This is a genomic window from Lacipirellula sp., from assembly GCF_965279485.1.
Classification (GTDB): domain Bacteria; phylum Planctomycetota; class Planctomycetia; order Pirellulales; family Lacipirellulaceae; genus Lacipirellula.
The window spans coordinates 286472-343434 of record NZ_CBDIIC010000002.1 but is presented as its reverse complement, the minus strand read 5'-3'; the positions used below and the strand labels follow the sequence as shown (position 1 = coordinate 343434).

Annotated in this window: 48 protein-coding genes (2 of these 48 running past the window's edge); 30 read left to right on the top strand and 18 right to left on the bottom strand. The window is 62.1% G+C overall.

Annotation, left to right across the window (positions count from 1 at the left end):
- The 3 genes in view from ACQY7R_RS08880 to ACQY7R_RS08870 are tightly spaced (at most 27 nt apart) and all read right to left on the bottom strand, a layout consistent with a single transcriptional unit that may run on beyond the window.
- Window positions 1-515, bottom strand: partial view of a CNNM domain-containing protein gene (locus ACQY7R_RS08880; RefSeq protein WP_428305250.1) — the 5' portion only. The gene continues 451 nt to the left of window position 1, outside the view; 515 of the gene's 966 nt are visible here — the first part of the coding sequence; the start codon lies at window positions 513-515; its stop codon lies off the left edge, out of view.
- Window positions 512-1771, bottom strand: a complete 1260-nt coding sequence (locus ACQY7R_RS08875) for a CNNM domain-containing protein (protein WP_428305249.1) — start codon at window positions 1769-1771, stop codon at window positions 512-514. Before ACQY7R_RS08875 ends, ACQY7R_RS08880 begins: the two co-directional genes overlap by 4 nt.
- 27 nt (window positions 1772-1798) lie before the next feature.
- The gene (locus ACQY7R_RS08870; RefSeq protein WP_428305248.1) at window positions 1799-3592 is read right to left on the bottom strand and encodes an ABC transporter permease; all 1794 of its coding nucleotides are present in this window, start codon (window positions 3590-3592) and stop codon (window positions 1799-1801) included.
- A gap of 436 nt (window positions 3593-4028) precedes the next feature.
- Here ACQY7R_RS08870 and ACQY7R_RS08865 point away from each other — a divergent pair, with 436 nt between their 5' ends.
- The 3 genes from ACQY7R_RS08865 to ACQY7R_RS08855 all read left to right on the top strand — a co-directional run bounded on the left by ACQY7R_RS08865 (window position 4029) and on the right by ACQY7R_RS08855 (window position 7139).
- Window positions 4029-5612, top strand: coding sequence for a tetratricopeptide repeat protein (locus tag ACQY7R_RS08865; RefSeq protein WP_428305247.1), 1584 nt, complete (start codon window positions 4029-4031; stop codon window positions 5610-5612).
- 38 nt (window positions 5613-5650) lie between these two features.
- A complete protein-coding gene (locus tag ACQY7R_RS08860; RefSeq protein ID WP_428305246.1) occupies window positions 5651-5848 on the top strand; it encodes a hypothetical protein in 198 nt (65 codons plus the stop codon).
- A gap of 412 nt (window positions 5849-6260) precedes the next feature.
- A complete protein-coding gene (locus tag ACQY7R_RS08855; RefSeq protein ID WP_428305245.1) occupies window positions 6261-7139 on the top strand; it encodes a hypothetical protein in 879 nt (292 codons plus the stop codon).
- Here the strand turns inward: ACQY7R_RS08855 and ACQY7R_RS08850 are convergent.
- From ACQY7R_RS08850 to ACQY7R_RS08830, 5 genes are all read right to left on the bottom strand, one after another.
- Window positions 7136-8290, bottom strand: a complete 1155-nt coding sequence (locus tag ACQY7R_RS08850; protein WP_428305244.1) for a VWA domain-containing protein — start codon at window positions 8288-8290, stop codon at window positions 7136-7138. The genes ACQY7R_RS08855 and ACQY7R_RS08850 overlap by 4 nt on opposite strands.
- 219 nt (window positions 8291-8509) lie before the next feature.
- Window positions 8510-10348: a M48 family metallopeptidase gene (locus ACQY7R_RS08845; RefSeq protein ID WP_428305243.1), complete on the bottom strand. Its 1839-nt coding sequence runs from the start codon at window positions 10346-10348 to the stop codon at window positions 8510-8512.
- 172 nt (window positions 10349-10520) lie between these two features.
- Window positions 10521-11096: a hypothetical protein gene (locus tag ACQY7R_RS08840; protein WP_428305242.1), complete on the bottom strand. Its 576-nt coding sequence runs from the start codon at window positions 11094-11096 to the stop codon at window positions 10521-10523.
- A gap of 918 nt (window positions 11097-12014) precedes the next feature.
- Window positions 12015-13760 carry a DEAD/DEAH box helicase gene (locus tag ACQY7R_RS08835; protein WP_428305241.1) on the bottom strand — a complete coding sequence of 582 codons (1746 nt, stop codon included), beginning with the start codon at window positions 13758-13760 and terminating at the stop codon, window positions 12015-12017.
- Window positions 13741-14382 carry a hypothetical protein gene (locus ACQY7R_RS08830; RefSeq protein ID WP_428305240.1) on the bottom strand — a complete coding sequence of 214 codons (642 nt, stop codon included), beginning with the start codon at window positions 14380-14382 and terminating at the stop codon, window positions 13741-13743. The genes ACQY7R_RS08835 and ACQY7R_RS08830 overlap by 20 nt, the downstream gene beginning before the upstream one ends.
- A gap of 273 nt (window positions 14383-14655) precedes the next feature.
- Between ACQY7R_RS08830 and ACQY7R_RS08825 the strand changes: the two genes are divergently transcribed.
- From ACQY7R_RS08825 to ACQY7R_RS08765, 13 genes are all read left to right on the top strand, one after another.
- Complete coding sequence (locus tag ACQY7R_RS08825; protein ID WP_428305239.1) at window positions 14656-15168, top strand: hypothetical protein; 513 nt, start codon at window positions 14656-14658, stop codon at window positions 15166-15168.
- Window positions 15169-15373: 205 nt separating this feature from the next.
- Window positions 15374-16492, top strand: coding sequence for a hypothetical protein (locus ACQY7R_RS08820; RefSeq protein ID WP_428305238.1), 1119 nt, complete (start codon window positions 15374-15376; stop codon window positions 16490-16492).
- A 27-nt stretch (window positions 16493-16519) separates the two neighbouring features.
- A complete protein-coding gene (locus ACQY7R_RS08815) occupies window positions 16520-17938 on the top strand; it encodes an aldehyde dehydrogenase family protein (protein ID WP_428305237.1) in 1419 nt (472 codons plus the stop codon).
- A 26-nt stretch (window positions 17939-17964) separates the two neighbouring features.
- Window positions 17965-19122: an iron-containing alcohol dehydrogenase family protein gene (locus ACQY7R_RS08810; protein WP_428305236.1), complete on the top strand. Its 1158-nt coding sequence runs from the start codon at window positions 17965-17967 to the stop codon at window positions 19120-19122.
- The gene (locus ACQY7R_RS08805) at window positions 19106-20248 is read left to right on the top strand and encodes a PQQ-binding-like beta-propeller repeat protein (protein WP_428305235.1); all 1143 of its coding nucleotides are present in this window, start codon (window positions 19106-19108) and stop codon (window positions 20246-20248) included. The genes ACQY7R_RS08810 and ACQY7R_RS08805 overlap by 17 nt, the downstream gene beginning before the upstream one ends.
- Window positions 20249-20383: 135 nt before the next feature.
- Entirely contained in the window at window positions 20384-21688 is a 1305-nt protein-coding gene (locus ACQY7R_RS08800; RefSeq protein WP_428305234.1) for a coproporphyrinogen-III oxidase family protein, read from the top strand.
- A 34-nt stretch (window positions 21689-21722) separates the two neighbouring features.
- The gene (pnpS, locus tag ACQY7R_RS08795; RefSeq protein WP_428305233.1) at window positions 21723-23618 is read left to right on the top strand and encodes a two-component system histidine kinase PnpS; all 1896 of its coding nucleotides are present in this window, start codon (window positions 21723-21725) and stop codon (window positions 23616-23618) included.
- A 116-nt stretch (window positions 23619-23734) separates the two neighbouring features.
- Window positions 23735-24697: a PstS family phosphate ABC transporter substrate-binding protein gene (locus ACQY7R_RS08790; RefSeq protein WP_428305232.1), complete on the top strand. Its 963-nt coding sequence runs from the start codon at window positions 23735-23737 to the stop codon at window positions 24695-24697.
- A 32-nt stretch (window positions 24698-24729) separates the two neighbouring features.
- Window positions 24730-25656 carry a phosphate ABC transporter permease subunit PstC gene (pstC, locus tag ACQY7R_RS08785; RefSeq protein ID WP_428305231.1) on the top strand — a complete coding sequence of 309 codons (927 nt, stop codon included), beginning with the start codon at window positions 24730-24732 and terminating at the stop codon, window positions 25654-25656.
- A complete protein-coding gene (gene pstA / locus ACQY7R_RS08780) occupies window positions 25653-26531 on the top strand; it encodes a phosphate ABC transporter permease PstA (RefSeq protein WP_428305230.1) in 879 nt (292 codons plus the stop codon). The genes pstC and pstA overlap by 4 nt, the downstream gene beginning before the upstream one ends.
- A gap of 114 nt (window positions 26532-26645) precedes the next feature.
- A complete protein-coding gene (gene pstB / locus ACQY7R_RS08775; RefSeq protein ID WP_428305229.1) occupies window positions 26646-27500 on the top strand; it encodes a phosphate ABC transporter ATP-binding protein PstB in 855 nt (284 codons plus the stop codon).
- A gap of 64 nt (window positions 27501-27564) precedes the next feature.
- Window positions 27565-28233, top strand: a complete 669-nt coding sequence (gene phoU, locus ACQY7R_RS08770) for a phosphate signaling complex protein PhoU (protein WP_152099637.1) — start codon at window positions 27565-27567, stop codon at window positions 28231-28233.
- On the top strand, window positions 28214-29035 hold the full coding sequence (locus ACQY7R_RS08765; RefSeq protein WP_428305228.1) for a response regulator: 822 nt from the start codon (window positions 28214-28216) through the stop codon (window positions 29033-29035). Before phoU ends, ACQY7R_RS08765 begins: the two co-directional genes overlap by 20 nt.
- Window positions 29036-29053: 18 nt before the next feature.
- Here ACQY7R_RS08765 and ACQY7R_RS08760 read toward each other — a convergent pair whose 3' ends face one another.
- The 3 genes from ACQY7R_RS08760 to ACQY7R_RS08750 are packed head-to-tail and all read right to left on the bottom strand — an operon-like array spanning window position 29054 to window position 31762.
- The gene (locus ACQY7R_RS08760; protein ID WP_428305227.1) at window positions 29054-30061 is read right to left on the bottom strand and encodes a D-cysteine desulfhydrase family protein; all 1008 of its coding nucleotides are present in this window, start codon (window positions 30059-30061) and stop codon (window positions 29054-29056) included.
- On the bottom strand, window positions 30058-30513 hold the full coding sequence (locus tag ACQY7R_RS08755; RefSeq protein ID WP_152099635.1) for a low affinity iron permease family protein: 456 nt from the start codon (window positions 30511-30513) through the stop codon (window positions 30058-30060). Before ACQY7R_RS08755 ends, ACQY7R_RS08760 begins: the two co-directional genes overlap by 4 nt.
- Before the next feature lie 19 nt (window positions 30514-30532).
- Window positions 30533-31762, bottom strand: a complete 1230-nt coding sequence (locus tag ACQY7R_RS08750; RefSeq protein WP_428305226.1) for a cell surface protein — start codon at window positions 31760-31762, stop codon at window positions 30533-30535.
- Window positions 31763-32020: 258 nt separating this feature from the next.
- On the opposite strand from ACQY7R_RS08750, the gene ACQY7R_RS08745 reads away from it, so the two are divergent.
- Together ACQY7R_RS08745 and ACQY7R_RS08740 are read left to right on the top strand one after the other, a co-directional pair.
- Entirely contained in the window at window positions 32021-33052 is a 1032-nt protein-coding gene (locus ACQY7R_RS08745; protein ID WP_428305225.1) for a DUF6384 family protein, read from the top strand.
- Window positions 33049-34554, top strand: a complete 1506-nt coding sequence (locus tag ACQY7R_RS08740; protein WP_428305224.1) for a hypothetical protein — start codon at window positions 33049-33051, stop codon at window positions 34552-34554. Before ACQY7R_RS08745 ends, ACQY7R_RS08740 begins: the two co-directional genes overlap by 4 nt.
- Before the next feature lie 85 nt (window positions 34555-34639).
- Here ACQY7R_RS08740 and ACQY7R_RS08735 read toward each other — a convergent pair whose 3' ends face one another.
- Together ACQY7R_RS08735 and ACQY7R_RS08730 are read right to left on the bottom strand one after the other, a co-directional pair.
- Window positions 34640-36439 carry an AAA family ATPase gene (locus ACQY7R_RS08735; protein ID WP_428305223.1) on the bottom strand — a complete coding sequence of 600 codons (1800 nt, stop codon included), beginning with the start codon at window positions 36437-36439 and terminating at the stop codon, window positions 34640-34642.
- A 391-nt stretch (window positions 36440-36830) separates the two neighbouring features.
- The gene (locus tag ACQY7R_RS08730) at window positions 36831-37409 is read right to left on the bottom strand and encodes a helix-turn-helix domain-containing protein (RefSeq protein WP_428305222.1); all 579 of its coding nucleotides are present in this window, start codon (window positions 37407-37409) and stop codon (window positions 36831-36833) included.
- A 617-nt stretch (window positions 37410-38026) separates the two neighbouring features.
- Between ACQY7R_RS08730 and ACQY7R_RS08725 the strand changes: the two genes are divergently transcribed.
- From ACQY7R_RS08725 to ACQY7R_RS08715, 3 genes are all read left to right on the top strand, one after another.
- Window positions 38027-39598: an ammonium transporter gene (locus ACQY7R_RS08725; protein ID WP_428305221.1), complete on the top strand. Its 1572-nt coding sequence runs from the start codon at window positions 38027-38029 to the stop codon at window positions 39596-39598.
- Between the two features lie 133 nt (window positions 39599-39731).
- On the top strand, window positions 39732-40070 hold the full coding sequence (locus ACQY7R_RS08720; RefSeq protein ID WP_152099629.1) for a P-II family nitrogen regulator: 339 nt from the start codon (window positions 39732-39734) through the stop codon (window positions 40068-40070).
- Window positions 40071-40301: 231 nt separating this feature from the next.
- Window positions 40302-40640, top strand: coding sequence for a P-II family nitrogen regulator (locus ACQY7R_RS08715; RefSeq protein WP_428308885.1), 339 nt, complete (start codon window positions 40302-40304; stop codon window positions 40638-40640).
- 81 nt (window positions 40641-40721) lie between these two features.
- On the opposite strand, the gene ACQY7R_RS08710 is transcribed toward ACQY7R_RS08715, so the two are convergent.
- A complete protein-coding gene (locus tag ACQY7R_RS08710; RefSeq protein WP_428305220.1) occupies window positions 40722-41357 on the bottom strand; it encodes a response regulator in 636 nt (211 codons plus the stop codon).
- Window positions 41358-41950: 593 nt separating this feature from the next.
- On the opposite strand from ACQY7R_RS08710, the gene ACQY7R_RS08705 reads away from it, so the two are divergent.
- The 3 genes from ACQY7R_RS08705 (at window position 41951) to ACQY7R_RS08695 (ending at window position 45955) form a co-directional block, all read left to right on the top strand.
- A complete protein-coding gene (locus ACQY7R_RS08705) occupies window positions 41951-42775 on the top strand; it encodes a sugar phosphate isomerase/epimerase family protein (RefSeq protein WP_428305219.1) in 825 nt (274 codons plus the stop codon).
- 9 nt (window positions 42776-42784) lie between these two features.
- Window positions 42785-43216, top strand: a complete 432-nt coding sequence (gene arfB, locus ACQY7R_RS08700) for an alternative ribosome rescue aminoacyl-tRNA hydrolase ArfB (RefSeq protein WP_428305218.1) — start codon at window positions 42785-42787, stop codon at window positions 43214-43216.
- 129 nt (window positions 43217-43345) lie between these two features.
- Entirely contained in the window at window positions 43346-45955 is a 2610-nt protein-coding gene (locus ACQY7R_RS08695) for a beta strand repeat-containing protein (RefSeq protein ID WP_428305217.1), read from the top strand.
- A gap of 67 nt (window positions 45956-46022) precedes the next feature.
- Here ACQY7R_RS08695 and ACQY7R_RS08690 read toward each other — a convergent pair whose 3' ends face one another.
- From ACQY7R_RS08690 to ACQY7R_RS08675, 4 genes are all read right to left on the bottom strand, one after another.
- Window positions 46023-48626 carry an HAD family acid phosphatase gene (locus ACQY7R_RS08690; RefSeq protein ID WP_428305216.1) on the bottom strand — a complete coding sequence of 868 codons (2604 nt, stop codon included), beginning with the start codon at window positions 48624-48626 and terminating at the stop codon, window positions 46023-46025.
- Window positions 48627-49075: 449 nt separating this feature from the next.
- On the bottom strand, window positions 49076-49501 hold the full coding sequence (locus ACQY7R_RS08685; RefSeq protein ID WP_428305215.1) for a hypothetical protein: 426 nt from the start codon (window positions 49499-49501) through the stop codon (window positions 49076-49078).
- Between the two features lie 11 nt (window positions 49502-49512).
- Complete coding sequence (locus tag ACQY7R_RS08680; protein ID WP_428305214.1) at window positions 49513-49953, bottom strand: hypothetical protein; 441 nt, start codon at window positions 49951-49953, stop codon at window positions 49513-49515.
- Between the two features lie 218 nt (window positions 49954-50171).
- Window positions 50172-50990: a hypothetical protein gene (locus tag ACQY7R_RS08675; RefSeq protein ID WP_428305213.1), complete on the bottom strand. Its 819-nt coding sequence runs from the start codon at window positions 50988-50990 to the stop codon at window positions 50172-50174.
- A 119-nt stretch (window positions 50991-51109) separates the two neighbouring features.
- Here ACQY7R_RS08675 and ACQY7R_RS08670 point away from each other — a divergent pair, with 119 nt between their 5' ends.
- From ACQY7R_RS08670 to ACQY7R_RS08645, 6 genes are all read left to right on the top strand, one after another.
- Window positions 51110-52237 carry a hypothetical protein gene (locus tag ACQY7R_RS08670; protein WP_428305212.1) on the top strand — a complete coding sequence of 376 codons (1128 nt, stop codon included), beginning with the start codon at window positions 51110-51112 and terminating at the stop codon, window positions 52235-52237.
- Between the two features lie 536 nt (window positions 52238-52773).
- The gene (locus ACQY7R_RS08665) at window positions 52774-53466 is read left to right on the top strand and encodes a MotA/TolQ/ExbB proton channel family protein (RefSeq protein ID WP_428305211.1); all 693 of its coding nucleotides are present in this window, start codon (window positions 52774-52776) and stop codon (window positions 53464-53466) included.
- 61 nt (window positions 53467-53527) lie between these two features.
- Window positions 53528-53974 carry an ExbD/TolR family protein gene (locus ACQY7R_RS08660; protein ID WP_428305210.1) on the top strand — a complete coding sequence of 149 codons (447 nt, stop codon included), beginning with the start codon at window positions 53528-53530 and terminating at the stop codon, window positions 53972-53974.
- Between the two features lie 4 nt (window positions 53975-53978).
- The gene (locus tag ACQY7R_RS08655) at window positions 53979-55229 is read left to right on the top strand and encodes a VWA domain-containing protein (protein ID WP_428305209.1); all 1251 of its coding nucleotides are present in this window, start codon (window positions 53979-53981) and stop codon (window positions 55227-55229) included.
- A 191-nt stretch (window positions 55230-55420) separates the two neighbouring features.
- Window positions 55421-56569, top strand: coding sequence for a C45 family autoproteolytic acyltransferase/hydolase (locus ACQY7R_RS08650; RefSeq protein WP_428305208.1), 1149 nt, complete (start codon window positions 55421-55423; stop codon window positions 56567-56569).
- Between the two features lie 112 nt (window positions 56570-56681).
- Window positions 56682-56963, top strand: partial view of a YbaN family protein gene (locus ACQY7R_RS08645; RefSeq protein ID WP_428305207.1) — the beginning only. 432 nt of this gene lie beyond the right edge of the window; 282 of the gene's 714 nt are visible here — the first part of the coding sequence; the start codon lies at window positions 56682-56684; its stop codon lies off the right edge, out of view.

Below are 56963 nucleotides of genomic sequence, written 5' to 3'. Positions count from 1 at the left end.
GTCAGCTCGCGCCGCGCGAGCGACAGCCGCAGTTCTTCCGGCCGTTCGCTCGTGAATAGTTGCAGCACGAGGCTCAACAGCCAGAGCACGAACGTAATCGGCGCGAAGATTACCGCCGCGACCACCACCAGCGGCGTCGAGCGCCGCATCAAGCGATTCGGCGCGTTGAAAAAGACGTTCTTCGGCAGCAAGTCCCCGCAGATGAACATGAACGGCGTCACGATAATCGGCGGCAACAGTGTCGCCAGAATGCCGCCTTTCGGCCATAGCGACGTCGTCGCCATCACGACCGCCTGCGACGTGAGATCGTTCGCTAGGTTGTTGCCGACCAGCGCCGTCGCAACAAAGATCGACGGCTGATTCGCAAACCACAGCAAGATCCGCGACATCCGATCGCCGGCAACGCCCTCCATCACCAGCCGCAACCGGCTTAGGCGGAAGAAACCTGTTTCGGTCCCGCTGAAGAAAGCGTTCATCGCCAACGCGGCGAGGAACAGCGTGAGAGCTGCGATCATGGCAACGGCCCTCCGGCTGGCGGGATCTGCAGCTCAATCTTTACATCGCCGGCGTCGCCCGCTTCGAGCACGCGGAAATGGAATCCGCTCCACACGAGCTCGTCCCCCTCGACCGGCATCCGCTGCAGCTCCTCTTGCATGACGCCGGCCACGGTGACGCTGCGGCTCGCTTCGAGCGGCACGTCAAAGTGACGGCTCAGGCGACGCAGATTCGTCATACCGGTTACGTGCCAACGGTCGGGCGCCACTGGGACGATCGACGAGGTAGACAGCAGCCGCGCACTGCGGCTCGACTGCTCTTCGAAAATGGTTTCCAGCACGTCTTCGATCGTGACGATGCCGATCGTTTCGCCATACTCGTTGACGACGACGGCGACGTCACGCTGCTGTCGGCGAAGCTCGTCCAAAATCACGGCGACCGTCGCGCACCAGGGGACGTAGACGACCGGCTGAGCGAACTTTTCGAGGTGATGCCGCGGGATGGTGGAAAGCTGCTTTAGCGGAATCGCCGCCGTGACGTCGTCGCTTTCGTCCTCGGTGATGAGCAGGTAACCCGCCGGCGGCAGTTCGCCTTGCAATTGCTCCAAGTGAACCGGCGCCGTGAACGACTGATACTGATTTCGCGGCCGCATCAACTCTTCGGCCGGCAGTTCCGAGAGCAGGACGATGTTGCGCAGAGCCGACTGCTCAAGCGCCGCCAACTGGGCATCGCTTGTGGAGAGCTCGATCGCCCGCTCCAGGTCGCTAATTTCCAGGTAAGGTTCTCGCTCGAAGTTCGGCAAGAATACCCGCTGCAGCAAATTGTTCGCCGCGGCGAAGACCGGCATCATCGGATCAATGACGCGGACCATGATGGCGAGCGGCAAACTGCAGAGGCTTGCGAAGACGCGCGGCTGTTGCACGCCGATCGTCTTGGGGAGCATCTCGCCGAAAATGATCATCGCGAGCAGCGAGCTGACGATCAGGATGGTCAGCTCAGTGGTGCGGCCACTCGTACGGAGTCGATGTTCAACGTCGGCGCCAACCACGAAGAACCCGAAGCTGAACAGCAGGTTCCAAAACAAGATCGCCGTCAGCAGCCGATCGGGTCGGCCGAGCAGTTCCACCGCAGTGCGTTGCGCCGCATTCCCTTTTTGCAGCGTCCGGCGATCGTCGGGCTGCAGCGAAAAGATGGCCGCCTCGGCGCACGAGCAGAAGGCCGAGAGGGCCGTCAGCACGAGCATCGCGATAAAGTGGAAGCCGAATTCTTGGATCATCGCGCGCCATGCCGCGTGAGCGGACAGCTAAACATCTCGCGCCGTCGTTCGCCCGGTGGCGACGTCGAATTCGAAGATGGCCGGAATCAACAGCGTCGCCGTCGCGAAGCCGTACATCAAAATGGTCACGAGCGCTGCCGCCCCGTAGCTCAATTGCAAGAACGTGGAGATCACATAGAACGTCGCGAACGGCGCGAGCATCGACGCCCACCAGATAGCGGGCGAAGGATTTCGCCGTCCGAGCGCGAAGAACAGCCCTGCCCCGCCGCCGAGCATGAACGCCGCAAACGACAACAGCTGATTTTCAAAATTCGCTTGGAACGCCACCATCATCCGCATACAAACGGCCACGCCGAGTAGCAGGAACAACAGCGTTCCAATGCTCACGCCGACGGCCGACCGCGAGTTCGGGTAGGTCATTCCCGAATGGACGCCCAGCATCGCGACGAATGCATTCAGCACCGCCAGACTGCCGAGCATGAACAGCAGGTTTTCGGTAGAGATCCGCTCGTACCACCAACAGACGACGCACAGCAGCGCCGGCAGCACGATCATCTCTTTCGCGTTGAACAGCACGCCCCACAGCTTGCCGAAGATGATCTCCTTCGGCGTCAGGTCGGTCACCAGCAGCAGGTCGAGCGCCCCCGAGTCGCGTTCATTGGTGATCGACGTCACCGCGAGCGCGTTCACCAGCACGAGGCCCAATACCAATAGCGGTACGAGCGGCCGCGAAGCGTCGGGCAGCGCGCCGCCTGCAGCATTCACCGGATCCGTTTTCAGAATGCCGTAAACAGCCCAAGCGCACGCGGCGAAAATCGCCAGATACGCGATCCGCACGACGACGACCTTCTTGCCGTAGGCCCACGTGCAGATCTCCCGCCACAAAATCGGGTTGTCCCACACTTCCTTCGTTCGGCCTGGCGCGGCATGGACGTCGCGCGGCGCGGCCGACTCGGCGATTTCGCTGTGCGTTTCGTCGGCAGTTTGCGGACGCGCCTCGCGCGTCGGGTTCCAGACGCGCACCAGCAGGATCGCCAGCACGTTGAGCGCCGCTGCCATTCCCGCGGCGGCGATCGTGAACACATCGGACGACGCGCCCAGCCACGGAGCGCCGCCGAACATCGGCGTGAACTCCGTCCGTGGCGCCGCGGCGGCAAAGATCGCCCGCAGCGGACTGACGGCGATCGCCCAGTGCGATGCATCGACCCCAAGGGCCAGTGGCTCGTCAGTCGCCAGGGCCGCGATTCCCTCGCCCGCGAGCAACCATAGCATGAGCGCGAGCGCCGTCATTGCGAGCGTTTGAAATGTCTTTTCACGCCATAGTGCGATTGTTGAACCGAGGCTACCTGCAGCGGCCGCGGCAGCGAGCGTTACGCCGATCACACGCAATATCTGCGGATGCGACACGCCTCCCAGCAACGCGAGCAGCATGAACAACGGCACGGCGGAAAAAATAAGCACCAACACGGTGAGCATGCTCGCCAGCATCTTTCCCAAGACCAGTTCCGAATTGGTCATCCGCGTCATCAGCAGGAGGTCGAGCGTCCGCCGATCTTTTTCCTGAGCGACTGCCGCCGCCGTCAGTAACGCGGAAAACCCAATCGCCATCGCCAGCTGCACCGGCGCCAACAGCGCGAACACGGCGGCGCCGAAACGGGACAAATCGCCGAGCGTCCGAATCGGCTGCGACCCAAAGAGGATCAGCCAAGCCGTACAAACGAGCCCAAACAGGGCGCCAGTATAGATGGCTCGCGAGAGGTAGAGCCGCCAAGACCGCGGGGCCGTCGCCAACTCTCGGGTAAAGACTGGCCCGACCAACAAAGCTTGAGGTTCCTTCGCGGAGCAAGAGAAGGCGGGGCCGCGTCCCAATCCTCTGAAACGCGCTGCAGGCCGCCTGGAAGAACTTCAATATAGGCGGAGCGGCCCACAGAGTCGAGCAAGCGAGCCCATCCGCTTCCTTGACTTCACCTCTTGAGAACGCTCCAGCGTCGGGCTGAGCGCCCGTCACGGCTTGCCCGGCAGTCCCCGCCGAAAGTCGCCCAATCGGTACGATCGCTACAGTTCTGCAACTCGTCCCCGCCCCATGGCCCTGGAGCCCCGACTCCCTAGAATCTAGTGTCGCCGACCCCTCGACTTCGTCTAGAATGCTGGGAAGCGCCCCCCGCGGCGTCCCTCCCCGCCCAGGCAAAGCACAGCAATTCAAACTCCGACGCGCGAAGCCCGCGCGTCGGGGGGCAACTACTCAGAAAGGTTGATCATGACTTCGCGCACGTTTCGCGGCGCTCTTGGCCTGAGCTCCGCAGCTCTGGTCGCCGCGGTGATCGGCATTCAGCCAGGGGACGCTCACGCCCAGGCGACCACCCCGGCCGCCCCCGGCGCAGGCGCTCCTGCCGCAGGCGCGCCCGGCGCTCCGGCCGCTGCCCCCGGCGGCGTCGCCGCTCCGCAAGATCCCTTCACCGTTGAGAACCTGATCGGCGACTCCGTCTCGCTCTCGAACCAGGCTTACCCTGAAGTCGACAGTGCGCTGCAGCGGTTCAAGAACAGCGACGTCAAAGGCGCGAAGGAATACCTCGAACTTGCGAAGCAGAAGTATCCCAAGCTGCCGCCGGTCGACCTGCTGCTCGCGAAGTTGTTCGTGTTTGCTCGCAACGGCGAACAAGCCCGCGCCGCCCTCGAATCGACCGTCACCAACTATCCTGACGATCCCGAAGCTTACCTGCTGCTCGCCGACCTCGCGTTCGCCGAAGGCCGCACGACCGAGTCGCACGCCCTCTTCGAGAAGGCGAAAGCGCTCGTCGATAAGTTCAGCGACAACGTGAAGCGTCAGCAGAACTTCCAGATCCGCGTCCTGGCCGGCCTCGCTGCCGTCCACCAACGCCGTCAGCAATGGGAACCTGCCAACGCGCTGCTCGTGAAGTGGGTCGAGCTCGATCCCGATAGCGCCGCCGCTCACACCCGCCTCGGCGAAACGCAGTTCCGCCTGAAGAAGCCGGCCGAAGCCTTCAACGAATTCAAGAAGGCCCGCGAACTCAACACGCAGTCGAACCACCCGTACGTCGTTCTTGGCCAGCTTTTCACCCAAGACAATAAGCTCGACGAAGCCCGCAAGGCGTTTGAGCAAGCCTTCAAAGAAGATGGCAAGAACGAAGCCACGGCCCGCGCCTATGCTGAGTGGTTGATCCAACAAGATCAGCTCGACAAGGCCCAGGTCGTCGCCGAGGAAATGCGGAAGAACGCTCCGACCTCGGAAAATGCGTTGATGCTCGACGGCCTCGTCGCCAAGATGCGCAACGACGCCGCCGGCGCCGAGGAAGCCCTCACGCAGGTCCTCAGCATCAACCCGTCGAACGCCGGCGCGATCAACCTCCTCGCACTGATCCTGTCGGAAAGCCCGAACCTCGCTCAGCAAGAGAAGGCCCTGCGCTACGCCCAGATGAACGCCGAGCGGTTCGGCAACAATTCGCAAGCGAACATTACGCTCGCGTGGATCTTGCAGAAGCTCGGCCGCTCGGCCGACGCCGACCAGTTCCTGCAAAAGGCGGTGCAAGGCGGCCAGCTCAACGCTGACTCGGCCTACCTCGTCGCCAAGATTCTGGTGCAGAAGGGCCAGAAGGAAAACGCGCTCAAGGCGCTTGAGCAGGTGCTGGAACAAGCCGGCAGCGGTATGTTCATGTACCGCAAAGAAGCCGAAGCGCTCGTTAAGGAGCTTGGCGGCACGCTGCCGGCCGCTGGAGCACCAGGCGCTGCGACGCCCGCTGCAGGCGGTACCGCGCCGGCTGCCGCTCCTGCGGCTGGGACAGGAACGACGTTGCCGGTGGCAACGCCGAGCGCCCCGAAGTAAGTCTGCCGCCGTCGAGTTGACGGCAGCATGCTGAGCGCATGAAAAAAGGTAGCGGCAAGTCGATCCGTCGTCTTGCCGCTACCTTTATCCTGAAGCAAAACACAACTAGTGTTTCGCCCTCCCGTCTCTTGATACTGAATGTATCGGCGACGCCGGTAGATCGCCTGAAGCCGATTCTGGCGAAAAAAGATGTCGCTCTCTCTGGGAGGAGCATTCATCGCCAGCGTTTTGGCTGACAGCTGATCGCTGAAAGCTGACGGCCCATAAAAAAAGAGCGGGCGAGGCTCGTTGCCGAGCCCCGCCCACCCTCGCTTTTGCCCCGACCGCGGCTACGCCTCACTCCCCAGTTGGCGCCGTCGCGTCCGAAGCATTCAAATGTGCAGTAACCGCGAATAAACCTCCGCGTCGCTGGGGGCGATTCGGCGGTGATCTTTCGCTGCCGAATCATGCGTTACGCAAGCGGCGCCGGCAACTTGAACCGGCAAGTTTGCCGATGCTTTCAGCTTTGCCCGATCGCTACAATCGGACCGAGGCCGAAATCCTCGCGATTTCAAGCCTCACTAAGTCGCCAACTGAATTTCGCAGGCCAATAGCCTGAAGGCCACGCCCTCCGGTCTGCCCCAAGCCTCGCGTCGCCGCCACTCAGCCATGCCAACCGCAGCGACACCGCCCCACGCAACGCTGCCCTGGCTCGTCGCCGCCCTATCGGTCACCCTAGCGCTTGCCGGCTTAGCGACCCTCCGCCGCGTCCGCGGCACAACCCTCACGGCCCCTACCCTCTGGTGGATTGCCGCGGCCCTCGCCCTCGCCGCCGTCGAAGCCGCCATCGCCAGCGGGCGGCTGCCGCCTGCGACGCTCGCCGGCTCGCTCTGGCGATACACGGCCGCCGTCGGAACCTTCTGCCCGTTGGTCGCGGTGCTCGGCGCCAAGCGCCCCCAAGATCGCGGCTGGCAATGGGTAGTCGCCGCGCTCTGGCTCGTGCTGCTCGTGCCAGTCGCTCAAGCGATCGTCGCACCCGGCGGCGCGCGGTTGGAACTCTTCGCCGCCTGGCGGTGGTTGCTCTGGGGCTTCATCGCAATGGGCCTGCTGAATTATCTCCCCACGCGATTCGCGATTTCCGCGCTACTCGTCGCCGCCGGCCAATACCTGCTCTTCGACGGGGCCGCAGGTCAACTCGCAGAACCCGCCGCCTCGCGCGCGACGCTCTGGGGGCTAGGCCTCCTCGTCGCCGCCTGGATCGCAGGCGAGATGGCAGCCGCTATTTCTCGCCCGGCGCCGACGCTACTGCCCCAAACGCGCCGCTGGCTTGCGTTTCGAGATGCCTGGGGCGCTTTTTGGGCCATCCGCGTGTTGCAACGCGTCAATGAATCCGCAGAATTGGGCGCCTGGCCGATTCGCCTCCAGTGGAGCGGCGTCTCGAATGCGAGCGATGCGGCTGCAGTCCACGAACTGACGCCAGACCTCGAAGCCGCGCTCGATCAATCGCTCGACAACCTACTCCGCCGCTTCGAACGAGCCGAGCGCTAATCGAGCGCTGAAATCGCTTCCCGCGCCGCCCGCGGATTGCTTCTGTACTTCGACTTCAGCTTCGCAATCGCGAGTTCACGCAGCGTGATGAACCGATGCTGGCCTTTCGTCAGCCGAGCGAGCTGCCGCAGCGTGCTATCGCTCCGCGCCTGCGAACAGAAGTGAACGATATTGATCTTGATCTTCGCTCGCTTGCACTGGAGTGCCAGCGCGCGAATCACCTCAAACGACGGATCGTCCTTCTCCTCAGCGTCGGTAAGCACAAAAATCACCTGCGGCTTGGTCTTGATCGCCTGCTCCAAGCCAGACAAGTGATTGGTGCCCATCTCCGCCGCCATGTTGTTAATGAACTCGCGCACACGAGTGATGTTGCTCGGCGTCGCCGCGAACAGTTCCGATGAGTTGCCGAATGCTACGGCCGAGTCGTTGTAGAACACGACCTGGAATCGGCAATCAGCCTTTAGATCGCCGAGACTCCGCGACAGTTCGTTCTTCGCGGCTTCGAGCGGCGTGACCGTCGTCATAATCGCGTCATCCGCCTCTAGCGTGTAGACGTAGTTCATGCTGTCCGAGCGATCGAACACATACACGAAGTCGCCCCCTTCGCCGGCCAGCCCGAACATGCTGGTGATCGCCTGCCCCGGCCCGCGCCCGTCGCCGCGGCCCGTTCCCACGCCAGCGCCGTCGCCGCCTCCCGAACCGGAACCCGTGCCGCCTTCGCCGACGCTGCCGGCCTTCGCCGTGCTCGCAGCAAACAGCGACGCCGCTTCCTCGGCGAACGCATACTCCGGCGCCTCGCCAGTCGCGATGCCGTCAACGCTCTCTTCGATGATCCCTTCCAACGGAACCGCCGCGGCCGCCTTCGCCGCCGTCAGCGGATCGTCGATCGCCGGCAGCCCAATCGACTCGGCCAGCGGATCGCCGCTCCCGCCGCCCCCGGCGTCGAATTCCGAAAGCCCCATGTCGCCGCCGTTGCTGAGCGTAATGTCGAGCCCCGGCTCGGTGACGGCCCGTTGCACGAGCAGCCCCAGCACCAGCGTGAGGCACATGTGGATCACCAGCGACGCCAGCCATGGCGGAACCAACTCGAGATCAAATACCGAGGCTCGCTCGGTGCGCGCAGAGTCGGCGGCGGCTGCGTTGGTTCGCATCACGCGACGGCGGTGGCTTGAGTTCTGTTCCGGGGAGAAGGTCAGTAGCACAGCCCCGTCGAGCAGAGCCGCACGCTGCCGATGTGCATTCTGGCCTTCGGCGAGAACCAATAGCAAGCGCTTGGCGAAAAAAGCGACCAGCAAGCTGCGCGAAGCGACAGATCACTCCACAACAACCGCTGCCCGCTAAGACGGCTTCGCACCCGGAGTTTTACGCGCTCACCCGCTTTTCCCACTCTCCGCCAGATGCTTCTGATAAGCGACCGCGGACTGATACCGTCCCCAATAGTGGTTCAGCGCGTCGAGCACTTCCTGCTGATTTGGAAACTTCTGCAGCTTCACCGCAGCCTTCAGCTTTGCGTCGCCTCGCTGAAAGCGAATCTGCAAGTCGCCTGCCTCGGCTACCTGCAGTTGCAGAATTTCATGGAAGAAAATGGGCGCCTCCCATTTAGCGAAGGCCATTTTTTCGAAATCAAGGATCAATTCTCCCTCTTTGCTGGTAAACGAGACGCCGGGGAAATACCGCACCACGACTTCCCGCTCCTGATCCGTCGCCGGCAAGTACCGGTACGGCAGCGACTGCTCGTGGTACTTGCGAAACTCCGCTTCGAATTCATCCCATTGCGCTCGCTCCAGATCTGCAGCGCCGGCAATCCGCTCGTACCACCGACCGTTGCCTGTCTGGGCGAGCAAGGCTTGCATCTCCGGCAGCTCAATGTGCAATCCAATCGCCTCCAAACGACGCGCTAGCGGCGGATGCGAGTCGAACGGGTGCGCCGACTCCAACTCGCCGACGTCGGGCTGCGAAAAAAACGTCGCCGCATATTCCTGAAATCCTTGCTCAACCCGCTCGGCGACGTTCGCCTGCTCCAGGGCGACCTCTTCGCTGAAAAGCTGCCGCTGGACTTGCTCGCGGTAGGCGCTGTAGGCGATCACCCGCGACAACGCTCCTGCCATCGCCGGCGTCGAGGTCGTCTGCTTGGCGATCTGATCGGCGCGAAACTCTCGCTCGCGCCGCAGCTTCGAGAGCGACAACTCAAACAGCGCCCGGAAAAAGTTCATAAAGTAGAACACTGGCAGCGACGCCCCGCCCTCTTGCAACGCGCCCAGGTAATGGCCGTAGCGAGTGAGCAGCGGAGAAATCTTCTTCGAGTAGAGTGTGTCTTGGCCGCTGAAGTGTGCCATCTCGTGCGCGAGAATCGCATCGGCCTCTTCGTCATGCAATTGCTTCAATAGCGAAAGGCTCACGAACAATGTGCGGCCCGTGTACAGCTTCCCCTTCACGGTCACCGGCATTTCGGTCACGAAAAAGTTGTTGTCGATGCCTAAGATGACGTTGTCCGGGGGCGTGGTCCCCACCTTCTCGCAAATTTCCTTCAGTCGGCTGAACAATGCGGCGTTCGCGACGGGGTCGGCTGGCTCGCCGACGATGGTATTGTCGCTCGGCGTTTGCTTGAAGATGCCCTTCAATACCGCGGCGATCCCCAGCAGCGCCATCGCTCCCGCGATGAAGATCAGCTTGACGAAATAAACTTCGAACCAGAAGGCCGTCACCCAGAACGACAACGCCACGAGCAAGATGCCGATCACGATCGTTTGCAGCGCGCCGTAAATCCGCAAAACATGCCAGCCAACGGATAGACACAGATACTGGGCGTGATGCGAGCGCATCGAAATCGGAATACAAGCCCCGACGAGCGCCAGCACGGCCAACCCTGCCAACAGCGACCACAGCGACAGCCGAATCAGCCAACGGAACATCGTGTAGTAGCCGGTCAGCTCGGAACCCAGCTCCAGATCGACCTCGCCGCTCGCGACCAACTCCGAAGCCGGATGATCGGTGAAGAACTGAATCGCCTCGGCCTTCTCCGCTGCAGGCATCTCCGCATCCTGGTTGATCTGCTGCGTAATCGAAGCGAGCAACTCGGCGTCGAAGCTCCCTTGGACGTGGAGAAAGAAGAGCAGCGAACCTAACGGCACGGCAAAGATCAGCAGCGCTGGGTAAACAAACGTCTTAGCGAATCCAGGCGCATTGGGCGATGCGGAAGATTTGGACATCGAATTGACTCCTGAGGCGCCGAAAGCGAACGCCTCCGGCGGAGAAGGCCGCATTCTGGCCGAAGAACGATTGTTTGGCCACAGGAGAAGTTTTGAGAGCCGAAAATCGCGTGGAGTCGCAGGGCGACACGCCCGCGCTCCGCGACGATATGTCGCTTGCTGGCCGGCCAGACTACGACAGCTCCACCGCAAACGCCCAATCCGCGTCTCGCTCCGGTCGCCGTTTCAACAACGACCACGGGCTCGATGACAGCGGTGTCTTTTCGATGTGGTCGTACTTATCCAGTCGCCCGAACCGAACGACAATTCGCGGCGCATCGAGCGCGCCGATCTCGTCGAATTCAAATTCAAGCTCAAACGGGGCCAAATGAAACCCGCCTTTTGTTCCTTCCGCCCAATCCGCGACGCCCACAAGAAAGAAATGGCGTTCGGCGAGCATCGTGATCGAGAGACCGTCGACGCCGTCACACCACCAACCCGAAGATGGCGCAGAGTTGTGCACATGAAAAACCTCGCACAGATAGAACATAATCAACGTATTGAGACCGAAGCGTGCGGAAATGACGATCTCACGATCTTTCTTCGGCAGCGAATGCCAACGCCATAACTCCGCGGCAATCCGTTGCTCACACGTCTTGTTCTGTGGTCGTTCGTAGTTTTCAGCTAAGGCGTTCTCTCCTTGAATCCGAGGGTCCAAATACCTCGCATAATTAGAATCGCTTTGCGGACAATGGCAAGTGAATTGCAATCTCCAGTCTACGGCGTCCGCCGGATCTCATGCTCTTGCCCGTACGCGTGAGCTGGTAGCGGGTAGCCCCGGTTGTCGCCAGAGCGGCTACCGAGGCGGGGCAGCCGTAAGAGGCCGATTCTAAAGGCCCCCCGTGTGCCATGCTCTCGCCGCCCAGGCATGAGCATGCTGAACTCTCTTAGATAATGATTGCAGTTCAACATGCTGACGCTCCGCGACGACATGCCACCCGTCCGCATAGGGGCCTGCTTGCCACTCGGCGGGTGGCCGAAAATCGCTACTCTGAAACTGCCGCTAAATTTGCTAGTCTGAACCTGTGAAAACGCAATTGCGAACGCCTGTCATCGTGGCGATGGGCGCTCTGCGTAGCGTCGGTTGCCATGCTCTCGCCCCAAAGGCGCGAGCATGCCGCAAGCGCTAGGCGTTACGCGGTGATCAACCATGTCGACGCTCCGCGACGACTTGCCACCCGCTGTGAAATGAGCAGCGACAATTGTGTCGCGTCTCAAGTCGCAGCGAGGTAGAGACTTATGAGTTCTGTCGCCAAAAACGCGTTGACGCGACAGAAATGCCAACATGAGACGCTCGGCATTCGGCCCTCGCCGCATCGAGACGCTGCCACGCATTTGTGTCGACTGTTAACCCGCAGCCAAGCAACAACTTACGACTAGTGTCGCCAAAACGAGCAAATGCGACACAAGCGACAACTCACGACACAACTCAAGAAGAGTGGCCGACCCGCGAAGTGGTTAGGCGAAAAGTCTCGATCGAATTTTTGACAGGATCACCGGATCGCGCAGATCGACGGGATGAAGATATTGACAGCAGAGCGGTTGCTCTGCACCTCGCGAAGCGATCCTGTCGATCCGCGAAATCCGGTGATCCTGTCAAAAATTGAGCAAACCGCTGCGAGCAGAACTAGGCCGCCGCCGCTTCACTCTTCGGCTCCGGAAACCGTAAATTAAACAGCCCAAAAATTTCGTCGCGCGACAGCCGTAGCTTACGCGTCGCGTGTTCCTCATCGAACACGGCATTGAAAAGATCGCGTTTCTCCGCGAGCACCCGGTCGATCCGTTCCTCGATCGTGCCGCTCGCCAGGAACCGCGTCACGGTCACCGGGCCGGCGGCGCCGATGCGGTGGGCGCGGTTGATCGCCTGGTCCTCGACCGCCGGGTTCCACCAGCGGTCGAACAGAAACACATAGCTCGCGAACTGCAGGTTGAGCCCGACGCTGCCAGCGCCGTAGCTCATCAGCAGGACGTTGCTTCGCGGATCGTTGCGAAACTGTTCGATGACGCCGTCGCGGCGATTGGAGGGAATGCGACCATGGTACTCAAGGGGCCCAAACCGGCTGAGCGGCCCGCGCAGCTTGTCGATCGAGTTGACCCACTGGCTGAAGACGATCGCCTTCCGCCCGCTTGCGGTGCATTCTTCAAGATCGGCCTCGAGCCGATCGAGCTTCGCGCTCGATCCGGTCGCCGGGTCGAAGTTGCAGATCTGTTTCAGTCGCAGCACGAGCTCGAACACATGTTGAATCGTCAGCTCGGCGCCGATGTCGTTGAGCCGTACGACGCCATCCGCCTCAGCGCGTTGATAGGTCGACCACTGTTCCGGCGTGAGCTGCACGTCGGCGTCGCGGATCAGCTTCGGCGGCAACTGCGTGAGGACATTGTCTTTGGTGCGGCGCAGCACATGATCGCCGACGGCGGAGCGAATCTGCGCCGTTTTCATTTGCGGCCGCAACCGGCCGGGCGAAACGAACTCAAAAATGCCGACCAGATCGTCGGCGCTGTTTTCGATCGGCGTGCCGGTGAGCGCCCAACTCCGCGAGCGCGGAATCGCACAGACCGACTCGTGCGTGGCGCCAGTACGGTTCTTGATCCGCTGTGCCTCGTCGACGACCATCAGGTCGAACGGCGTCGGCACGTTGAGCGCCAACTCGCGATCGCGAACCACGACTTCGTAGTTCGCGATCAACACCCCCTGCTCTGCTCGATTCCAAATCCACTGCCGCTGCGATTGCGAGCCCTCGACGATCGTCACCGGCAGTTCGGGCGCCCACTGAGAAAACTCCCGCCGCCAGTTCGTCACCAGCGGCTTCGGGCAAACAAGCAGCGCACGGCGCACCAGACCTTGGTGCGCAAGCAGCCGCAATGTGACGACCGTTTGCATGGTCTTGCCGAGTCCCATCTCGTCGGCGAGGACCGCCTCGTGACGCGGGTAGAGGTAGGCGATGCCGTCGAGCTGATAGGGGAACGGCTTGAACGGGAAGTCGAGCGCTTCCGACGCGAGCAAATTCTCCAGCGGCGGTTGCAGCAGGTAGGCGAGCCGGTCTTCGAGTTTCACCACGTCGCGCGGCGGGCGAATCCGCGTTGCGGTCGGCTGTGGCAGTCGCGGCACAGTGCTGCCAATGATCGGCGAGCGCGTTGCTACGGATGCAGAGACCATCGGCCGAGCGGCGCCGAAGATTCCGCCGTGCCGGCGCACGTCGCTTCCTTCTGGCAGCACGCGACCAAACGTGCGGACCTTCAGCGGCGCCAGCGGCAACGCAAACGCATCAGCGTCGGCCGGTTCGCACTCGATCCCCGCCGTTGCGGGAATCTCGATCGCGTCGAGCGGAAATCGCAAGACCTCGATGGCGACGTTACGCAGCGGCGCGGTCATAGGGATACTCCGCGGCGTCGTGCGAGGCGAGTTGCGCTTCCGTCAGTGCAGCGCGGATACGCTGGAACGGCTCAGCGAGAAACACATTGCACGCCAGCGGCTCGAGCATTCGCGCCAACTCATCCACCGTGCGCGACGACGTGGAGGAAGCAATGATCTCGCAGCCGTTGATGATCAAGCCCGCCGCCGCTCCTGCTGCGGTCGACGAAACGGAAACGGCGCCGTCGTCGGGCAGCGGATACTTGGCGGAGATCGAGAGCGTCGTCGCGATCTCCGGTAGCGCGCTGTCGGAGGTCAGCGAGCGTACCAGCAAAATTTCTTCAGGACGCAGCAGCGACAGCGGCAGCATGTCGCGCTGGTCGGTGAGGATCGCCGTGGCGTGCAGCTCGGCGCCAGCAATCAAGGCGCGGCCAATCACCTCGGCAAATAGGTACGGCCGCAAAGTCGGCCCATACAGTATCTCTTGCGCACGACTTGCAGTCACCGGGGTGCTGCAGCGGAACTCGAGCGGCCGCCCTTGGGGCGATAGCACGAGGTATCCGCCAAAGAGTCCATGATCGGGGCTTTCCAGCACCGTCAAAAACCCAAAAGCGGCCAACGCTTTGGTGGAAGCGGCATCCATGCCGGGTGGGTCCGGGGGCGGGCAGGCGGGGCGGGCGTCAATTCGGCCGGCATCCATGCGGCGGCCGTGGCCTAGTGGCCAAGCGGTCAATCAAGGTAACTAACCCATCGGGATTGGCACGGGGGTGACTTTAGGCCGCGCATTTTGTCTGGTAAGTGGCGCCGATCGCTAGAAAAATATTTAAGTCCCATTACACTGTAGGGATCGTTCGGAAGAGCGATCGCGTCGGCAGCGGAGGGTGTGCCGGCGCCAAGAACTCCCCGTCTTGTCAGGATGATTCACTCGACGCCGCTCGTCTTGGTCGGCGCCCAGAAAGGAAACAACTCGACGATGTCGAATAGCCATTCTTCTGCGCCGGCGATCTATACTCAGGTTGACGTCACTGCGGCTGCGAACCACTCGCGTTCCGCGGCTCACACGGCGACCGAGCAGACCGAACTGTTGCGTGAAGTGTTGGCCGCGCAGGATCGCACCAACGAGATCCTCGAAGAGTTGTGCAACCTGCTCGCGACCTCGCACAAGCAGCGGCAGCAAGAGTTGCATCAGTGGAAGACGGCGAACCCCCGCCTCGCTCACTCGTGCCGTGAAGCGGCCGAGTCGCTGAGCCGCGTGCAGGTCGAGTACCTCGAACGGCTGACCGACGAGGTCAACGAATCGGGCGAAGAAATGGCCTACGGCGAATTTGTCATGAACGAATTCGTCGACAAGTACGGGCCGCGTCTGGCCCATCTCAACGGCGTGATTCAGGTGCTGGCTCAGTTGGGCAGCAGCCCCCAAGGGAATTAGGGCTAAGCCTGATTTCGCACAGCTCTTACGCGGTTCGTTGCTGCGCCCGCGGACTTCCGCAAGTCGCTCGGCGTGCGTGGCCGGTTGTCGCGCCAACATCGTTCCGGTATGGTCAGATGAATCCCGCTAGCGCATCGTTCCCGTTCAACGGGCGATGCGTGCAGCGAGCGAGTGACCAGCCGAACGATCTTGGAGTCTGACGAGCATGGCATCCGACGGAGAACTCTCGGCCGCAGCGAGCGCTGCACGCGAGGCGCTCGACGCCCACACGGTCGAAACCGTGGCGTGGCACTTTCACGAGTCGACGGGGTGTCCGTTCTGGCTCGAGAAGAAACGCGAGCTGAAGTTCGATCCGCTCACCGAGGTGAAGTCGTACGACGACCTCAAAAAGTTCCCCGCGTTCGAAGACGAATGGCTCCGCGGCGGACCAGTGCGGCGTTGGGTGCCAAAGGGCTTGGCTGACAAGCCGGTGTACGTCTTCGAAACCGGCGGCACCACCGGCGTACCGAAGAGCCGTATCGCGATCGACGACTTTCGTACGGACTACTCGAACTTCAGCGACACGCTGCCCGACAAGTATTTTCCCAAGGGATCGAACTGGCTGATGCTCGGCCCGAGCGGCCCACGGCGGTTGCGGTTGGCGGTCGAGCATCTCGCCCAACATCGCGGCGGCATCTGCTTCTGCATCGATCTTGATCCCCGTTGGGTGATCAAGCTCATCAAGAAGGGGTGGATGGAACACCTCGAAGCGTACAAGAAGCACTGCATCGACCAAGCGATCACGGTCCTCGGCGCCGGGCACGACGTGAAGTGCATGTTCGGCACGCCGAAGCTGATCGAAGCCCTGTGCCTGGAACTCGAAGAGCGCGGCACTTCGCTCGCCGAGCAAGGGATCACTGGCATCTTCTCCGGCGGCACCGAGTTCACCCCGCAGTGGACCCGCTTCTGCGTCGAGGAACTCTTCGGCGGCCCGCCCGAAAAGAGCGGCATTTACATGACGCCCACCTACGGCAACACGCTGATGGGGCTCGCCTGCTCGAAGCCAGTTACGAAGGACGACGGTTACAAAATCAGCTACTACGCCCCGCAACCGCGAGCCGTTGTGGAGGTAGTGGAGTTTGATAACTACGACCAAGTCGTTCCCTACGGCGGCACCGGCCGCGTGAAGCTGACGACGTTGACGAAGGAGTTCTTCGTCCCCGGCTTCCTCGAACGCGACGAAGGCGAACGCGAACAACCGTTTGCCAAATACCCCTGGGACGGCGTCAGCGGCGTGCGGCCGTTCCACGAACTGGCCGACGCAACGACGGTGGGCGTTTACTAGACCGATTACTGCGAGCTGACGACTGCGATGATCACATTACCTGCCATTCGTTGGGGCGAGCCTTACGAATCGCTAGAAGTTGATGAAATCAAGCACTTTCTCACCGGCGAGCCGGTGGCGCGCGTGAACACCGTTGGCTCCGGCATCGTGGCTCGCGATGCAAAGAAGTCGCGGCGGGCGCGGCAGGCGCTGCAGTCGATGACGCCAGCCCAACTTATCGACGCCTACAAGCGGGCGGGCGAATTGTTCGAGTCGGGAACGCTCGCCGTCGGCGACTCGCAGCAATCGGCGACCGATTTCGCGGAGCAAACCTCCGCCACCACCGGCATGCCGGTGGCGATGTGCAAGGCGAACGTGGTGAAGAATGCGTTCGTCCTGAAGAACATCGACAAGATTCTCGACTGCCTTACCCGCGGGCTTGATCTGAACATCCTCGCCCGCGGCTACGGCGACGAAGGCCGCGGCGTCACCGTGAGCTATCAGGCGCAGACCGACGTCCTCGGCGCCGTGCTCCCGTCCAACTCGCCCGGCGTTCACACGCTGTGGCTGCCGGTCGTCGCGATGCAGATTGGCCTCGCGCTGAAGCCTGGTTCTCAAGAACCATGGACGCCCTACCGCGTGGCGGCCGCAATGCGAGAAGCCGGCATTCCCGTTGAGGCGATTTCAATTTACCCCGGCGCTGGCGGCGACATTGGCGGTTCGATTCTTTCGAACTATCGCCGCGCGATGATCTTCGGCGGGCCGCAGACGATTCAGCAATACGCCGGTAATGAGCGCGTCCAAGTTCACGGCCCTGGCTACAGCAAGATCTTACTCGGCGACGATGAGGCCGATAACTGGCGCGAGTATCTCGACTTGATGGTCGAAAGCGTCTACCGCAACGGCGGCCGCAGCTGCATCAACGCCTCAAGCATCTACACGCCCCGGCACGGCAAAGAGATCGCCGCCGCGCTGGCGGAACGACTCGGGCCCATCGAAGCGCTGCCGCCCGACGATCCGAAAGCCGGCCTCGCGGCGTTCACCACCCCCGGCGCCGCCGCGGCGATCTGGGGCGCTATCGAACGTGACTTGGCCGACTCCCGCACCACGCACGCCACCGCGGACTACGGCCCGCGACTCGTCGAGCAGGAAACGTGCGCTTACCTGCGGCCGACCGTTTGGCACTGCCAATCGACGGAGTGTCCCGGCGCCAACAAGGAATATATGTTTCCCGCGGTTGGCGTCGTCGATTGTCCGCAAGAGCGGATGCTCGCCGAGATCGGCCCGACGCTCGTTTGCACGGCGATCACGAAGAACGAACAATTCCGCAGCGATCTGATGGCTGCCACGCACATCGACCGCTTGAACCTCGGCCCGATTCCCACCCCGCAAGTCGACTGGCTACAGCCTCACGAGGGAAACCTCGTGGAGTTCTTGTACCGCAACCGTGCGTTGCAAGTTCGCTAGTCCGCTCCCACCCGTGTGGTTAGTTCATGACGCCGTTTGATTTCCGCCTGCCGACGCGGATCGTCTTTGGCGCCGGTCGCATCGACGAACTGGGCGAGTTGACCAAATCGCTCGAAGCGTCGCGCGTGCTGGTCGTCAGCGATCCCGGCGTCGTCAGCGCCGGCCATACCCAGCGCGGCGTCGACGCGCTCCATGCGGCCGGCTTGCAGACGTGCGTCTTCGAAGGGTTCGCCGAGAACCCAAATACCAACCACGTAGCCGACGGCGTTGCGATCGCCCAGCAGTTCAAGCCCGACTGCATCATCGGCCTCGGCGGCGGCAGCAGCATGGACTGCGCCAAGGGGATTAACTTCATCTATTCGTGCGGCGGGCGGATCCAGGACTACTGGGGCGTCGGCAAAGCGACGGGCCCGCTACTGCCGATGATCGCCGTGCCGACCACGGCGGGAACCGGCAGCGAGACGCAGTCGTTCGCCCTCATTTCCGACGCCGAGACGCACGTGAAGATGGCGTGCGGCGACAAGCAGGCTGCGTTTCGCATCGCGCTGCTCGATCCGGCGCTCACGACGACGCAGCCGTCGCGCGTGACGGCGCTCACCGGATTCGACGCACTCGCCCACGCGGTCGAAACGGCCGTCACGAAGGTTCGCACGCCGTTATCGCAGGCGTTTAGCCGTGAAGCTTGGCGGCACTTGGCACCGAACTTTCTGCGCACAATCTCGGAACCCGACAACCTCGAAGCTCGCGGCGAGATGCAACTCGGCGCTTGTTTGGCGGGGCTTGCGATCGAGAACTCGATGCTCGGCGCCGCGCACGCGCTCGCCAATCCGCTCACGGCCGAGTACGGCGTCACGCACGGCGACGCGGTCGCGCTGATGCTACCGCACGTGGTGCGGCATAACGGCGCCGACCCCGAAGTCGAGCCGCAGTATCACGATCTCGTGCTGGCCACGGCGTTCGATCGCAATACTCCCGACCAACGCGCCGGGGCCGACGGCCTTGCGCAGTTCCTCGCCGACGCTGCGGCGAAGGCGGGCCTCGCGACGCGACTGCAGGACCAAGGCGTCGACTTCGCCCGGCTGCCCGAACTTGCCGCCGATGCGACGAAGCAGTGGACTGGTACGTTCAATCCTGTCGCGATGTCGACCGACGATTTTAGGCGGTTGTATGAGCAAGCGTATTGAACATTGCCGCCCGCCGCGCCTGCGTCGTTCAGCGATCGCGGTAATTGCGGTGCTGCTCGCGTTGGCTGTCGAGCAGGTGCATGCCGACTGGCCGCTCGTTCGCGGCGATGCCAATGCTACCGGCGTAGCCTCTGCCGCGCTCCCCTCCCCTTTCGACGTTGCCTGGACTTACAACGCTGAGGATTCAGGATTCGAAGCGACCGCGTCGATTGTCGACGGCGTCGTTTATGTCGGCGACGTCGATGGAACGTTCCACGCGGTGAAGCTGAGCGACGGCTCCAGCGTCTGGAAAAAGAAGTTTGAGGACACTGGCTTCGTCGCCGGCTCCGCGGTAGTCGACGGCAAAATCTACTGCGTTGACTACAACGGCATTGTCCGCTGTTTGAAGATCGAAGACGGCTCGCAAGTCTGGGAATTCAACAGCGATACCTCGCTCTACGCGGCGCCCAATGTCCACGAGGGCCTAGTGCTGATTGCCGGCGACTCCGGCGAACTGATCGCAGTCGATGCGGCGAGCGGCGCAGTCCGCTGGCGGTTCACCATCGACCAGCCGCTGCGCTGTTGGCCGACGGTCGTGGCCGAGCGGGTGCTCGTGGCTGGCTGCGATGGCAAGCTCCACCTCGTCGACGTCAACACCGGCGAAGGAGTGGAGAACATCGACATTGGCGGCCCAGCGGATGGTATGCCGGCGGTGGTCGGCGATCGCGTCTTCTTCTGCACCGCGGGCGGCGTCTTTCATGGGATGACGATCAAGCCGCTCGAAAGCTTGTGGACCTACGGTCACAAAGGGCAAGGCGAAGAGATCCACGCGGCCGCCGCAACCGACAAATCGATCGTGCTCGGCACGCACGACAAGCGGATGGTCGCGCTCGATCCCGCCACCGGGAAGCCGCAGTGGGACGTGCCGCTGAAGAGCCGTGCTGAGAGCTCGCCGATCATCGCGGGCGAACTCGTGTTCTTCGGGACCGTTCGCGGTCGCCTGCAGGCGGTCGAACTGTCGAGCGGCAAGGAAGTTTGGAACGCCGAAGTCGGCGGCCGCTTCACGGCCTCGCCCGCTGTGAGCGACGGAAAAGTCGTCATCGGCAACGATGACGGCACGCTCTACTGTATTGGAGCGACTAAATGAGCGTGTCAGTAGTTCGTGGTCAGTAGTCAGTGGCTGTTGTCGCTGGTTCGGTTTCCCACTTTCTTAGCAACTGACGACGGACCACTGACAACGGACGCTCCCTCGCCTCCGCTCAAACCCTGCTACAATATTCCCATGACCGCTGAAGCCACCAAAACCGAAGTCGGCAGCTACTTCATCAGCAACTACCCCCCCTTCTCGCAATGGTCGACCGACCAAGTGGGCGAGGTGCGGGCTGCGCTTGAGGCCCCGTCGGCCGATGTGCCGCTGGGACTTTACTTGCACATTCCATTTTGCCGGAAGCGGTGCAAGTTCTGTTACTTCAAGGTCTTCACCGACAAGCACGCCGATCAAATCGAGCGTTACGTCTCGGCGCTATCGCGCGAGATTGAACTCGTCAGCAAAGTCCCCGCGATGGGCGACCGGCCGTTCCGCTTCGTCTACTTCGGCGGCGGCACGCCTTCGTTTCTCAGCGAGAAGCAACTTCGCCGGCTCGTCGATCGCCTGCAAGCGAACATCCGTTGGGATAAAGCGGAAGAAGTCACCTTCGAGTGCGAGCCCGGCACGCTCAGCGAACCAAAGGTACACGCCTTGCGTGAACTTGGCGTGACACGGCTCAGCCTCGGCGTCGAACACTTCGACGACGCGATTCTCCGCGAGAATGGTCGCGCTCACGAGTCGCATGAGATTTATCGCGCGTGGCCTTGGATTAAGGCTGCCGGTTTCCCGAACGTCAACATCGATCTCATCTCCGGCATGGTCGGCGACAGTGACGACAAGTGGCGCGAGACGGTGAGCAAGGCGCTCGAACTGGAGCCCGACAGCGTCACGATCTATCAGATGGAGTTGCCGTTCAACACGGTTTATTCGAAAGACATCCTCGGCAATCAGATCGAGACGCCGGTCGCCGATTGGCCGACGAAGCGCGGCTGGGTCGACTACGCGTTCGACCAGTTCATGGCGGCGGGCTACTCGGTCTCTAGCGCCTACACGCTGGTGAAGCATCCCGAGCGGGTGAACTTCAGCTACCGCGACAACCTGTGGCGCGGCAGCGATCTGTTGGCGACCGGCATCGCCAGCTTTGGCCATATCTCGGGCGTTCACTACCAGAACTTGGCCGAGTGGGAGCAGTACTGCGGTTCGCTCGAGGAAGGGAAGTTGCCGCTCAATCGCGCCCTGCGTATCTCGCCGCGGCAGGCGCTCATTCGCGAACTGATTCTGCAGTTGAAGAAGGGTTACCTCGACGGGGCGTACTTCCAGAAGAAATACGGCGTCGACATTTTCGACGAATGGCGCGACGCCTGGAACGAGTACGTCGGTGACGGCTACGCAGTGCTCAGCGAGAACCGCGTCGATTTGACCCGCGCGGGGCTGCTGCGGGTCGACGGCTTGCTGCCCGCCTTCTTCGAACCCCAATTCCGCGACGTGCGCTACACCTAAAGCCGGCATTGCTTATTCGGGGCGATGATTCACAATGTCACGAATCTGCGGCGACGGGCCGCGGAATGTTCGTCACATTGAACCCGCCCGGCGCGCATCTCGCTTGGAACCGATCAGCCCTCAACGCGAAGTTCAGCCGCCGTTCCCGCGCTCGGGGCTGTTTTGGAAGCTGCTGCTCGCCTTCGCCCTGCTGAGCGTCACGGCCATCTTGCTGCTGACGTGGCTCTTCTCGAACGCGTACGAAGCACTCCTCGAACGCGAGCAATCGGAGCGGATTGAGTCGTCCGCCACCGCCGCGGCTGAGCTTCTGGCGCCGCGCTGGCCGACTGCTCCCGACGCGCCCATTCAAGCGGAATTGCGCCGCCTCGGCGCGGCGACCGGCGTGCGGCTGACGCTCGTGGCGCCCGACGGCGTCGTGCTGGCTGACTCGGAACTCAAAGACGTTCCCGCGGTCGAGGCGTTGGAAAACCACGCCGATCGGACCGAGATCGTCGCGGCGCTCAAGAATGGCGATGGGGTCGCGCGGCGGACGAGTCCCACGATTGGCTCCCGCTATCGGTACTACGCCAAACGGGTCGACCGCGACGGCGAGCCAATCGGCGTCGTCCGTGCTGCGATTCCGACGGCGCCGATGTTGGCCGAGGTCGACGGCCTGAACCGCTGGGTCTGGACGATTGGCGGGCTGCTCGCCGTTGCCGCCGCGGTCGTTGCCTACTGGGTAGCCGCGCGGCTGACCGACCCGCTGCGTTCGCTGGCGCAGACGGCCGAGGCCCTGGCGGCTGGCCGTTACGAACAGCGGATGCCGATGCCCGCTGGCAAACACGACGAACTCACGAAGCTCGCGGCGTCGCTGAACGAAGTCGGCCGCCGTCTCGCGCAACGCGAAGTGCAGCTCCGCAGCACAAGCCAAACGCAGACGACGGTATTGGAAGCGATGACCGAGAGCGTCATCGCCGTCGACCGTTCCGAGAAGGTGCTGTTCGCGAATGCCTCGGCCGCTCGCGCCCTTGGTTTCGATGCGTCCCGCGTCGAAGGGCATCCGCTGCTCGAGGCGGTGCGCAGCCACGAGTTGCGGGCGGTGGTTCAGCAAGCGCTCCGTAGCCGCCGGCCGAGCAGCGGCGAGATCACATGGCGCGGCAAATCGCAGCGAATTTTCGACGTGCTTGCCACCCCCCTGCCCGGCGACCCGCTGCCGGGCGTCGTCGTGGTGCTTCGTGACGTCAGCGAAGTAAAGCGGCTAGAGCAGATGCGGCAGCAATTTATTGCCAACGTGTCGCACGAGCTGAAGACGCCGCTCAGCTCGATCAAGGCGTATACCGAAACGCTCCTCGGCGGGGCGCTGAAAGACCCGATCCACGGGCAGCGATTCTTGGAACGGATCGACGAGCAGGCGAGTCGGCTGCACCAACTCATCATGGATATGCTCAGTCTGGCTCGGATCGAGTCGAGCCAGGCGCCCCTCGAATTGACGAACGTGCCGCTGGCGCGCGTCGTCCAGCGGACCGTCGTCGATCACGAACGCCAGGCCGCCTCGAAAGAGGTGATCCTGGAGAACCGGTTCACCGATTCCGCGGTGATGGTGCGGGCCGACGAGGAGGCCCTGCGGCAGATCCTCAATAACCTGATCGACAATGCGGTGAAATACACGCCTGCCGGCGGCCGCGTAACGGTGAGCGGACGAGTCGACGGCGCGGTGGTCCTCTGCGAGGTGACCGACACCGGCCCGGGTATTCCCGCCGAGCACCACAGTCGGCTCTTCGAACGGTTCTACCGGGTCGATAAAGCCCGTTCGCGAGAGCTTGGGGGGACTGGGTTGGGTTTGGCGATCGTCAAACACCTGACCCAAGCGATGGGGGGTAGCATCGAGGTGTCGAGCGAAGTCGGCCGTGGCAGTACCTTTACGGTGAGGCTCCCGGCGGCCAACGGCTAACCGCACCCTCCAACGAGGTGATGTTAGCGCGATCTTCACATTTCCTTCATTTTCGACGGCTAGACTGCTCAGACCTGCGATTGGCGACTCGCCGATCGAGTCCTGGCGGCGATAGCATGAATCAAACGGTTCGAAACTCCCTCAGTTCAGTGGCCAAGCGGATGCCGCTGATCCCCTTCGCGTTGGCCCTGCTGGCCTCCTGCGGTTGCGGCCGCACGAACGTCGTCAGCATCGACGGCTCGAGCACCGTTTTCCTTCTCTCGGCGGCGATTGCCGAAGAGTTCAACGAGGTGAATCCCGACGTGAAGGTCGTGGTCAGCCAAGCTGGCACCGGCGGCGGGTTCAAGAAGTTCGCCGCGGGTGAAATCCACATCTGCGACGCCTCGCGGCCGATCACCGAAGCCGAGGCTGCAGCTTGCAAGAAGAACGGCATCGACTTCATCAAGCTCGAAGTTGCCTTCGACGGCCTCGCTGTGGTGGTGAACCCGGCCAACGATTGGTGCGACTCGATCACCACCGAGCAGTTGAAGACGATCTGGCGGGCCGAAGCGGCGACGTCGGTGATGAAGTGGAGCGACGTGAATCCTGATTGGCCCGACGTGGAGTTAGAACTCTACGGCCCCGGCACCGATTCGGGCACCTACGACTACTTCACGGAAGTGATTAACGGCGAGGCGAAAAGCTCGCGGCAAGATTACTCCCCCAGCGAGAGCGACAATGCCCTCGTGCAGGGCGTGGCTGGCGACAAAGGCTCGCTCGGCTACTTTGGCCTCGGCTACTATGCGGCCAACACCGACAAGCTCAAGTTGCTGCCGGTCGATTCTGGTAATGGGCCCGTGACGCCAACCGCCGAGACGGTTCGCAACGGCTCGTACAAACCGCTGGCTCGCCCCCTCTACGTTTACGTTCGCAAAGACGCGCTGGAGAATCCCGGCGTCGTGAAGTACCTGCGCTACTACCTCGCCGAGACGAACAAAGTTTCGCCGCAGGTCGGCTACGTGCCGGTGACGGACGAGATCATGAAGCAGAACGTCGAGACGCTCGACGCAGCGGTCCCCCAAGCCGTCGCAGCGAAGTAACGCATCCACCGCGAGTTCCCATCGACTAGCACATGGCCGTCGTCGTCACTCACGCCGCTGATCTGACTGCTCCGAAGGGGCAGCGCCGTTGGATGGAGCTCGTCATGCACACGGCCCTGTGGCTGTGCGCGGCGGCTTCCGTCTTCACGACTGTCGGAATCGTGCTGATTCTGCTCGTCGAATCGCTGCAGTTCTTCGGCAACGTTTCGATCGTCGAGTTCCTCACCGGGACGACATGGACGCCCCATTCGAATCCGCCGCAATTTGGCATTCTGCCCCTCTTCTGCGGCACTGTGCTCGTCGCAGGCGGGTCGGCGATCATTGCGATTCCGCTCGGCCTCGGCGCGGCCATCTATCTGAGCGAGTACGCCTCGCCGCGGATGCGTGACATCCTGAAACCGATCCTCGAAATCCTCGCCGGCATTCCGTCGGTTGTGTTCGGTTACCTCGCCATCGTCTTTGTCTCGCCGATCGTGCGCACGATCTTCCCGAGCGCCGACATCTTCAACGCACTCAACGCGAGCATCGTCGTCGCGATCATGATTCTGCCGATGATCGTCTCGCTGAGTGAAGATACGCTGCGGTCGGTACCGCGGTCGCTCCGCGAAGGAGCTTACGCGCTGGGCGCCACTAAGCTTGATGTGACGATCGGGGTCATTCTCCCCGCTGCTTTATCGGGCATCATGGCGTCGTTCATCCTGGCGATCGCCCGCGCCGTCGGCGAAACGATGGCCGTCGCCCTCGCCGCCGGCAAACGGCCGCAAATGACGCTCAATCCGCTCGACAGCATCCAAACGATGACCGCCTATATCGTCGAAACGAGCAAAGGCGACAATCCGCAAGGAACGCTTGGCTACCAAACGATTTTCGCCGTCGGCCTCACGTTGTTCCTGCTGACGTTGGCCCTCAACGTTCTCGCACAATGGATTCTCAAGCGGATGCGGGAGCAGTACGAATGAGCAATCTTCCTCGCAATGGCCGCCCTTACGCCAAGCTCGCTTCGCAGCTGTTTGCGTACGCCTGTGCCGCGTGTGCGTTTTCGAGCGTCGCGATTCTCGGGCTGCTGATGTGGCAGATGCTGAGCTTCGCTTGGGGCTGGCTCGACTGGCAGTTTCTTACCAACTTCGACTCGCAGTTGTCGCCTCACAAAGCAGGCGTCAAAGCCGCGCTAGTCGGCAGCCTCTATCTGATCGGATTGACCACGCTCTTCGCCGTTCCGATCGGAGTGGGGGCCGCGGTTTACCTTGAGGAGTACGCTCAGCGGAGTCGATGGCGAGGCATAGTGCAGACCAATATCGCCAACCTCGCGGGCGTTCCGTCGATCGTGTACGGCATCCTCGGTTTGGGCCTGTTCGTTCGCGGCATGCAAATGGGCGCCGGCGTCCTGGCCGGGGCGCTCACCCTCACGCTAGTAGTGCTGCCAATTGTGATTCTCGCTTCCCAAGAGGCGCTGCGGGCCGTGCCGAACACGATTCGCCAAGCGTCGTATGCATTGGGGGCGACGCGGTGGCAAACCGTTTGGCATCAGCTGCTACCGGCGGCCTTACCGGGCATCATGACCGGCGTCATCCTGGCGCTGTCGCGGGCCCTGGGCGAAGCGGCGCCGCTGGTTGCCATTGGCGCCGCCGGGTTCGTGATGTTTACGCCGCAGGGGCTGAACGACAGTTTCACCGCCTTGCCGCTGCAGATTTATAATTGGACGGAGAACGCCAACGACGATTTCCGGATTCACGTCGCCGCGGCGGGGATCATTGTGCTGTTGGCGCTGCTCATTTGCCTGAATGCCACCGCGGTCTATCTGCGGTATCGCTTCAGCAAGCGGATTCATTGGTAACGTTGAACATAGAAGTTTGAAATTGAAAGCTCGTCGGCCGTCGGATTCGGCCGCACGAAACACATCGTCGACGGCGTGAGGACGCGCCCGCCGATGCCCTCAGGCGAGATAGCGATGATGACGGAAGCCAGCCCTCCCGCCCGCAACACGCGTCCTGTGACGCCGCGCCTCAACACGGTGGCAGACATGCGCCCGGCCGACGATTTTCTGGAGCGACCGCAGAAGGTGGTCGCTACCAACGTCAACTTCTATTACGGCAGCCATCAGGCGCTCCACGACATTTCGCTGCGGATGCCGCAGAACTGCGTGACGGCCCTCATCGGCCCGTCGGGCTGCGGCAAGAGCACGTTCCTGCGGTGCCTCAACCGCATGAACGACATGATCGAAGGGACCCGCGTCGAGGGGACCATCCTGCTGGAAGACATCGACATCTACCGCCCGCGCACCGACGTCGTCGAGTTGCGGAAGCGGGTCGGCATGGTGTTTCAGAAGTCCAACCCGTTCCCCAAGTCGATCTACGAGAACGTCGCTTACGGCCCGCGCGTGGCGGGGGTCAAGCAGCGCAGCATCCTGGACGGGATTGTCGAGCAGTCGTTGCGCCGCTCGGCACTGTGGGAAGAAGTTTCCGATCGCCTCGACCAGTCGGCGCTCCGCCTTTCAGGCGGCCAGCAGCAGCGTCTTTGCATCGCCCGGGCGCTGGCGACCGACCCCGACGTGCTGCTGATGGACGAGCCTGCGTCGGCTCTCGATCCGAAGAGCACTGCTCGCATCGAAGACTTGATCTTCGAGTTGAAGGACACCTACACGATCGTCATCGTGACCCACAACATGCAGCAGGCGGCTCGCGTCTCCGACCAAACGGCGTTCTTCTACGAAGGACGATTGGTTGAGGCAGGCGCCACGACCGACCTCTTCACGAAGCCGCGACAGAAGCAGACGGAAGAATATATCACTGGTCGGTTTGGTTGATCGTTGAAATGTCCGCATCGTTGTTCATAATCTAGTTTGGCGGCGTGTTTTCGGGATTGTTCGTATGTCGATGCATCTGCAGCGTGATCTTGAATCTCTTGAGCAGAATCTGCTCAATCAATCGTCGGTCGTCGAGCAGATGGTGTTCCGCGCGTGCCAGTCGCTGCGTGAACTGCGCGTCGATATCGTGCAAGAGGTGCTCGCCAGCGAAGAGACGGTCAACTACCGCGAAGTCGAAATCGAAGAAGAGTGCCTGAAGATTCTGGCGCTCCATCAGCCCGTGGCCGTCGACCTGCGGCGCGTGGCAACGGTGCTGAAGATCAACGGCGACCTCGAGCGGATCGCCGACCTGGCGGTGAACATCGGCGAGCGGACCCACAGCCTGTCGCTGTACCCCGATTTCCAGATGCCGGCCAATCTCGACAAAATGGCCGAGTCGGCGATCTCGATGGTCCGCGACGCGCTCGATTCGTTCGTGCGGCTAGACGTTGAGCTCGCTCGCGACGTCTGCAATCGCGACGACGTCGTCGACGAACTCAACCGCCAAGTCATCTCCGACGTGCAAGCGCTCATCGAGTCGAATCCCAGCGACATCGAACCGGCGTTTCACTTTTATTCTGCCTCGCGACACGTTGAGCGGATCGCTGATCACGCGACGAACATCGCCGAGGACGTGATTTACCTCGTGGACGGGGACATCGCCCGACACCGCCATGACGGCATTCCCTACTGAAACGGTTCGCCCGCGCCACTGGTCGCCTAGCAACGAACGTTCGTTGCCGACCGACTTCACGGCGCTTGCGCGGCCGGCAGGTTACAGCTCTCGCAGCATGGCCAAAGCTCGCATTTTGATCGTCGAGGACGACGCCTCGTTGGCGGAAGTTCTGGAGTACAATCTCAGCCAGGAAGGGTACGACGTGCAGGTCGCCCGCGACGGACAGCAAGGGCTGCGCGAGATTCGACTTCGCTGCCCCGACCTGGTCGTGCTCGACCTGATGCTCCCGATGATCGAGGGGCTCGAGGTCTGCCGGCTGCTTCGCGCCGATCCCGCCACCGCGGGTCTTCTGGTTCTGATGCTCACCGCACGCTCGGAAGAGTCGGACGAGTTGATCGGCTTCTCGGTTGGCGCCGACGATTACGTCAGCAAGCCGTTTAGCGTGAAGGTGCTGCTGCAGCGGATCAACGCCCTGCTCCGCCGCAAGGAGCAAGGGACCGGCGACCGCGACGTCATCGTGAGCCAAGGGATCATGATCGATCGCCGCCGCCATCGGGCGACCGCGGGCGATCGGCCGCTGGATCTCACGCCGAGCGAGTTCGGGTTGCTCACCGCGCTCGTGCGGCAACCGGGGCGGGCGTTTAGCCGTGCGGAACTGATCGACGTGGCACTCGGCGACGACGCCATCGTGTTGGAGCGGACGATCGACGTTCATATTCGCGCGCTCCGGAAGAAGATGGGACGCTACGCCGATCTCGTGCAGACGGTCCGCGGCATTGGCTATCGCTTGCGCGATCCGGCCGACGTCATTTCGATGTAGCAGTTCTTGATCGGATATTCAGCCCGTCAGCGCTTCGGCGTAAGCGTGCAGCGCCGTCTCGTCGCCCGTGTGCCAGAAGAGCCACGTTTCGTTTGCTGCGAACGCCCCGCGGCGAATTTGATCGAGCATCGCCCCCAGCGCCCGTGCCGTGTAGACGGGGCCGACGAGTAGGCCTTCCGTGCGGGCGACGAGCTTGATCGTCTCGCGCTCCAACTCGCCAACAACGCCGTAGCCGTCGCCGAGATAGCCGTAGTCGGTGTCGAAGTCGCTCACGGCGAGCCGTTCTTCGACGCCCAATAGTTCTGCGGCGCCGTTCGCCACGCGGCAGACTTCCGAGAGGAATTTCTCGTCGGATGATTCGTCAGGCGTTTGGTCGATGCTGATTGCCGTGACGCGCCCCGCAAAACCGGCGAGCCTAGCGCCCAGCACGAGCCCCGCCTGGGTGCCGCCGGAACTCGTGGCGAAGAAGATGCGATCGACGCGCCTCCCCTGCTCTGCGAGCTGCGCGACGAATTCGAACATCGCAGCGACGTAGCCGAGAGCGCCGACGGAGTTCGACCCGCCCACCGGAATGACGTACGGGCGACGGCCATCCGCCTCCATCGCGGCGGCGAGTTCGCTCATGCGGGAGTTGCGGTGCGGCCGCGGGGCCCAGTGGACTGTGGCGCCGAGCAGCTGATCGAGCAGCAGGTTGCCAATCGGCGGCTGCGGCGAACCGCCGAGCACGAGGTAGCAATCGAGCCCAGCGATCGCCGCTGCGGCCGCCGTCTGGCGGCAGTGATTCGATTGCGGCCCGCCAGCGGTAATGACGCAGTCGGCATTTTTCTTCAATGCGTCGGCAATCAGGAACTCGAGCTTCCGCGTTTTGTTACCGCCGGTGGCGAGGCCGGTGAGATCGTCCCGCTTCACCAGCAACTGCGGCCCGCCGAGCGCTTGCGAGAGCTTGGCGAGCTCATCGATCGGCGTCGGCAACTTCGCCAACGCTACGCGCGGCAGCGTCTGGAACGCACGCGGGAGTTGAGTCATTTCAAACGTCCTTCCTCGTCGCAGTCGGTTTGCCGCGACTTCATTTGACGAATCTCGCCGTCAGACTTCCCGGCGGCCAGATCCTTCCGCGCTTCCGCAGCGAGGTCTTCGTAGTCGTTCCGCAGCCGTTCGAGGTCGTGGTCTTCCAGTTCTTCCAGATCGAGTAGCGCGTTGTGGGCGCCCTCCATCGCGCGAATGAGTTCGTCGAGCTTGATTTGGATCGCCGCGGTGTCGCGGTTCTGCGTGTTCTGAATTAGGAAGATCATCAGGAACGTGATGATCGTCGTGCCGGTGTTGATCACCAGTTGCCAGGTTTCGTTGTAACCGAAGATCGGCCCGGTGACGGCCCAGACGACAATCGTCAGCGCCGCGAGAATGAACGTCGTCGGCCGACCGGTAGTGCGGGCGGCCCACTTGGCGAGCTCAGTGAATAGCTTGTTCCACGTCTTCATGCGTCGCTGATCTGACTTATCACTTCGTTCCGGCGTCGCCGCGCGCGAACTTGCCGAGCGTTTCCTGATAGACCTTCTTGCCATTCTCGACGACCCGGCGAATCTCGCGAGCGTTGGCTTCGCTTTCTTGCCGCAGTTCGGCGATCATGCGAAGCGATTCGACCTGGTAGTCGCTGATCGCCGTCACCAACTTTTCCAGCGACGCCGGGCTGATCGTCGAGCCGTAGCCCGCCTTGAGCGCCGCCTTCTCCAACTCGCGACCGAGATCGGCGACGTCTTCGAGGCTTTTGTTGACGCCCGTCTTCATCGCCTCGGTCGCTTGGGTTGCTTCATGCAGCCCTTGCTGCGACGTGTAGACCGTGCCAAGGATCGTGAAGACGTGCTCGTTCGTGGTGAAGAACGTTACGGCACGGCGATAAACCTGGTCCTTCACATCGTGCGTCTGCTTGAGCTTCGTGACGAGCGTTTCGCCAACGTCGTAGCCGATCGACAAGTTCTCAGCGATGTCTTTCAGCAACTGGTAGGTGCGATCTTCCGTCTGGAAGTTGTTGCGGGCTTCGTCGCGCGTTAGTTCTAGCCGCGACTGTTGGCTTTCATCGCCTCCCTTGTACTCATCGACCGCTTTTTGCGCCTCGGCGAGGGCCGCCTTGGCCTTTTCCAGACTCGGCACTTGCTTCTCAAGCAGCTCGCGGGAGAGGATCTCAGCTTCCTTCAGCGCGAAGCGGAAGTCGATGTAGCCATCCATGATGGCGTCTTCCCGCTCGAGCTGATCTTTGGTGTCTTTGCAGACGTCCTTGTAAACGTCGACGATCTTCTCGAAGCGGGCGCTGGGCGAGCCTCGCTGGATTCGCATCCAAAGATTCGCCATCTTCTCGGAGAAGCCAATCTTGCCGTCGTCGAGTTGGGCGATCAGCGTCTTCGAATCTTCGCGGATCGAGTCGAACATCTGGCTGATTTCGAGGTAGCGATTGCCGACGTTGATGTTCTCGACGTTGTCGCGCACCAGTTGATTGAAGGTGCTCATGTATTTGATCGTGTTGGCGATCGCGAGCGCCCGGGCTTCGTCGACGTGGCGGACTTCTTCGAGTAGACGAATGAGCTCCGCCGGCACCTCCTCGCCGCTCTTCAGGCCGAACTTTTCCAGTACGTCGACGGCCTTGTCGAGATAAGTCTGCGTTTGCTTCCCCGAGGCGGAACCGCCGGCAGACTTCTTGGGAGCGGGCTGCTCTTGAGTGGCTTGACGGCCCATCGGATTCCCTCGCGCGTTAGGAGTGGAGAAGCAATCGCAGGGCGACGACGGCGATTCGACGCGGCCCGCGGCGTTTGGTAAATTGACCAGCCAGCTTAGCACGATTGGCACACTTTCGACAGCGACGGAGAGTTCAGGCGTTGGGGTTGGGGGTTCAGAGAAAACGCAGATCTGAGTCCCAGCCATCTCCGATTTAACGCACCCTCTTTCAATCCCATACTGAACCCTGCATTCCGACCTCTGAACCCTTCTTCTGCCATGGCCAACTCGCAAGCAACGCAAACCGCCGAGGCGCCGTCGCAGTCGACGATCGACTCTGACGGGTTGCCGGCGGGCGAGCGGTTGAGCCTCGCGGAGATGACGCGGATCATGGACGTCGCCGCGACGCTCCGCAAGGAACGGACGCTCGTCGAGCAGCAGCTCAACATCGACGAGATCAAGGCGGCGCTCCGCGACCGCTTGCTCGAAGCGGCGAAGCTCAACGGCGATCCCGTGACGCCGGCCGAGATCGATGCGGCCGTCGAGCAGTATTACGAACGGCTGCACGAGTTCCGCGATCCGCCGGCCAGCTTCTCGAAGTTTTTGGCTCACTGTTGGGTCCTCCGCAAGTATCTCACGGCGGCGGTCGTGGCGCTCGCTGGCGCCGCGGCGCTCGTGTGGGGGCTAGTGTTCACGGGCGTTTTGCCAGGCGAGGCGCGGACACGGTACGTCACCGAACAGCAACAGTCGGACCTAGACGCGCAGCTTAGCGAATCGCAGCGGCTAGCCTCGGCGATCAACAAGCTCAGCACCGACCCCGCGGCTACGGCCGAGGCGGAGCGGCTCTCTACGATGGCGGTCGCCGCCCACGAACAAGGCGACGGCAAGAAGATCGCCGCCGCGACGAAGGAGTTGCAGGAGCTGCAAGCTTTGCTTGAACTGGAGTATGGGCTGTTCATCGTCAACGCTCCCGGCGAGCAATCGGCGACCGAACGGCTGTGGACCGACGACGAGGGGACGCGGACTTCTGGGTATTTCGTCTTCGTCGATGCGCTCGACGAGCAGAACCAGCCGGTGAGCGTGCCGATTCGCAACCGCGAGACTGATCGAGTTGAAATGGTCAGTCGGTGGGGAGAGCAAGTGCCGAAGAAGGTGTTCGACCGGTTGTATCGCGACAAGCAGAAAGACGGCGTGCTCGACGAGCGCGAATTTGGTCGCAAGCAGCGCGGGACTCGCGAGGTCGAGGTCCAGCTGCGCGGTGCGGACGACGAGCCGATCGAACGACGGGGGCAGATCACCTCATGGAAATGAACGTTCGATCGGGACGTACCGTTGGCCGATCGCTGGAGCGGGCGGTTGAGCAAATTCGCCAGCGGCTGAGCACCCACGCCGACGGCGTGCGGGAGCTCGATGCCGAGATGAGCGAGCTGCTCTCGCAGCGGAGCGAGACGCTGCTGGCGCTGGCGCGGCATTACCTGCCCGACCTGAAGCTGGAAACGATTCAAGGTTCGTTCGTCGAGGTTCGCGACGAACTGCTCGGACTGCTCGCGGAGAAGCAACGCCGGCAGCAGGATCTGCACGACCAAGCGGCCGGCGCGCAGCGTCAAGTTGAGCATGAAGACGCGGAGCTTGATCGCGTTACCGACGAACTCAACGTCAAGGTAGCGGAACGCGAACGTTTGGAGGAGTTGCTCGCCGAGCGGCTCCGCGGGACTGAAGAGTTCACGACGCTCTCGCAGCGGGCGCTTGAGACCGAGCAAGAACTCAACCGCAACGAACGCCGCGTCGCCGACGTTCAGGCCGAGGCGAAAACGAAGCTTCCTTCGTACGAGGGAAGCCGGCTATTCAAGTATCTCTACGACGCCGGCTACGGCACCGGGAAGTACCAGTCGCAGGGGCTCACGCGGCGCGTCGACGGTTGGATCGCGAAGTTGATCGACTTCCAATCGGCGCGGCGCGGGTACGACTTCCTGCGGACGACGCCCGAGTTGATGAAGCAGGAGGTGACGCGGCGGCGCGACAGCTTCAACGAACTGATGCAGCAGGTCGAAGCGATCGAAGATCGCGTCAGCGATGAAATCGGGCTGACCGAGGTGATGCGCAACGGCCAACAGCTGGGAGCGGACCGCGATCACTTGGTGACCGTGGTGGCGGCGACGCAGAATTTGCTGACGGAACTGCAGCAACAACTCGCGCAGCTCGAGGGGCGGCAGAACGAGTTTTACGAGCGGGCGATCAGCCGCATGAAGGCGTTTTTGGAACGTCTGCCAGAGGCTCGCTTGGAACGGCACTCGCAAAGCACGCCCGAGCGCGAAGACGATTCGATGGTGGCGGAAGTCGCGCAAATCGGCGATCGACTCGAAGCGGCCGAAGGACGCGGCGCGGAACTCGGCAAAGCGCGAGCCGCCTGGGACCAGCGGCTCAACGGCTTGCAGGAGGTGCTGCAACGCTTCCGTCAGGCGGAGTTCGATTCGCAGCGGTCGACGTTTCCGCTGCTGCTCGACGCGGACGATCTCGTCGAGCAGTACGTCGCCGGTCGCGTCGACGCGCAGCAGGTATGGGCGACGCTGCAGAGCAATCAGCGATTCGCACCGACGTGGCAGGAGCAGCGCGGCCCGCAGATGCCCAACTTCCCCGCGGGCGATATTTCGATGGTGTTGCTCAAGGTATTGACCGAGGTGGCGGGCGCTGCGATGGAGCAGAGCGCCGGTCGCGGCGTTGAACGACGCGGGCCCGTGCGGCAGGAATCGCGGCAAGCGACGGGGCGGCCGCCGTTTCCGAATCGCGGGTTCACCAACGGGCGTGGGTTTTGAAGCGAACCACGAAGGCTCTAAGAAGCGAAGACTCCACGAAGGATGCTGGGGCAGCGGCGAACTTTTACCGCTGAGTTGAACCACTCTACGATTTTTCAGTAACGGCTTCATCGTTCGACTGGTCGCTTGCGCTGGCATAGACGATCTCGCCCCACGCCGCGTCGAATTCTTGTTTGCACTTTGGGCAGCGGACTTTCTGGCCGAGGAACTTCTGCGGAACGTCTTTACCGTGCTCGCACGCAGGGCATTCGATGTGGAACCGCAGTTTTTCATCGGCGAGCGGCGCGAGGGCTTCGGGCGGGCAATCTTCGAATTCCACGTCGGCCGCGTCGAGCGTCGAGAGTTGTTCGACGGTCAGCTCGGCAATTTCTGCAATGCGATTCGCCTGTCGGCGGATCGCCAGTTCAAACAAGTTGCGGGCCGTGCGGCCGTTGCCGAAGTGGCGATCGCGATGCTCGTGGAGCCATGTGAGCCCGACGATTGCCTTGGCTCGCGTCGCCGCGCACAGTTTGTACTGGCTCTTGTCGCACATCATGCCGAAGATGCTCGAAAGCTCGAGCGGCGTGTAGTCGACGAACTCCAGCTGCCGGCTGAATCGCGACGAGAGGCCGGGATTCGACTGCAGCAGCCGCTCCATCTCGTCGGGATAGCCGGCGAGGATCACGACAAGTCGGTCGCGGTTGTCTTCCATTCGCTTCAGCAGCGTCTGCACCGCTTCGTGGCCGTAGGGATCTTCGCTGTCGACGGCGATGAGCGTGTAGGCTTCGTCGATGAACAGCACGCCGTCTAGGGCTTCGTCGATTTTCTTGTGGCTCTTCGGGCCGGTTTGGCCGGCGTATTCGGCGACCATGCCGCTGCGATCGGTCTCGATGAGGTGCCCCTTCTTGAGGATGCCCATCGCGCCGAAAATATTGCCGACGATGCGCGCGACGGTCGTCTTGCCGGTGCCGGGGTTGCCGTTAAAGACCATGTGGAGCGTGAGCTCGGTGGTCGGCAAGCCGGCTTCAGTCCGCTTCGCCTGCACTTTGAGAAAGTTGGCGAGCGTGCGGACTTCCTCTTTGATCTGGGCGAGGCCAATCAGTTTGTCAAGCTCCGCCATGGCGGTGGCGAGTCGCTCGGCGGGAGTTTTCTCCGGCTGAGCTTCGGCGGCAGCTACTTTCGCGGCGGGGAGTTTTTCTTTGCCGGTGGAGGGCGCAGCGCTCCGCTCGCGCGACCCCGCTGACGGGGCATCGGGGAGTTTGGGGATGTCTGGCGATGGCGCTGGCGCTTTGAGCGGGGGGAGTTGGCTGCGCGTGTCGAAGACCTTCTCGATCGCCTGCGGGCCGGCGTGATCGGCGGCGGCATGTTCGCTCGGTTCGTCGATGGGAATTGGGCGGAGGTGGCGGCTCAGTTCCTCTTGAATCGACTTAATCTGGGCCGCTTCGACTTCTTGGATTGGACCGTCGGCGCGGGCCACCAGATTGGCGAGGCGGACGACAAACGCTTCCAACTCGCCGACGCGATTGCGGAGCGCTGCGATCTGGTCGAACGGGCGGACCAGCGCGTACCACTTTAGCTCCATCGCCTTGTCCGACATTTCGACGAGCGCGTCGCGCAAGTCGTCGCCCGACAGCCACTGATCCCACAGGTGGAAGACTAAGACTTCCGCGAGGAATTCTTCCTGCGTGCTCCAGCGGCGATCGCATTGGCAGACGCTGACGAACACTTTCACTAGCAGGGCGCGATGGAGGTCGTCCATCAGCTGCACGAATTGCTCGGCCGAGCCTTCGAGTTGCTGCGGATTTTCACGGACCGCCAGTTCACCGCTGGAAACGTATAGATCGCGACACTTGCCGAGTAACTGGCGAAACTGCGACGGCAGGTCGGGGAATTCGAAGGTCGACATGCGGCGATTATAGAGTGGTTGGTTGTCCGTTGTCAGTTGTCTGTTGTTGAACCGCCAAGGACGCCAAGAGCGCCAAGGAAATGCGTCAGCCCGTATTCCTTGGCGTCCTTAGCGGTTGAGTTTTGCATTTGGCAGTTCTTGCTGAAAGGCGGGGTACGATGCGTCGTTTAACGGGTTTTTTGAGTTTTGAATTTTGCGTGGTTACGGGGGGGCCCCATTAATTCGGTGCAAAAGTCGGAGAGCGGAATTTGGCGAACATGCTTCTGTTCGACAAATCTAGGCGTTTATCGCTGTTTGTGTTTCGCGCGAACGGCGACTTTTGCGTTTTTGGTGTGCGTGGAATGTTTCAAAATGCCCGCCGCCGCCGGCGGCGGTTTTTTGGGGGTGACGATTAGGCGGCGCCGCGGCGGAGGATGCGGCGGGACTCTTCGGAACGGTCGTCGATTTCTTTGAGCACGGCGTCGATCTCGCGCTCGCCGGCCGTCTTGCGCGCGGGCAAGACGGCGTCGAGGCGATGAGCGGCGTCGGTGTCGAGCGCTCGTGCGGCGAGGTTGCCGGCCATGGCGAGTCGTCGGACGACGCGCTGCCGAACTTCCACATCGTCAATCTCGTCGACCGCGGCGGTGATGACGTCGTCGAGCACCGTTTGTATTTCGTCGGAGTTAAACGCTCGCAGGCTCGGGCGGGCGAAGCGGCGGGGATTAGCCCGTTCCAGGAACCATGCGGCCGCTCGCCAGTGCGTCGCCGAGGCGGCGCGCATCGCGCGGAGGGCGTCGATTTGTGAGCGAATTTCCGCACTGCGGACATCCTGGCGGAAGTCGGCGTTTCGCTGCATTTCGCGGCGGAGCGTGCTTACTGAGCAGCCGACGTAGCGGGCGGCGTCTTGTAATCCGAGGCCGACGCTGATGAGCGCGACGACTTCGCGGCGTTTGGTTTCGTCGAGTGAACGCGGGCGGCCGGTCGTTGACATTGGAGTTTTCCCCATTTGGACGAGATTCGGGTATGCGACGCCACCGCGCGGATTGCTGGAAACGCGGGTTGTAGATGGCGCTACCCTAGCGAAACGGGTGGCCCAGTTTCGACAACGAAATGACGAGATTTTTGATTGGGCAATTTGGGGTTTGAGGGCCGCTCCCTGGAATTGCGCACGCGACGCTGTGGTTTTGAGCAGAAGCTGCGCACGGCGTGCCTAGGGATGGGGCAACCTCTGCGGTTCAGTCGGTCCAGCGGGCTGAAATGGCGGCGTTTTAATCCTTGCTAGGTAATGACTTGCGCGATGGATTACGCTGTCGCTCGTAGCGCTGGCACGCCCGTTGCTATCACGGGGGTGTCGAAATAGATCGGCAGCGAATGCCGGATAGAGACCTCGAAAAAGCGTCCAGGCGGACTCTCGAAGGGGACCTTGCGTTACTTGGGGAGCGGCGCGCTCGCGTCGTCGGAAAACTCTCCAGAATCGCCTCGTTCTACATTGCGCGGTCTCGCCGCGTCGGATGGCCCATTGGCTTTCCGTCGAGGGTTCGGCTCGTTTACATCCCAGCGACGTCGCTGGCGTGAGCATCCTTTCCTCTGTTCTGTGGGAGTGTCGCAATGGGTTGTCTGAACCACTGGTCTCAGATGCGAGGACCGTGGTGGGGAGCACTGTCCCTGCTGCTATTGGTCTCGCTAGTCGCTACGGCGCCGCAAACGACTTGGGCTCAAGAGGCTGAGGTCGTTGAGGAAGAAGCGGCCGTCGTTGAAGAAGCGGCCGAGCCTGCAGAACCGGCGGCGACGGCTGCCCAAGATCCGGCGGCCACCGAAGGCGCCGAAGAGGAAGCTGCCGCGGAAGAAGAAGCTGCCGAAGAGCCGCTGACCCTCGAAGGCGTCGCCGGCAAGGTTGACGCCGCCGCTCTTCCCGGCCACATCGCGTGGATGCTGACGAGCTGCGTGCTCGTGCTGTTCATGACGGCCCCGGGCCTCGCGATGTTCTACGGCGGTCTGGTTCGCAAGAAGAACGTCCTCGGCGTCATGATGCAATGCATCTTCTTGATGGGCCTGATGACGGTCCTGTGGGCGCTCTATGGCTACAGCCTCGCCTTCGGCGGAGCTGAGAAGTACATCGGCAACGGCGAATTCTTGCTCATGAAGAACGTCGAGCGCGTGTGGGATGAATCGGCGGGCGCCCCGTCGACGCCGATGTTCTCGGCCACGATGCCGACGCTCGTTCACATGTTGTTCCAGGGGATGTTCTTCATCATCACCCCGGCCCTGATCTGCGGCGCCTTCGCCGAGCGGATGAAGTTCAGCTCGATGGTGGTGTTCTCGATTCTGTGGGGGACGTTGATCTACTGCCCCTTGTGCCACTGGGTGTGGGACGGCGGTATCTTGGCCTACAACTCGCCTCATGCGATTGCCGGCGGCGCCCTCGACTTTGCCGGCGGCACCGTGGTGCACATCAGCTCGGGCGTTTCGGCCTTGATCTGCGCCTTGGTCCTCGGCAAGCGTAAGGGCTTCGGTCACGACGATATGCGTCCGCACAACCTCACCTACACGGTGCTCGGCGCCGCGATGCTGTGGTGCGGTTGGTTCGGCTTCAACGCCGGCAGCGAATTGGCGAGCGATGAGTTGGCCGCCAGTGCGTTTGCGACGACTCACTTCTCGGCGGCCGCGGGCCTGCTGGCGTGGGTGTTGTTCGATTGGTTGACTCACGGCAAGCCGACGGTGCTTGGCGCCGCCTCGGGCGCCGTCGCCGGCTTGGTCTGCATCACGCCGGCCGCCGGGTTCGTCAACGTCATGCCTGCGATCCTCATGGGCCTGGCCGGCGGCTTTGTCTGTGCCTTCGCGTGTGCCAAGTTGAAGCCGATGATGGGCTACGACGACTCGCTTGATGCGTTCGGCGTGCACGGCGTCGGCGGCACCTTGGGCGCCATCCTGACGGGCGTCTTCGCCACCCGCGCTGCGTGGGACATCGGCGCCGGCGAGAAGCTCGGCATGCTCGAAGGGGGCAGCGTGTTGAAGGGCCAGGTCGTGGCCGTCGTCATCACGTGGATCTTCAGCATCGTCGGCACCTTCATCATCCTGAAGGTGATCGACGTGGTGATGGGCCTCCGCGTCAGCGAGCAAGGCGAAGTGATCGGCCTCGATCAGAGCCAGCACGGCGAAGAAGGTTACATCTTCACCTAAGAGTTATGAGTTGCGAGGAGCGAGTTTCGAGTTGGGGAAAAGTCAACAAGATTCTTCCCCGCTCGTTACTCGCAACTCGAAGCTCGCAACTTTTCCACCAATCCACATGTTCTCTCGTTAGGGACATTTCACTATGAAGAAAATTGAAGCCATCGTGCGTCACCATAAGGTCGACGAGGTGAAAGAAGCCTTGATCGCCATTGGTTTCCAAGGGATGACGATTACTGAAGTCCGCGGCTTCGGCCGGCAACGCGGTCACACGGAAACGTACCGGGGGACGGAGTACACCGTCGACTTTGTGCCGAAGGTGAAAATCGAAATCGTCGTCGGCGACGAACTGCTCGACAAGGCGATTTCGGCGATCGTCACCGCCGCCAAGACCGGCCAGGTCGGCGACGGCAAGATCTTCGTCAGCAACTTGGCGGAAGTCGTCCGCGTCCGCACCGGCGAAACCGGCGCGGCGGCGATCTAGCCGCTGACGACGCCGTCGACCTGAGCGACAGCTACTATTGAGGGGCCCGTTCGTGATTCCAAACTACGGACGCGGCCCCTCTTTTTTGTCCGTAGGGCCGATTTTTGCGGCGAATCATCCAGAAAAGCCATTCCAGCAGCCTCGACGGAACCGGCGGGATATAATTGATGCGGCGGCCTGCTCGGTTCGCTCGCTCTCCCCGCGATCGGCAACATTGGATTGGCTCACGTGATGAAGAAAATTGAAGCGATTGTGCGTCTCCACAAGCTGGATGACGTGAAGCAGGCCCTGCTCAACCTCGGCTTGCAGGGAATGACCGTTACGGAAGTACGGGGCTTCGGCCGGCAACGGGGGCATACCGAAACGTATCGCGGCACGGAGTATCGCGTCGATTTCGTGCCGAAGGTGAAGATCGAACTCGCCGTGGCGTCGGAATTGAGTCCGAAGGCGGTGACGGCGATCGTTTCAGCAGCGAAAACCGGCCAAGTCGGCGACGGCAAGATTTTCGTCACGGATTTGGCGGAGGTGATTCGCGTGCGGACTGGCGAGACGGGCTCGGCGGCGCTATAGCCCGGGGGTGGCGTCACGCGGGGCTACGCCCGGCCGGAATGGAGAGCGACCCCCGGGCGGAGCCCGGGGGTAGGGGACGCGTTACGCGATCCCTTTGCGGACTGCCCAGACGGCCGCTTGGGTACGATCGGCGACGCCAAGCTTGCGCAAGATGTGCTGCACGTGCTCCTTCACCGTCTCGTAGCTGATGTCGAGCGCCTGGGCGATTTCTTTGTTGCTCAAACCAAGCGCGAGTTGCCGGAGGACTTCGCTCTCGCGGCGAGTTAGCGGGGCGTCGAAGTCGATCGTCGCCCGCGGCGTGGAGAGCGCCCCGGCGACGCGGCGCAATCCCTCGCGCGACCAAAGCATGTCGCCGGCAGCAGCACGATGGATCGCCGCAATGATTTCGTCGCGGCTAGCGCTCTTCACCAAATAGCCTGCAGCGCCGAGCGCCACGGCGCGGGCGATGTACGTTGGGTTGTCGTACGAGCTAAACATCACGATCGACGAGCCCGGCAACTCCGCTCGCAACTGGCTGAGGACGCCGAGGCCGTCGACTCCCGGCATGCGAACGTCGAGCAGCACCACGTCAGGCCGGAAGCGGCGGGCGAGGCGAATTGCTTCATCGCCATCGGGGGCGTCGCCGATGATTTCGATCTCGCGCACATCGTGGAGGAGGCTGCGGAGCCCAGCCCGGATCACATCGTGGTCATCGGCGATGAGGAGACGTACAGTCATCGGACGAGCTACCTTCCTCTCCTGGAAGTGCGCCTGGAAAGCGCGTGAGTCGACGCCGATCGGAGTGATGAGCAAATGCCGTACGCATACGGCCAATCTTTTGTGCAGCGAGCGCTGCGGGCGGCTGCATCTCTCGCCGCTCGCCGCCCGATTCCTAAACCATATCAGGTTCGACGACCCTCGCAACAGAATTCGAGGAAATTGGGGGCTTTGGGCGATTGCGGCGCTGGTCGCTGAACGGGCGCGCTGATCGATTTGCTAGCGGCGGTCTGAGTTTTTTTGCGCGGTCGCGCGCGTCCGCATAGTAGCGGCGACGGCCCGCAAAAAATCAGCGCCAACACATTGAGAATCTTACCGCTGGCGACTCGCCGCGATTGATTGCGGCTTGTCTCAAATCAAGCGTCTGCGCGTGGCTGCATTGCAGGTTGCCGAGCTTCGCTGCGCTGCTGATTTACTGAACTTGTCAACTGCTTTACATCGACGCGATGATGACGCATACTCGGCACGGCATCGAGATGGTGAGCGCGACGCACAACGCCGCGCGAACGGATTCAACCTTTTCCCGTGCAGAGCCCTTCGCGAGATCGCGCGTTATGCCCACGCTGTCGATGAATGAAGTCACGACGTTCCGTTGGACGCTGGAGGAGGATGTACGTCGCTATGTCGCCGCCGGGTACGAAGGGATTGGCGTCTGGCGACAGAAGCTGGCTGACTTCGGCGAAGAGGCGGGCGTCGACTTGATTGCCGAGTCGGGCCTGCGCGTGACGAACCTGCTGTGGGCCGGCGGGTTCACCGGCAGTTGCGGCCGGACGCCGGATGAAAGCATTCAAGATGCGGTTCATGCGATTCGTCTTGCCGGCGCGCTCGGCGCTGGGTGTCTCGTGATTTACCCCGGCGGGCGGAACTTCCATATCTACCGGCAAGCAGAACGGCTGTTGCGAAGCGCGCTCGATCAATTGCTCGACTACGCCGCCGACGTGGAAGTGGCGCTCGCGATTGAACCGATGCACGCCGCGTGCGCCGCCGACTGGACCTTTCTAACCGACATCGAATCGACCGTCGCGCTGGTGGAGAGCTATCGCTCGCCGTTCTTGAAGCTGGCGTTCGATACGTATCACTTCGGCCACGATCAGGCCGTGCTGGCAAACTTGCCGGAGCTTGTGCCGCACATTGGCGTCGTGCATTTGGGCGATCGGATCGAGTCGCATTCGATCGACCAGTATCGCCAACCGCTCGGCGAGGGGCGGTTGCACATTGCCGAGATCGTGCGCGGACTGGTCGACGCCGGTTATACGGGCGACTTCGACGTGGAACTCTCCGGCCGCGATGTTCCCGAGAGCGAGTACGACGACCTGCTGCGCGACTCGCTCAACTTCTTCGAACGCGTGCTGGCGCCTGTCGGCGGCGAGCGGAGTTAGAAGTCGCCGATGGCCCGTCCTCTGATTGTGAACGCCGCGATCGAAATTCCGGCCGCTGAATTTGGCATCTCCTACGCACGCAGCGCCGGGCCGGGCGGGCAAAACGTCAACAAGGTGAACTCGAAGGCTGTGCTGCGGTGGCGGGTCGTCGACTCGCCGAGTTTGCCCGTGGCGGTGCGGCAGCGGTTCTTGCAGCATTTCGGCAGCCGCCTGACGAACGACGGCGAGATCGTCATCGCCAGCGACGAACACCGCGAGCAGCCGCGGAATCTCACCGCCTGTTACGACCGCCTGCGGGCGATGTTGCTGTCGGTCGCCCAGCCGCCGCGACGGCGGATCAAGACGCGGCCGTCGCGCGGGTCGGTAGAACGCCGCATTGAATCGAAGCAGCGGAATTCCGAAAAGAAACAGCAGCGCCGCGGCGGTTTTTCCGCGGATTAAGCGTGCTAGCGTCCGTTGCCGGCGCTCCTCTCGCTGCGAATCAGTCTAGGCCGATTCTTGGTCGCTTGGTATGAAACCGCTCGGTCATTGGAAGACCGTGCGCGCAATGCGAGCTATCTCGGAGAGATCATGCGAAGGATCGTCGCTTCACTTGTCATTCTACTGTCGTCCCCTGCCCTCGCGCTGGCTCAGCTCAATCCGCTGAACTACGCGGTGCTCGACAATGGATTGGGCCTCAACCCGATTCTCAGCGGCACGGCCACGGCGTCGATTGTCACCACGTCGACTTCGGGGACGTTCACTTACGGCACGACGGTCTACAACGCGATCATGACGCCGCAGGTCAGCGGGCCCGACATCGCGGTCTTTACGTTCTCGAACATCAATCTCGGCGGACTCGCGACGTCGTTGACGATCACCGGCACGAATCCGGTTGCGATCCTTTCGCAGCAAAACATCGTTACGATTCCGATTGCCATTAACGGCGGTAACGCGAGCGGGGGCGTCGCTGGAACAGCAGGCGTTGGCGGCGGCGCGGGCGGAACGAATGGCCATGCCGGCGTTGGCACGACGGCGGGCGCCGGGGGCGTTTCGGGCGGCGGCGGCGGCGGCGGCTTCGGCGGCGTGGGCGGTACGGGCGCCGGCACTGGCGGCGGCGTGGGCGGTGCGGCGAACGTCGGCAGCCTCGTCATTGGCGGCAGCGGCGGCGGCGGCGGCGGGTTCAGCTCGGGCGGCGGCGGCGGCGGCGGTCTGGAAATCGGCGCCATCAACTCGATCTCGCTCGGCGGCACGGTTGCCATCACTGCGAACGGCGGCAACGGTTCGACCGGCGGCGCGGGCAACGGCGGCGGCGGCAGCGGCGGCCTCATTTACATTCACGGCAAGCAAGTCATCCCCCTGGCCTCGCAAACAATCTCTGCGAACGGCGGCACGGCGACCAACCAGGGCGGCGGCGGCGCTGGCGGTAAGGTCATCATCGACGGCCTGCAAGGCGCCGATCCGAATTCGCGCGGCGTGCCGATCGAAACATCGTTCACTGGTACCGTGCTGCAAGCGAAGGGCGGCACGACCGGAACTGGCGGCGTCGGCGGAGCGGGCAGCATTGTGCTGACGCCCTCGCTGCCGATCGTGACAACGCTGAACATTACGCTCGACGGGTTGCCGATCACGCTCAACGGGACCGAAGTCAACTCGGGCGCCCGCGTGACGTACGTCATTCAGCGCGACCTGCAGGTGGGAACGAACCAAAATGGCGTCCAACCGGGCCAAGCGCAACTCGCGGTCAACGAACCATTGGCGGCGGACGCGAAGCTGTCGATCATGGCGTCGGGAACGTTCAAGACAAACGCCTTCAAGCAAACCGTTGCGAAGCTAGCCGGCAACGGCAAGTTGCAACTCGACGCCGGCGGCACGGTTTCGATCAGTAACAGCTCAACGATTGACTTTGATTTCACGGGCTCGATTGAAGGGACGGGGACGCTGGAGAAGGCGGGCAGCGGCACGCTCATTCGCCGGACGAACCTGCTGGTTCCCGGTACGGTGAACAACGCGGCCGGCACGCTTGCGATTGAAGGCGCCACGATCAAAGCGGATACGGCGTTCACCAATGCGGCAGGCGCCGTGGTGAAGCTCAATGGCGTCGGCAGTTCGATCGTGTCGCCGACGTTGACGAACGCGGGCCAAATCGTCGGATCGGGCACGGTTAACGCCGATTTGACGAACGCCTCAACCGGTACGATTCGCCTCATGGAAGCCGATTCGCAGATCTACAGCGGCGCCGTGAACACGAACTCCGGCAACATCAGTTTGTTGGGCGGCGTTGTTCAGTTTACCAATCCTGTCACGAACTCCGCGGTCACCGGCGGCATGTCGGGACGCGGGACGATGATCTTCGGCGGCGCCGGCCTCACGAACAACGGCTTCTTGGCGTTCAGCGGCGGCAACTCAGATATTCTCGGCGACGTCACTAACGCCGCTGGCGGCGCCGTGTCGACCGTCGGTCGATCGGTCAGCAGCTTCTACGGGGACTTTGTCAATCAAGGAACCGTGCTCACCGCGACCGGCGCCACCACGGTCTTCCTCGCCACGCAAACGGGCGGCGGCTCGTTCACCGGCGGCGGCACCGTCGAGTACTTCGGCCCGATCGTGCCAGGTAACAGCCCGGCCATGATTTCCTACGGCGGCAACGTCGTCTTCGGTCCGGCGGCGACGCTGCAGATCGAACTCGGCGGCACGACGCGCGGCAGCAAGTACGATGCGCTGAACATTGCCGGTAACCTCGCCGCGGATGGAGCACTGGCCGTTTCGTTGATCAACGGCTTCGTGCCGTCGATCGGGCAGACGTTCGACATTCTGAACTGGGGATCGCTGACCGGCGGCTTCTCGAGCATTCACTTGCCGTCGTTGCCTGGGCGGGCATGGGATACGTCGCAGCTTTACCAGACCGGCACGCTGCGCATCGTCGCGCCAGTGATTAGCGGCGACTTCGACGGCAACGGGTTCGTCGATTCGAACGACCTCGCGGGCTGGAAGTCTAACTTCGGCATGACGACCGGCGCCACGCGGGCGCAGGGCGACGCGGACGGCGACGGCGACGTCGATGGCGCCGACTTCATGGCCTGGCAGCAGACGTTCGGCCAAACGACCGCCACGCCTGCGACGGCGGCGGTGCCGGAGGCGAGCGGTTTGGCGCTCGCGCTGCTTGCGATGCTGGGCGGCATGGCCGTGCGGCGGCGGTAAGCTGCGGGCGGCGGTGCGTCGCTTGTAGTCGACCGACGGGCTGCAGACGGCGGATCGCCTGCTGGTCTCACGACTCTGGCGAATCAATCCATGGGTCGAGGAAGTACATTTTTGGCGTCGTGGTCACGTTTCGCGGCAGCCGCACTCGCAGGTCGGACGGAGTACGAGCCGAGCCTTCGTCTTCGGCAACGGAGACTTTTGGCAGCGAGGCGGCCAGCGATTGCAGGAACGAACCGTAGACCGGATTGGGAAGCTGAATCCAGCAATGCCCCCATTTTGCTGCGTGAGTTGCTACGGCCTTCCGACGTTCGTTGGGGGGGACTCGATGGTGAAATTCTGCGCTGAAATCGGCCGCATTGTCGCCGAGCTGAAGGATGACCTCATACCCTAAGTTTTCGCGGATATGGTTGTAGTGTGCGAATTTGTCGTCGTTCGGCGTCGAGCCGACGGGCACCGCGAAGCCTCGCATGAACAGGCTCGTGATCGCAGGGTCAGTCGAATCGGCGTCCGCGACGGGGATGGATTGGAATTGCGCGAGATTTTGCACCGTCGCTGCGCGCACCTCTTCGCGCCTGCTCGTCACGAAGAAGACTCTGAGATTGGGGTGGTCCGCAGCCAACCACTTATAGAACTCAGCGACTGAGGGTAGGAGTTTCGACTGCATGCTCAGGCAGTATCGAGCCCATGAGCCGCGCTCGTTGAAGTTTCGTCCAAGGGCGACAAGCGACTCGTTGTAGGCGGAGTTGTCAAACAGCGTCTCATCGAGGTCGGTCGTGATGCAATATCGCTTCTCTGGATCGGCGTCGCTCATCGCCGCAGCAATTCGCATCTTCGCGATGGCGTAGGCCTGGTGGACGCATGCTTCCAGCTCCGCGCTGGCCTGTTGCCACAGCATGGCATCAACGTTGTTGTGGTGGAGATAGCCGGGGCTCAACGGCGGCATCTCTTTCCGCAGCTGGTCGGCGAGATCCTGGGCGAGAGCGGTCATCGTCAGCGTCGGATTCCATGAGCCGCTTTTCGGCCATAATCCAGCGCCAGTGACGTAGACGTTCTTGACGCCATGAGGTCGGTAGTCGGCGCCGACGACGCCTTTGCCGTCAACGTCGTCCATCCACAACGAAGATCCTTCGTGCACCAGCGCGGGGACGCGCCGCTCTATCTCTGAGGGGCAATTGACGGTCCACTCGCCTGAGTGTGGAGTACCATGCCAGTACTCGACGGCATCCTTCCCTTTGGGAGACAGAACTTTTTCAAGCAAGTTGAAAGCGCCCTCGTCCATCGCCTTCCACGTGTGTTCGTCGTTCTCATTCGCAAGGATCTGCAGCAGGACGTTTGTCGTGGGATCGTCGTCGTCGTTGAGCTTCATCCAGCTATCGGGGTTGCGGTGATCGAGTTCGCCCAGTGCGGCGCACACGAATATCAAATGATCGGGAGACGACTGGATTTGCTCCGGAGAGGCCGTGGCGACGACGTCGGGCATGTAGCGCGCCGCCCGTCTGGCGTTTTTCGCCGGATTCGTATCGGACAGGACCGAGAGCTGAATGTGGTACTGCATGCCATCGGGGCTTTTTCCGGCGATGTATATGGCCGCGAGTTCCATCGCCGCCAATTCGTCGGCGAACGGAAAATCTGCGCGTGGGATGCGGGCGACGATCGAGGAAATGAAGTGCGCCGTAAAACGTTGACCGGCGAGGGGCAATTCGGGGAACGAGTTCATCAGCAGCGTTGCAGGCGGCAAGGCCCCCATCGCTAAAATGACGCGTGCATCGCGCAGGTTGACCACGCCGCGAGACGTCTTCAGCGCGGTCGCCACGCCGTCTTCTTGCACAATGCGCTCGACCCGAACATTGCACACGACTCGCAGCGGAGAGCCCTCGCCGGTTTCCGCGAGACGCGCTTGCTTCATTGCCAGATCGAGCAACGGCGCAGGGGTCGAGAACTTGGCGAAGTCGAGATCCTCTTGAACACCCGCGCCTACGGCGATCGGCGCAGCCATGCTGCGCGTCGCACTGCCGACGTCTTGGAGTTTGGCGGCGACTTGCGCTTGAAGGGCGCGCTGCATCGTACCGTAGATCGGCCGGCGCCGGGCCGCCATGGCAATGCCGGCGTCGTCTAGGCCCTCGTCGATCTTGTCCGCCGAGACGACGTTGAGAAGTCGCTCTGCGTCTTCAAAATTTCGGCGTGCGGCGGAAATCATATTCAGCGACCAGCCAGCCATCTCGTCGTCGGTCGGACGGGGGCACCACGCGCTCCACAAGATGCTCCGCCCGCCGAAGAAGGGGACCATGCCGTGCTGCCAACTGATTTTTCCTGCTGGTTGCTGCGCAGTCTTCGCCGACAGCGTCCACGGGAAGGTCTCGCTCAGCCCTCCCAGCGTCTGCTGATACGGGAGAGGCAGATTTTGAAAGTGTTCTGGCAAGAAAAACGGGCCGCGTTCAAGCACAAGGATGCGTGCTCCGGGCTCATGCTCGAGCGTGCGTTCGACGAACGCGAGCGCGCAAAACCCGCTGCCCACCACGACGTAATCGAACTGCTCCTTCTCGCGGATGGCCTTCCAGCCGGTTTCACTCGAGAAGAATACGTGATCCAGCACCTGTTGAGGCGTGGGCTCCTGCGGACCGGGCGTCGGAAAGCCGAAATTGAAGTTCTCTGATGCAGCTGCAGCGCCCATTTGACTTTGCTCTTGCTGGTGTTGATGCGAAAGTAAAGAGAGTGCGTCCTAAGCAGTTACGCCAACTGCTGCGCTTCACAAAGGTGCCGCGGTTTTCCATGGCCGAAGATTCGGGTTTCCCGAGCGGCGGGTCGTCCGTCGCGAAGACAGCGCAAGGATCGGCGGTCGCCCGCGTTGCGCCACTCCCCGCTTCGTGCGCGCACCCCTATTGCACGGGGGGAAGCGGCTTGACCGCGAAAAGCACATCTAGCGACGAATGTATACGCAAGATGGCATTTGTCCAGAAGAATCGAGACGTATTTTTTTTAGTTGCTCGAAATAGGAGCTTTCGGCGGACGGCATGTCGGCGCGGAGCGTCGGCGTGTTGTCGTGGTGGTTTGCGTTCCGCTAGATTCGCACGCTCATGCCCCATGGCAAGCGCATGACGCCCGGCGAGCATGCCCCCTGCGCTACTGCACTGAAGGTGGAGTTGGCTCCGCGTCCCCGCGTGATTCTTGCCTAAGCATTTTGCCAAGCTGCGTTTTGAAAAACGTCGAACTGACTTCGCAAAGAATCGCGTGTGCGGTCTCTTCCGAGATCACGCTGAATCCTCGAGCGTCTTTTTCGTCGCTGTAGGCGGCGATGCAGGGATAGGGATCGCCGACAAATTGCATGTCGATCACCGTCAAGTGGATATCCTGGGCCGGTAAATTCAATGATCTCTCCACGCGTCGCGCGATCGAGCCAAGAAAGATCTTCGTGAATGGAGCGAGGCCGGTAGGCGTATCGCACAGCGATTCCAACTCGATGGGCCAGTAAGAGACGTCGTACTGAATGCGGGGATGCCCCGAGTATGGGAAGTCGTGGGCCAATCTTTCGGGATTGAAGTCGCTCATGGGCGCATCGCTCACTTCACGGAGACGGAGTATGTTTGGCCGTCCCAGGTGAACAGTGCCGGCGTTTCGCTTGTAGAGTAGACGCCGTCCGCCTTGCTAATACTCAACTGATCGCGGAGCGCGTAGCCGGCGTTGACCCCCTCGACGGCGGTGAGCAGTGTGCCGTCGCCCTTCAGCACCATCTTGGCGCAGTTCTGCGGCTGCACGTGGTCGGCGAGCAACGTCACTTCGGCAATGTACAGGCCGGAATTCGGGTCGCGTCTTGCGAGGCTTCCGGTGGTGTGCCCCTGAACGCTGCCCACGGTGATCACGGTCGGGGAGGGCTTGTCGGCGCACTCGATGCGATACTTCACGACCTGGGCGTCATCGGTGTCGAGAATCGACTGCACGATCACGCGAAACTGACCCGGGGCGAGCGCCACAGGCACGGTCGTAGATTCGTAGCGAGACAATGCGGCCCGCACCTTGGAAAGGCGTTGGTTTTGAACGATTATCGCTAAGCCTAGGGCGATGAATGCTGTGGCGACAGCTATCGCCCTTGATGAGAAACGAAATCGTTGGCGTCCGCACTCGGAAGCGACGGCCGGTGAGGCTGAGGATGTGCTCATGCGCTGGTTTTTTGAATTGCGAGGTAATCGGGGATGAGGTGAGCGCTGCTTTTCGAGGCGGCTCAGTTGCCGTACCACTCGATGTCGCATTTGGTATGCGCTTTCTTGAAGTCGAGCACCTCCTCGGTGGTAACGTCATTGGCTGACAGATCGACGTCGGTCAAATGGGGCATTTGCGCCAGGTATTGAAAGACGTCGCTCGTCACTTTCGTCATCGAGATGCCGAGGTCTTTCAGCTGTTGGCAGTTGATCAGCGTCTTGACGCCGGCGTCGGTGACGGCGGTGTTGTAGAGATCAAGTTCTTCCAGATGCGGGTGCCGTGAGAGAAACTCCAGTCCGTGGTCGGTGACTGGGGCGCCTCGCAATCCAAGGTTCTGCAAATGCGGCAGCGCGGCGAGGTCGTGCAGAAACGCGTCGGTGAGGCCGGTGGCATTTAGTTGCAGGAAATCCAGGTTCGTAATCTGGGAAAGCGTCGACGCCGAAGCATCGGTGACGCGCGTCGACTGGAGCCACAACTCGCGAAGAGGTAGGTGAGCGATTTTTTTCAGTCCGTCGTCGTCGATTGCCGTGCTACTCAGGTCGAGTTCTCGCAACTCTGACAGCACGGCGAGATGCGCGAGGAGTTCGTCTGTGACGTTAGCTTCTGTCAAATTGACGCTGTTCACCTGCCCACGAAAGTCTGACGCGAACCAGTCGTCGATCCAGGAAGACGATCCCGGCGCCATGCGCACCTTGCCGCCCGCCGCCTCGATGGCTGCGATTGCGGCTCGTCGCTGTCGCGTACCGTGGGCGTACCAAGCGAGGACGACGCTGACGGCTGTGATCGCGAGCAAGAGCGACCGCAGGGAAACTTTGAGCCAGCGTCTCGATGGTCGCGTCATCTTGCTTGATCCTGCGCTCTGGATAGATGCCGCTGCTAGCGGCATGTAACTCGTCTCGACAACTCGGTATGGTATGGCTGGCGGCCGCCTGGACTTTTCACGGCATTGAAAGGCTCTTCATGTTCTCAGGTCATGTTCGATGGGCGATGCTGAGCGTGATCGCCAGCTTGCTGCCTCTACTTCACTGTCAAGCGTTAGCCGCTGGCGAAGAAGACGTCACAGTGATTATTAGCTACCCGCTGGACGGCCTGCCAGTCTGGAGCGTTGACGCTGCAGGCGAACCGCAGTTCGATGCTTCGCTGCTCATCGCCCACATCAAGGGTGAGGTCGAGCCAGAAGGTTGGAAAGTAGGAGAAGTTGATGTCATTGAAAACGCGGAAGGCAACTGTCTCGTCGCCGTTGCCCCTCGGAACCTCCATAAGAAGATAAGCCAATTTTTAGCACGCCAGCACGCCTTCGCGCGGCATGACGTCGAAGCCGGACTTCAAGAAAACCTAGCGACAGCCGCTGACGCGAACCAGCAAGTGCTGCTATTCGCCGCGGAGCCAAACTCAAAGGAGACGGGCGCATTCTTCGCCGCGAGGTTCGACGAGAAGAGCCCAGAATCGCTGAAAGCGGCTTTCGACAACTTTGTAATCCAGTGCATGTCGCCAACTCAAGCCAAATCTTTGAGTTGTTGGGGCGAACTGCCGCCGCCCGCTGGGTCGCCCCGCCTCGCAGTCCTCCGCGCTGATGGTTCAGTTGTCGCGCTGAGCGACTTCGCCGAATTTTGCGAATCAGGACTGGTTAAGGCGGAAAGACTTTCGGAGTTCCTCTCGCAGCATGCCCAGGAGTTTTGCAATGCGAAGGAGACGCTACAAGCGGCGCTGTCTCAAGCGTCCAGAGAGGATAAGCGGGTGCTAGTGCAAATGGGCGGGCCAAACTGCGCCCCATGCATCATGCTGACGCGATATCTCGATAGTCAAAGCGAGCTAATGTCGAAAGATTTCATTCGCGTGAAGCTCGATAACCGCATGCCTCACTCCGCCGAGTTGAGCGCCGAGTTTGTCGACGGAGTCGGAGTGATTCCGTGGATGGCGATTCTGTCGAGCGACGGCGAAGTCCTCGCGAACAGCGTTGGCGAGGAAGGCAATATTGGGTTTCCCAGCGGGGACGCGGCGAAAGCGCATTTCAGGAAAATGTTGACGACGACTCGCCGGCATTTGTCGGACGCCGAGATTGAGTCGATCGTCGAAGCCATTCCTTGAAGACATTCGGGCGCGGCGGGCGGCGTGTCGTCGCGGAGCGTCGACATGTTTGCAGCAGTTTGCCTTGAGCTTGGGTTCACATGCTCACGCCTCGCGGCAAGAGCATGGCGCCCGGCGAGGGAAGATGGACACGCTAAAGGTGGGTGCGAGCACCCACCCTACCAAGTCGATGTTCGCGTCGTTAATTCGTCGACTGTTTCGCCCGCTCCGACGGCAATCGTTGCGATCGCTGCAAATGGCGTGAGCTGATTTCGGGCGGCGATTTCCCGTCGAGCGCCTGTTTGTCCAGCGCCGCAAGCGGTCCAACTGTGCTGGTTGTGAGGTTCGCGCCGCCCTCCTCCGCCCTCCTCCGCCCCGTCCGTCGAATCAGTTTGCCGCTGGAAAATAGGGCGACTATGATGCCAGCATGGTTTGTGCGCTAGGGCGACTCGTTGAGTGACTTGGCAGTGCGAACCGTTCGGCCGGGGGGCCGAGTGCTCGTTCGAGCGTTAGTCGCGTCACCTCTCGCGGTTTTCCATTCGGAGTGATCGTTCGTCATGCTGACTCATCTTCTATTGCGGTTGACCCTTGTCGGCGCCGAATGGGTGCTGTGGGTGTTGGTGATCTTGAGCTTCATCAGCATTGCGCTGATCGTCGATCGCTGCATCTACTTTTACATGCGGAAGGTTAACGCCGACGAGTTGGCCGAGCAGCTTGAACAGCGGTTGCAGCAGGGAGACGTCCGCGGGGCGTGGGACCTGGTGAAAGATAATGAGGCGATCGAATGCCAGGTCGTCGCGGCCGGGCTGCCGGCGCTGCGGCGCGGGGCGACGGCGTGCGGCGAGGCGATGCTCGCGGCGAAGTCGCGGTTGCGGCCGGTGGTGGACGCCCGACTGTCCATCTTGGCTACCATCGGCAGTAACGCCCCGTTCGTCGGGTTGCTCGGTACGGTGCTCGGCATTGTCAAGGCGGCCCACGATTTGTCGGGCGCCTCGGACGGGGGAGCCGGTGATCCGAACGCCGTGATGGCGGGCGTGTTCGAGGCCCTCGTGGCGACCGCCGTCGGTCTGTTCGTCGCCATTCCGGCGGTCGTCGGATTCAACCTGCTGCAACGCCGCGTCCGCAACACGATGGCGAACGTCGATTCGCTGGCCCACATGGTGCTGGCCAACGTGCGGGTCGAGGGCGCCAAGAAGGGCCCTGGATCGGAGATTCCGGCTGTTCCGCCGGCGCCCACCGCTAGAATATAGAGCCCCGTCTGCCCGCCAGCGTGCATGTTCCACCCCGTTCAATCATACTGAGATTTAGACCATGGGTGCTTCGGTCGGTTCGGGCTTCTCGGACGAAGACGATTCGGTAATGAGCGACATCAACGTGACGCCGCTCGTCGACGTCGTGTTGGTGCTGCTGATTGTGTTCATGATCACGGTGCCGGCGATCGTGGCTTCGGCACCGATCAAGGTCGACTTGCCGGAGTCAGGCTCCGTGGAGGTGGCGAGCGAGCTGCCGCCGATCACGGTGTCGGTGAGCCGCGGGGCCGACGGCGCCGTGGTGTTGTTCATGAATGATCAACAGACGGACGAGCCAGGGCTGCGGCGTTTGATCGACGAACTCGGAATCGCCCGCGATAACCAACGAGTGAATCTCGCCGCGGACCAAGATATTGCTTACGGCGAAGTGATTCGCGTGATGGATTTGTTGCACGAGCTCGGTTTGCAGAAGATTGCCGTCGACACGAAACATGTCAGCGGTCGGTAAATTGATGTCGGTTCAAGCCCTGAATTCCGCTGATAGCCGCCTCGCTTCTGCGCCGGCGATGCGCGCGGATGCCGACTCCCAGCGGGAAGACGGGGACGATTCGCCGCGCCGCGGCTCGTGGTTCAGCATTGAAGCGGCGCCGCCGTGGTTGGTCTCGATGATCAGCCATATGGCAATGATTCTGGTGCTGGGGCTCGCCTATCAGGCGGCGCCGAAAGACGTTGGCGTGGAGCTGACGATCAATCCGGGCGATCCGGGGCTGACCGATTTCGACGCGGGCGGCGGCGGCAATGGCGGCGACGGGTTAGGCCAACCGCTCGACGAGATGCTCAATAGTGAGATGGACAACCTCGACGTTGGCGCCGCGGAGGTGCCGATCGAAGGCGAGACCCTCACTGACATGGCCAACCCGCAGTTGGAGTCGCTGATCGGCATGGCGGCGCCTGACGCGGAATTCCGCGAATCGTTTGCCGCTAACGCGGGTTCGCTGCTTGCTTCGAGCGGCGGCACGATTGAAGGGACCGGCACAGGCGACGGCGGTTCAGGAACCGGCACCGGCGGCGGCCATGGCGCCGGCAAAGGAACAGGCACCGGCGACGGCGAAGGGCCGGGCCACGCTTACACGAGCATGTTCGGCCTTGCGGGCGAAGGCGGAAACTTTGTTTACGCGTTCGACCGTTCGCAGAGCATGAACTCGGTCTTCACCTACCAGATCGATGGCGACCGCAGTCTTACGGTGACGCCGCTCGAGGCGGCGAAGAACGAACTCATTCGCAGCCTCGGCGATTTGAATGAAGGCTGCCGCTTTCAGATCGTGTTCTACAACGATATCGCGGTGATGTTCGGCGGCGCCCCGACGATGTACACCGCCACTTACGAGAACAAAGAGCAAGCCAAGTCCTTCGTCGAGAACATGAAGGCCGAGGCGAACACGAACCATAACATCGCGCTCGAAAACGCGCTGCAGTGCAACCCTGACATGATCTTTCTGATGACTGACGGCGAAGCGAAGGACGATCCCTCGCCAAGCGATGTGCGGCGGATCGTGCGCCACTGCAAGAAGAACAACATCAAGATCAACGTCGTCCATTTCTGCTTCGAGATCCGCGAGAACTGCTCGCTGATTCAACTGGCCGAGGGAACTGGGGGCCAGCATCGTTTCGTGACGCTGCGCGAGCTGGCGCATCAGAAGATGCAGGCTGATCGCGGCACGCCGGTGCTGCGGCCGGTGGAAGCGCTGCCTTCGCTGGATTAAGGCGGGCTGCGGGGTCTGCCCTGTCGGCGATTTCTTCGGGCAATCGGCAACGCCAGATTGCGATAGCTCAGCTGGCATTATGTTGGCAATCGACGTAGGATGTGCGGCTAGCGCCTGTTGGTGCAGTCAACAGGGCGTCGTGTCCTCTTCTTTTTTGCTTGCCATGTCGGGCTTCAAACGCTGGAGGCTGTATGCGTCGTTGGCCATTGAGTCGGGTGTTCGTGCTGTGCAGCTTCGCGTGGTTGCTATTTACTGCAGCAACCGTCGATGCCAAAACGCTTGGCCGTTACGGGGCTGGGTGGCTCGAGGAGATCGACGGCTACCTGGTGCTGCATGTCGAAGGGACGCATCGCGAGATGGGCGTCCAGCATGGGAAGTTGCTGGGGGATCATATCCGCCAGAACGTCGACTATCTCGTGCATCAAAAGGGAGACGAAGCGATTGCGGAGTTGGGGCCGATTGAGATCAAGCCGAACGCCGTCATTGCGCAGATCGTCAACATTCAGCGGCAGCATGTGCCGCAGAAGTATTGGGACGAACTTGAAGGGCTCGCCGAGGGGACCGGTCTGCCGATCGAGGAAGTGCAGGCTGCCAATTTTATTCCCGAGTTGTTCCACTGCAGCGGGTTCGCGCTGATGAACTCGGCGACGAAAGACGGCACGCTGTACCATGGCCGGGTGCTCGACTATGGCGTCGATCTCAAGCTGCAAGAACATGCGGTGCTGATCGTCGCGAAGCCGAAAGGAGGCGTGCCGTTCGTCAACGTGACGTACGCCGGCTTCATCGGTTCAGTGACGGGGATGAACGCCGCGCACGTGTCGATCGGCGAGATGGGGGGCAAGGGGCTCGGCCAATGGAACGGCGTGCCGATGGCGTTCCTCGTCCGCGAGGTGTTGGAGTCGGCGGGCGATTTGGATGAGGCGGTGGCGGTATTTCGCGATTCGCCGCGGACGTGCGAATACTATTTTGTGATCGCCGACGGCAAATCGAACCGCGCCGTCGGCATGGAGGCGGGGGCTAGTAAGTTCAGCCTCGTGCAACCGAACACGAGCCACCCGCTGTTGCCACGGCCGGTGAAGGACGCCGTGCTCCTCTCGGCGGGCGAGCGATACAACCATTTGGTCGACGGGGCGGAGGCGAAGTGGGGCGAGTTCACCGCCGAAGATGCGATCCGTCTGATGGATCGGCCGGTGGCGATGAAGTCGAACTTGCACAACGCGTTGTTCGAGCCGAAATCGACGAAGTTTTGGGTGGCGAACGCGAACGCCAAGGGCGAGCCGGCGGCGGAGCAGCCGTATCATGCGTTTCAGCTGAGCGAGTTGCTGGAGCGGAAGCCGTGAGTTGACTCGCCGCGATCGCGGCCTAGTCTGTGAAGATAACGTCGGCGCGTAGCGGTGGCGCCGTTCCGGCCGTTCGGTTCGCACAGTCCGCCCTCGCCTGCCGCTCCTTGCCATGTCGACGCCGTCGCTTCCATCGATTCGCTTCTCGCGCGAGCTGAGCAACGATACGGCGCGGCTCCATAGCCTTGCGGCGGGGTTGCTCAGCCGGCCAGGCGTGCGGGCGGTCGTGATTGATCGCTCGCAGCTCGAAGCGACGTTATTGCCGCAACGCGGGGCAGCGGCGCTGCTGGACGACGTCGCCGTGCACGGCGACGCATTGGCGGCAGAGCAAGGTGCGCTGCCTACGGGCGACGCGTTGGCAGCCGACGAAATCATTCAGTGGGAAGACACGCTG

What these genes read in the sequence shown, in the direction of transcription:
- ACQY7R_RS08815 (WP_428305237.1), top strand. Translation starts at nt 16,520, where the DNA reads ATGATCACATTACCTGCCATTCGTTGGGGCGAGCCTTACGAATCGCTA.
- ACQY7R_RS08710 (WP_428305220.1), bottom strand. Translation starts at nt 41,357, where the DNA reads ATGACTGTACGTCTCCTCATCGCCGATGACCACGATGTGATCCGGGCT.
- arfB (WP_428305218.1), top strand. Translation starts at nt 42,785, where the DNA reads ATGGCCCGTCCTCTGATTGTGAACGCCGCGATCGAAATTCCGGCCGCT.
- ACQY7R_RS08765 (WP_428305228.1), top strand. Translation starts at nt 28,214, where the DNA reads ATGACGGCATTCCCTACTGAAACGGTTCGCCCGCGCCACTGGTCGCCT.
- ACQY7R_RS08720 (WP_152099629.1), top strand. Translation starts at nt 39,732, where the DNA reads ATGAAGAAAATTGAAGCCATCGTGCGTCACCATAAGGTCGACGAGGTG.
- phoU (WP_152099637.1), top strand. Translation starts at nt 27,565, where the DNA reads ATGTCGATGCATCTGCAGCGTGATCTTGAATCTCTTGAGCAGAATCTG.
- ACQY7R_RS08735 (WP_428305223.1), bottom strand. Translation starts at nt 36,439, where the DNA reads ATGTCGACCTTCGAATTCCCCGACCTGCCGTCGCAGTTTCGCCAGTTA.
- ACQY7R_RS08655 (WP_428305209.1), top strand. Translation starts at nt 53,979, where the DNA reads ATGTCGGTTCAAGCCCTGAATTCCGCTGATAGCCGCCTCGCTTCTGCG.
- ACQY7R_RS08650 (WP_428305208.1), top strand. Translation starts at nt 55,421, where the DNA reads ATGCGTCGTTGGCCATTGAGTCGGGTGTTCGTGCTGTGCAGCTTCGCG.
- ACQY7R_RS08760 (WP_428305227.1), bottom strand. Translation starts at nt 30,061, where the DNA reads ATGACTCAACTCCCGCGTGCGTTCCAGACGCTGCCGCGCGTAGCGTTG.
- ACQY7R_RS08790 (WP_428305232.1), top strand. Translation starts at nt 23,735, where the DNA reads ATGAATCAAACGGTTCGAAACTCCCTCAGTTCAGTGGCCAAGCGGATG.
- ACQY7R_RS08675 (WP_428305213.1), bottom strand. Translation starts at nt 50,990, where the DNA reads ATGACGCGACCATCGAGACGCTGGCTCAAAGTTTCCCTGCGGTCGCTC.
- ACQY7R_RS08875 (WP_428305249.1), bottom strand. Translation starts at nt 1,771, where the DNA reads ATGATCCAAGAATTCGGCTTCCACTTTATCGCGATGCTCGTGCTGACG.
- ACQY7R_RS08820 (WP_428305238.1), top strand. Translation starts at nt 15,374, where the DNA reads ATGGCATCCGACGGAGAACTCTCGGCCGCAGCGAGCGCTGCACGCGAG.
- ACQY7R_RS08660 (WP_428305210.1), top strand. Translation starts at nt 53,528, where the DNA reads ATGGGTGCTTCGGTCGGTTCGGGCTTCTCGGACGAAGACGATTCGGTA.
- pstC (WP_428305231.1), top strand. Translation starts at nt 24,730, where the DNA reads ATGGCCGTCGTCGTCACTCACGCCGCTGATCTGACTGCTCCGAAGGGG.
- ACQY7R_RS08805 (WP_428305235.1), top strand. Translation starts at nt 19,106, where the DNA reads ATGAGCAAGCGTATTGAACATTGCCGCCCGCCGCGCCTGCGTCGTTCA.
- ACQY7R_RS08740 (WP_428305224.1), top strand. Translation starts at nt 33,049, where the DNA reads ATGAACGTTCGATCGGGACGTACCGTTGGCCGATCGCTGGAGCGGGCG.
- ACQY7R_RS08725 (WP_428305221.1), top strand. Translation starts at nt 38,027, where the DNA reads ATGGGTTGTCTGAACCACTGGTCTCAGATGCGAGGACCGTGGTGGGGA.
- ACQY7R_RS08730 (WP_428305222.1), bottom strand. Translation starts at nt 37,409, where the DNA reads ATGTCAACGACCGGCCGCCCGCGTTCACTCGACGAAACCAAACGCCGC.
- ACQY7R_RS08665 (WP_428305211.1), top strand. Translation starts at nt 52,774, where the DNA reads ATGCTGACTCATCTTCTATTGCGGTTGACCCTTGTCGGCGCCGAATGG.
- ACQY7R_RS08830 (WP_428305240.1), bottom strand. Translation starts at nt 14,382, where the DNA reads ATGGATGCCGCTTCCACCAAAGCGTTGGCCGCTTTTGGGTTTTTGACG.
- ACQY7R_RS08800 (WP_428305234.1), top strand. Translation starts at nt 20,384, where the DNA reads ATGACCGCTGAAGCCACCAAAACCGAAGTCGGCAGCTACTTCATCAGC.
- ACQY7R_RS08845 (WP_428305243.1), bottom strand. Translation starts at nt 10,348, where the DNA reads ATGTCCAAATCTTCCGCATCGCCCAATGCGCCTGGATTCGCTAAGACG.
- ACQY7R_RS08695 (WP_428305217.1), top strand. Translation starts at nt 43,346, where the DNA reads ATGCGAAGGATCGTCGCTTCACTTGTCATTCTACTGTCGTCCCCTGCC.
- ACQY7R_RS08810 (WP_428305236.1), top strand. Translation starts at nt 17,965, where the DNA reads ATGACGCCGTTTGATTTCCGCCTGCCGACGCGGATCGTCTTTGGCGCC.
- pnpS (WP_428305233.1), top strand. Translation starts at nt 21,723, where the DNA reads ATGTCACGAATCTGCGGCGACGGGCCGCGGAATGTTCGTCACATTGAA.
- ACQY7R_RS08855 (WP_428305245.1), top strand. Translation starts at nt 6,261, where the DNA reads ATGCCAACCGCAGCGACACCGCCCCACGCAACGCTGCCCTGGCTCGTC.
- ACQY7R_RS08690 (WP_428305216.1), bottom strand. Translation starts at nt 48,626, where the DNA reads ATGGGCGCTGCAGCTGCATCAGAGAACTTCAATTTCGGCTTTCCGACG.
- ACQY7R_RS08865 (WP_428305247.1), top strand. Translation starts at nt 4,029, where the DNA reads ATGACTTCGCGCACGTTTCGCGGCGCTCTTGGCCTGAGCTCCGCAGCT.
- ACQY7R_RS08745 (WP_428305225.1), top strand. Translation starts at nt 32,021, where the DNA reads ATGGCCAACTCGCAAGCAACGCAAACCGCCGAGGCGCCGTCGCAGTCG.
- pstB (WP_428305229.1), top strand. Translation starts at nt 26,646, where the DNA reads ATGATGACGGAAGCCAGCCCTCCCGCCCGCAACACGCGTCCTGTGACG.
- ACQY7R_RS08860 (WP_428305246.1), top strand. Translation starts at nt 5,651, where the DNA reads ATGAAAAAAGGTAGCGGCAAGTCGATCCGTCGTCTTGCCGCTACCTTT.
- ACQY7R_RS08715 (WP_428308885.1), top strand. Translation starts at nt 40,302, where the DNA reads ATGAAGAAAATTGAAGCGATTGTGCGTCTCCACAAGCTGGATGACGTG.
- ACQY7R_RS08835 (WP_428305241.1), bottom strand. Translation starts at nt 13,760, where the DNA reads ATGACCGCGCCGCTGCGTAACGTCGCCATCGAGGTCTTGCGATTTCCG.
- ACQY7R_RS08825 (WP_428305239.1), top strand. Translation starts at nt 14,656, where the DNA reads ATGATTCACTCGACGCCGCTCGTCTTGGTCGGCGCCCAGAAAGGAAAC.
- ACQY7R_RS08670 (WP_428305212.1), top strand. Translation starts at nt 51,110, where the DNA reads ATGTTCTCAGGTCATGTTCGATGGGCGATGCTGAGCGTGATCGCCAGC.
- ACQY7R_RS08705 (WP_428305219.1), top strand. Translation starts at nt 41,951, where the DNA reads ATGCCCACGCTGTCGATGAATGAAGTCACGACGTTCCGTTGGACGCTG.
- ACQY7R_RS08755 (WP_152099635.1), bottom strand. Translation starts at nt 30,513, where the DNA reads ATGAAGACGTGGAACAAGCTATTCACTGAGCTCGCCAAGTGGGCCGCC.
- ACQY7R_RS08685 (WP_428305215.1), bottom strand. Translation starts at nt 49,501, where the DNA reads ATGAGCGACTTCAATCCCGAAAGATTGGCCCACGACTTCCCATACTCG.
- pstA (WP_428305230.1), top strand. Translation starts at nt 25,653, where the DNA reads ATGAGCAATCTTCCTCGCAATGGCCGCCCTTACGCCAAGCTCGCTTCG.
- ACQY7R_RS08850 (WP_428305244.1), bottom strand. Translation starts at nt 8,290, where the DNA reads ATGCGAACCAACGCAGCCGCCGCCGACTCTGCGCGCACCGAGCGAGCC.
- ACQY7R_RS08750 (WP_428305226.1), bottom strand. Translation starts at nt 31,762, where the DNA reads ATGGGCCGTCAAGCCACTCAAGAGCAGCCCGCTCCCAAGAAGTCTGCC.